Origin of the sequence: Paraburkholderia nodosa, assembly GCF_001718195.1 — a bacterium.
Classification (GTDB): Bacteria; Pseudomonadota; Gammaproteobacteria; order Burkholderiales; family Burkholderiaceae; genus Paraburkholderia; species Paraburkholderia nodosa_A.
The window spans coordinates 287,990-344,416 of the sequence record NZ_MCNV01000001.1 but is presented as its reverse complement, the minus strand read 5'-3'; the positions used below and the strand labels follow the sequence as shown (position 1 = coordinate 344,416).

Sequence of the window (56,427 nt, the reverse complement as noted above, 5' to 3'; positions counted from 1 at the left end):
GCTGGCGGGCTAGCGCATGGCGGGGGTGGAAGTGGTCTTACCGTATTTGATCGAAGGTGCAGCGCTTATCGCGCTGGCGGCCGGCGCGGCTGTCCTGTGGGGCAAGCGTGCGCAAACGCACGCACGTGAGGCAGCGCGCGCGCAGGATGCCGCGCACGCAGCCACGCTTGCACAGGCTCAAGCGCACCACACGGCGCAGCAGGAAGACGCCGCACGCGAACACGAGTCGCTGGCTGCGCAGATCGAGTCGCTGCGCGCGGAACTCGCGCAGCGCAGGTCCGTGGCCGACGCACTCGAAGCGGCGCTCGCCAGCGAGCGCGCACAGCGTGACGACGCCATGCAGCACGCGGCGCGCATCGCGAGCGAGGCTGCGCGCCTGAAGCTCATGTCGTCGACGTTCGAGCGCTGGCACGAGCAGATGATCTCGCTGATGGCGCAGAACAACGACATGCACAAGAAGAACCAGGAGCTGTCGTCGATCGTGAGCCATGTGCTCATCGTCTCGCTCAACGCTTCGATCGAAGCGGCGCGCGCGGGCGCGGCCGGCCGTGGCTTCTCGATCGTGGCGGGTGAAGTGCGCTCGCTCGCCACGCGTTCGCAGGAACTCTCGAAGAGCTACCGCGACAGCCTGAACCGCAACGACCTCATCACGGCCGCGACGTTCCAGGACATTCAGGCGGGCGGCAAGATGATCGCGGCGACGCTCGCGAGCGTGGAAGCGTCGACGCAGCAGCTGCATCACCAGCTCGAAGCGACGCGCGCCGGGGCGCACGCATGATCGGCACGCAAGCGAAAGACAGCATCGAGCGGATTTTTTTCGCGGCGGCGCGCATGCGTCTCGTGACCGACGCGCAGCACAGCTGTGAAATCGAGCCTCGTGCGGGCGACGCGCCCCAGGGCGAGCACCTGGTCGTGCTCACGATTTCGTCGATGCAGTTCCGCCTGCTGTTGCTGCTGCACTTCGAAGATGACGAGCGCACGCGGCGCTACTACGTGGGCGACGCCGCGCGTGCGCTCACCGAGTGCTTCATGGAGTTCGGCAATCTGTGCTGCGGGGCCATGAACCAGCGGCTGGTCGAGCATTTCCCCGACCTCGGCATGTCCACGCCCTATGCGCTCAGCAGTGGATGTCTGCCGTATCTGCGCGAACTGAAGCCGGATTACGTGCAGTCGTACGCGCTCACGATCGATCACGACGTCCGGCTTGGCGCCACGCTGTGCGTCTGCACGCAGGCGCCGCTCGATTTCGTGGCGAGCACCGCCGCAGTCGAAGTGCACGACAGCGCGGGCGAACTCGAGTTGTTTTGAAGGCAGAGAAAGGAAACATGAACACGAACAAGCCAGTCAGCAAGCTGTTGCTGCTGGAAAGCGATACGGCGCGCGCCGAGGCGATCGCGCAAACCGCAGCCGCACACGATTGCGTGTGCGTGTCGGTGCGACGCGATGCGCTCTCTGCGGCGCTGAAGACGCACTACGACCTGGGCGGCGTGCTGCTCGGCGAGGACTTCGGCGGCTCGCTCGAAGCCGCGGCGGCGGTGGCCGTTGCGCTGGAAGCGGAACGCCCCGAACTGCCCGTCGTGCTGCGCCGCGCAGCGAACGGGCACAGCGATGCGTTGCCCGAGCCGTTGCGCCGCCTGCCGTGCGCGAGCTGGCACGAAAGCGATACCGAAACGTTGATCGCGGCGCTCGAAGCGCACGTGTTCTCGCACGATTATCCGGACCCGCTCGTGGACGGCATCACCGACATGACGCTCGGGCGCCTGCGTGGCCTCTTTGCCGGACTCGAGGTGAACTGGGACACGCCGAGCATCGTGCGCGACCGCATCATCTTCGGCGAGGTGTTGACGCTGATTCCGATCGAGACCGCATGGTGCCGCGGCTGGCTTCTCATGCAGACCGAGGAGGCGCCGCTGATCGAACTCCTGCCGCCGCGCGCGGGCCGCGATGAAGCGAGCGACTTCCGCGACGTGAACGGCGTGCTCGCCGAACTCACGAATCTCGTGTGGGGTGCGTTCCGTAACCGTTATCTGGGTAACGCACACGCAGCCGGCGAGGCGGGTTGGGGCCGCGCGCAGGTGCAGGTGCCGCTGCTCATCAATCATCGGCGGCGCTATTTGTCGTTTGGCTCCGACAACCCGCAGCTGTGCATCAAGTACCGGCTCACGTGCCCGGATACGGGCCGCGAAGTGGTGATCGACCAGCGGTTCGTGTTCAGCCTCGGCTGGTCGCGCGAAGGGTTTGACGAGACGGCCGCTCAGGCCGCCGCCGCTGCCGTGGAAGAGCAGGCCAGCGGCGAACTCGAATTATTTTGATCAAATGCGCGCCCAACGCGGCGCAACAGAGAGGGACAGCATGGCAAAGATTCTGGTGGTGGACGATTCGAGCACGGTGCGCGACGAAGTGGCCGGCTTTCTGCGCAAGAACGGTCTGGACGTGGACACGGCCGTGGACGGCAAGGACGGCCTGGCGAAGCTGCGCTCGAACCCCGGCGTGAAGCTCGTGGTGAGCGACGTGAACATGCCGAACATGGACGGCCTCACGATGGTCGAGAAGATTCGCAGCGAACTCGCGAATACGGCCGTGAACGTGGTCATGCTGACCACGGAAAGCAGCCCGGCCATGAAGGAGCGCGGCAAGGCGGCTGGCGTGCGCGGCTGGATCGTGAAGCCGTTCAAGGGCGAAGCGGTGCTGGAAACGTTCCGCAAGCTCGCAAGCTAAGCGCAGCGCATGCAAAAACGCCCCGGCGCCATTGCCGGGGCTTTGGGATCAGACATCACGCCGCGATGGCGTGATCGATAGCCTTCGCCGGGGTCAGCAGGACCGGAATCGACTTCGAAGTCGGCGTGCCCGCGCCATCGGCGATGGACGAAAGCGGCACGAGCGGATTGGTCTCGGGATAGTACGCGCCGAGGCAGCCGCGTGGAATGTCGTACTCCACCAGCATGAAGTCCTCGACGTGGCGCTCGACGCCGTCGTCCCACACGCTCGTGATGTCCACGTGCTGGCCCGGCTCGAAGCCGAGCATCGTCATGTCTTCGCGGTTCGCGAACAGCACGCGGCGCAGGCCGTACACGCCGCGATAGCGGTCGTCGAGACCGTAGATCGTCGTGTTGTACTGATCGTGCGAGCGCGTGGTCATGAGCGTCATGAGGCGCGGACCGTGCTCGGCGCGCGCGCGATGAATGGGCGTATCGAGCGCGATGGCGTGCACGACGAACTGTGCCTTGGCGCTCGGCGTTTTCCACACGCGCTCGCGCGAGGCCACACCCAGGTGGAAGCCGCCCGGGTGCTTCAGGCGTTCGTTGTAGTTCTCGAAACCGTCGAACACTTTTTCGATGCCGTCGCGGATCTTCGCGTAGTCGGCGGCGAGGTCGAGCCAGTCCACCTTGTCGCTGCCGAGCGTGGCGTGCGCCATGCGCGCGACGATCGCGATTTCCGAAAGCAGATTCGTCGAAGCGGGCCGGTTCATGCCGTAGGAGATGTGCACCATGCTCATCGAGTCCTCGACGCTCACGCCTTGCGGCACGCCGTTCTGCAGGTCGATCTCGGTGCGGCCGAGCGTGGGCAGAATGAGCGCGTCGCGGCCGTGAACGAGGTGGCTGCGGTTGAGCTTCGTCGTCACGTGCACCGTGAGCGCGCACGCGCGCATGGCCTCCCACGTGCGCGGCGTGTCGGGCGTGGCGATCGAGAAGTTGCCGCCCAGGCCGATGAACACCTTCACGTGGCCTTCGAGCATCGCGTGAATCGTTTCCACGACGTCGTAGCCGTGCTCGCGCGGCGGCTCGAAGTCGTAGGCCTTGCCGAGACGGTCGAGGAACGCCTGCGTGGGTTTTTCCTCGATGCCCACCGTGCGGTCGCCCTGCACGTTCGAATGGCCTCGCACGGGGCATAGGCCCGCGCCGCGGCGGCCGATATTGCCGCGCATCATCATGAGGTTCGAAAGCAACTGGATCGTCGCCACCGAATTCTTGTGCTGCGTGAGGCCCATGCCCCATGTCGAGATGACGGCTTTGCCCTTCACGTAGATGTCGGCGAGCTTGAGCACCTCGTCGATCGGCACGCCCGCTTCGGCGACGATCGTGTTCCACGATTCGGCGCGCAGGTCGGCGGCGAATGCGTCGAAGCCCACGCAGTGTTCGGCGATGAAATCGACGTCGAGCACGCGCTCCGTGCCTTGCGCGAGCGCTTCGTCGTCGAGTTCGATCACGCGCTTGGCCACGCCCTTGATGAGCGCGAAGTCGCCGCCCACGCGCGGACGGATGAACACTGAGCTGATCTGCACGCCCTTGGGCGAGAGCATGTCGAGCGTGTGCTGCGGGCTCGCGAAACGCTCCAGCCCGCGCTCCTTCAGCGGATTGATCGAGACGATGGTCGCGCCGCGCTTCGCGCATTCGCGCAACTCGCCGAGCATGCGCGGATGGTTCGTTGCCGGGTTCTGGCCGAAGATGAGCAGCGTGTCGGCGTGCTCGAAGTCGTCGAGCGTGACCGTGCCCTTGCCGATGCCCACCGTGCCCGGCAGGCCGCGGCTCGTGGCCTCGTGGCACATGTTCGAGCAGTCGGGGAAATTGTTCGTGCCGTACATGCGCACGAAGAGCTGGTAGAGGAACGCGGCCTCGTTGCTCGCGCGGCCCGAGGTGTAGAACGCGGCGCGGTTCGGGTCGTCGAGCGCGTTGAGGTGCTTCGCGATCAGCTTGAACGCGTCGTCCCACTCGATCGGCACGTAGCGGTCCTGGAGCGCGTCGTAGACGAGCGGATCGGTCAGGCGGCCGTGCTGCTCCAGTTCGTAGTCCGACTGCGCCATCAGTTCGCTAACGGTGTGCTCCTGGAAAAACTGCGGCGTCACGCGCTTGCTGGTCGCCTCCGCCGCCACGGCCTTCACGCCGTTCTCACAGAATTCGAACGTGGAAGCGTGCTCGCGGTCGGGCCACGCGCAGCCGGGGCAGTCGAAGCCGTCGGGCTGGTTCTGCTTGAGCAGCGTGCGGTAATTGCCGCCCGTCACCTTCTCCTTGATCAGGTTGATGGCGACCTGCTTGAGCGCGCCCCAGCCGGCGGCGGGATGATGATACGGCTCGATGCGACCTTGCGGCTTCTTCATGATGCGGTTGGCTTTTCGTCTTCCAGGGCGGTCTGCCCGATGACTCAAGGCTACTGTGTTCCTGTGCTCCCGGAGATCACAGAAAAACCAAAAAACAAGGGGTACAGTTGCGGTGTTTTGTCATAGACTTGCCGGGATCGGCCTCGCGCGCGTGGCCTCCCCCTTTCGCTTGATCGAACGCAACCCGAACGTGACCCGCTACGAGCAACTCGCCGACGATATCGAAGCCGCCGTGCGCCGCGGCGTGTTCGGCCCCGGCGAGCGCATTCTCTCCGTGCGGCGCGCGAGCCAGCAGCACGGCGTGAGCATCAAGACGGTGCTGCGCGCCTATGCGCTGCTGGAAAGCCGCAGCGTGATCGAGTCGCGACCGCAATCGGGGTATTTCGTGCGCGCGCGCGTGGGCGCACCGCAAGGGCGCGGCGCGGCGGGCGCACAGGGCGCACAGGGCGCACAGGGCAAGGACGCCGTCTCGCCGGGCAAGCCGCGCCGCGCCAGCGCGCCGAGGCAGCCCGTGCCCGCCAACGTGGATGTGAGCCGGCTCGTGCTTTCCACGCTGCGCAGCATCGGCGCGCAGGACGCCGTACCGCTGGGCTCGCCGTACCCGGACCCGGCGCTGTTCCCCTGGCGGCGCATCAACCAGTACGCCAACGCGATTGCGCGCCGCCATGCGAGCTGGAACCTGATCGACGACCTGCCGCCCGGCAACCCCGAACTGATCCGCCAGATCGCGCGGCGCTATGCCGAAAACGGCGTGAGCGTCGATCCCGAGGAAATCGTCATCACCGTGGGCGCTACCGAGGCGATCAACCTGAGCCTGCAAGCCGTGGCCAGGCCGGGCGACACGGTGGCCGTCGAATCGCCCACCTACTACGCCATGCTGCACGCCATCGAGCGTCTGGGCATGCGCGCGATCGAAGTGAGCACGCACGCGGATACCGGCATCGACCTCGACGCGCTGGAGCGCGTGCTGGCGCGCCAGAAGGTCGCGGCCTGCATGGTGATGCCGAACTTCCAGAATCCGCTCGGCTTTCGCATGCCCGACGCAAACAAGGCGCGGCTCGTGGCGCTTGCCGAGGCGCACGACTTGCCCGTGATCGAGAACGACGTCTATCAGGAGCTGTACTTCGGGCAGACGCGTCCTTCCACGCTCAAGCAGTTCGACATGCGCGGCCTCGTGCTGCATTGCGCCTCGTTTTCGAAGAGCCTTTCCGCCTCGTACCGCATCGGCTGGGCGCTGCCGGGGCGCTACCGCGCGCAGGTCGAAAAGCTCAAGTTCCTCAACACGCTCACGACACCCTCGGTTCCCCAGGTGGCGCTCGCCGACTACTTGCGCCACGATGGCTACGACCGGCATCTGCGCCGCGTGCGGCGTTTCTACCGGCAACAGGCGCGGCTCATGCGGGCGATGGTCGAGCGCTTCTTTCCGGCGGGCACGCGCACCTCGGAGCCGCAGGGCGGCTACGTGCTGTGGGTGGAACTGCCGCCGCGCGTCGATTCGATGCGGCTCTATCAGGCGGCGCTCGCGCAGGGCATCACCATCGGGCCAGGCTACATGTTCTCGATGCGCAACGAGTATCACCACTACATCCGGCTGAACTACAGCTACCCATGGAACGCGCAGACCGAAGCAGCGCTGAAGACGCTAGGCGAAATGGCCGCGAAGATGGCATGAGGAGGCAGACGATGAACGCAGATAAAGAACGCGAAGACGGCGACGCTGACGAGTTGGGCGTCGACCCGGTGCTGATTGCCGTGCTCGAGCAGTTGTGGCGCGCGGAATGCGAGAAGCACGAGCGGCAGGGGCGCGCATGGTCGCTCGCGAAACTCTCGAAGCAGGCCGGCGTGCCGATGAGCGGATTGCGCAGACAATTGACGGCGCTCGTAGACGGCGGCCTCGTGGTGACGACGCAGGCCGAAGATGGGAGCGGCACGGCGAGTTTGTCGGACGAGGGGCGGGCGTTTTGTGCGGAGGTGTTCGGCGAGGGCGACTGAAACGCATTAAGCTACGCCAACACCATTCCCCTCACGACCATGGATTACATCGACAGCCTGCGGATCTTCCGCTCCGTCGTCGAGGCGCGCAGCTTCACGCGCGCCGCGGACATGCACAGCCTCACCACGCCTGTCGTCTCGCGCGCCATCGCGCGCCTCGAAAAGCGCCTTGGCAGCCGGCTCTTTCATCGCAGCACGCGCGCGGTGTCGCTCACCGAGGCGGCCGAGCGCTTCTACGAAGGCTGCTGCCGCGTGCTCGACGATCTCGATGCGCTGGAGGCCGACGCCACCGTGCAAACGCGCGAAGCGAGCGGCGTGCTGCGCCTGGTCGCGCACACCACGGCCACGGTCAATCGCCTCGTGCCGCTCATCGCCAGCTTCAAGCGCGCGCATCCCAAGGTGACGCTCGACGTGATCCTCACCGAGCGCCCCGTCGATCTCATCGCGGACGGCTACGATCTCGGCCTCGTGCTGCCGTTCATGCTCAACAACGAATCGACCGTCACGCGCCTGCTCGAGCGCATTCCGCTCGCGCTCGTCACGACGCCCGCGTATCTCGAAGCGCATGGCATGCCGAAGCATCCTGCCGACCTCGCCAACCACGTGTTCGTGCCGATGCCGCCTTCCATGCGCAAGCCCGCGATCGCGTTTCGCGTGGGCGACGAGGAAGTCGTCGTGCCGTTGCACCACGAAATCGCCTCGAACAATCCCGAGTTCAACCGCGCGATGGTGCTGCAAGGCTTCGGCATCGGCATTCTCCCCACCGCGCTCGTCGGGGAGGAACTGGAGGCGGGCAAGCTCGTGACGGTACTCGACGACTTCCCGCTCGTCGACATGCAGATCGAGATTCGCCTCGCGTATACCACGCGCACGCTGCTGCCGGCGAAGGTGCGCGCGTTCATCGACCACGCCACGGCGTTTTTCGATGACGTGACGCACGACGCGGCCCTGGAGGTGAAGGCTAATTGAAAGCATGGCCGCGATTATTGTCGCCGCGGCCATAATGTGATGCCGTGCGTAAGGCTTGTTCGGGGCCTGATTGCCGCCTACTCTGTGCATATGCACATTTACCAGTCACCCGAGCACGACGATTGTTTTGCCGTACGCCAGGCCGCGCGGCATCTGTCGCAGCTTTACGAGCGGCACTTGAGCGCGGCAGGACTCACGCCCACGCAGTTCAGCATTCTCGGCGCGCTGGGCCGTGCGTCGAGTCTCACGATGGCGGAACTCGGGCGCTCGATGGTGATGGAGCGCACCACGCTCGTGCGCGCCTTGCGGCCGCTCCTGCGAGGCGCGCTCGTGGCCGATGCGCCGGACGGCGGCGAACGACGCCGCCGTCTCGCGCTCACGCAAGCGGGCCGCACGCGCCTCGAAGCGGCGCACGACCACTGGCGCGCGGCGCAGGACGAATTCGAGCGCCGTTTTGGCGCACGACGCGCCGCGTGGCTGCGGCGCGAGCTGTTTCGCATCACACGGGCGGTTTAACGTTTTCGGTTGGATTTGTGGGTTGCGTCGCGCTTGTTCCCATCGCGGCGTTTTTTTCATCTTTAGTAGTGTATATGCACAGGTAAACGTCATGTCGAGTCCTTCCACTTCCGTCGTGGTCGAGCCCACGCAAGCGAGAGAGCGTACGCGCATCTCGCGCATGCGTCTCGCGCTGGGCGCGGTCGCTCTCGTGCTGGCGGCTGCCGCCGGCTATTGGTTCTTTGTGCTGCGCTTCGTCGAGACCACCGACGACGCCTACGTCGGCGGCAATGTCACCGTGATGGCGCCGCGCGTGAGCGGCTTCGTCGCCGAGATTCCCGTGCAGGACAACCAGCGCGTGCACGCAGGCCAGGTGCTGCTGCGTCTCGATTCGCGCGACTATGACGCGAAGCTCGCCCAGGCCAACGCGGAGCTGGCGAGCGCGCGCGCCGCGGTCGACGAGTTGCAGGCGAGGCGCACGTTGCAGGAAGCGGTGATCAACCAGCACCAGGCCGAAGTGCGCGCCTCGAATGCGGAACTCACGCGCAGCGGTCAGGACCAGACGCGCTACCGCGAACTGGTGAAGGACGACGCGGTCTCGAACCAGCTGGTCGAGCGCGCGGATTCCGACTACGCGAAGGCCCAGGCGTCGGTTGCGCAAAGCGGCGCGGCGGTGCTGGCGGCGCAACGCCAGCTCGACGTGCTGGCCGCGCAAATTAACGACGCCCAGGCGCGTGTCGCAACGGCCGAGGCCAACCAGCGCCTCGCGCAACTGAACGTCGAATACACGACCTTGACCGCGCCCGTGGATGGCTACATCGGCAATCGCACGGCGCGGGTGGGCACGCTTGCCAACGTGGGCGCGCCGCTGCTTACGGTGGTGCCCGCCACCGGCCTGTGGGTGGACGCCAACTTCAAGGAAGACCAGTTGAAGAAGATGCACGCGGGCGACCGCGCCGACGTGACGCTCGACGCAGCCAGCGGCACGCTGCACGGCACCGTGGAGAGCCTCGCGCCCGCCACCGGTGCGACCTTCAGCGTGCTGCCGCCCGAGAACGCCACGGGCAACTTCACGAAGATCGTGCAGCGCGTGCCGGTGCGCATCCGCGTCGACGCGAATGCGCCGGCGGACCTGCAAGCCGCGCTGCGGCCCGGTCTTTCGGCGACCGTGAAAGTGCATCTCACGCAAGCGCATTGAAGGGGCCACGACGATGAACGCCACGACCAGCGCCGACCCGACACTCGCTCCGCATCTGCAGCCGATGGCGCAACGCGCCTTCGCGTTCGCGCTGATGTGCATCGGCTTCTTCATGGCCACGCTCGACATCCAGATCGTCGCTTCGTCGTTGCGCGACATCGGCGGCGGTCTTTCCGCGAGCCAGGACGAGCTGTCATGGGTGCAAACGGCTTATCTGATTGCCGAGATCATGGTGATCCCCATGTCGGGCTGGCTCTCGAAGGTGTTCTCCACGCGCTGGCTTTTCGTGGCCTCCGCGGTGGGCTTCACCATCACGAGCATGCTGTGCGGCCTCGCCTGGGACATCAACTCGATGATCGTGTTCCGCGGCCTGCAAGGCGCACTCGGCGCGGCGATGATCCCCACCGTGTTCACCACGGCCTTCGTGCTCTTTCCCGGCAAGCAGCGTCTCGTCGCCTCCACGACCATTGGCGCGCTCGCCTCGCTCGCGCCCACGCTCGGGCCCGTGATCGGCGGCTGGATCACCGATCAATGGTCGTGGCATTGGCTGTTCTATCTGAACCTCGTGCCGGGTATTGCGGTGGCTGCGCTCGTGCCGAAGTACGTGAACATCGACAAGCCTGATCTTTCGCTGCTCAAGCGGGGCGACTATCTCGGCATCGTGCTCATGTGCGGCTTTCTCGGCTGCCTCGAATACGTGCTCGAAGAAGGCCCGCGCAAGAACTGGTTCGGCGACGACGTGATCGTTGCCTGTACGTGGATCTCCGCGATCTGCGGCTTTCTCTTCATCGTTCACGCGCTCACGGCGAAGGACCCCATCGTCGACCTGCGCGCGCTGCTCGTACGCAACTTCGGCATTGGCAGTCTGCTTTCGTTTGTCACGGGCATCGGCATTTTCGTGGCCGTTTATCTCACGCCGCTCTTTCTCGCGGAAGTGCGCGGCTACAGTTCACTGCAGATCGGCTTGTCGCTGCTTTCGGTGGGCGTGTTCCAGTTGCTCGCGCTGGGCGTCTACGCCTTCGCCACGCGCTATTTCAGCATGCGCGCGCTGATGCTGTTCGGGCTGATCTGCTTCGGGTTTGGCTGCTACCTGTATGTGCCGCTCACGCACGACTGGGGCTGGCAGCAGTTCCTGGTGCCGCAGGCGCTGCGCGGCATTGGCCAGCAGTTCGCCATTCCGCCTATCGTCACGATGTCGCTCGGATCGCTGCCGCCTTCGCGGCTCAAGTCGGCCAGCGGTCTCTTCAATCTCATGCGCAACCTGGGCGGCGCGATCGGCATTGCCGTGAGCGCGACGATGCTCAACGACCGGCTCAACTTTCACTATCTGCGCCTGAACGAGAGCGTGACCGGCGGCGCACCGCAGGTGCAGTTGCTGCTGGCGGGCCGTACCGCGTACTGGTCGTCTGTGGCGGGCAATGCACTCGATGCCGCCGAAGCGGGCCTCGCGCAACTGCACGCACTGGTTCTGCGCGAAGCGCTCGTGATGACGTTCTCCGATACGTTCTTCGTGCTCTCGCTTTGCTTCCTGGTCGCCATTGCGAGCGTGGCGTTCTCCAAGCCGATTTCGCTGGGTGGCCCGCCGCCCGACGCCCATTGAGGTGCCCCATGAAAACCCCTGAACGCTCATCGACTCCCATGCGTCTCGTACTCTCGCTGCTTTCGGCCGCCGTGCTCGCCGCATGCGCGGTGCAGCCCGCGCAGCATCCCGACTTGCCCGCCACGGTGCACGAAACGGCGCCGGTGGCATGGCGGATCGACGCGCCGCAGGACGCCATCGAAGCGCGCGCCTGGTGGGCGCAATTCGGCGACCCGACGCTCGATACGCTGCTCGCCACGGTGCTCGAAGGCAATCTCGATTTGCAGGCCGCCGCCGAACGCGTGAAGCAGGCGCAATCGATCACGACGCAAAAGCACGCGGCGCTGCTGCCGCAACTGGACTTCACCGCGCATGGCGCTTATACGCGGCAGAACACGCCGCCGCCGCTCGGCTATGTGAAGCAGGCGGGCGCGGGTCTCGCGCTGAGCTGGTCGCCCGACGTGTTCGGCGGCGAGCGGCTCGACCTGCTCGCGGCGCAAGCGAACCTCGTGGGCCAGAAGCATGCGCTCGATGCCGTGCGTCTCGCGCTGGCGGCGAATACGGCCTCGGCGTACGTCGATCTGCGCTATGCGCAGGCGGAACTGAAGATCCTTCAGGATAACCTGGAGATTCGCAAACACACCTTGCTGCTCACGCAAGACCGCCTGAAATACGGCCTTTCCACGCAACTGGACGTGGCACGCGCACAAACGCAGCTAAGCGAACTGCAGGCGCGCATTCCGCGGGCGCAGGCGAGCATCGATCATCAGTTGAACCTGATCGCGGTGTACACGGGACGCACGCCGGAGTCGGTGGCGCAGCTCGCGCTCGCGCAAACGGCGCCCATTCCCGGCGTGCCCGCGAGCGTGCCGCAGATGCTGCCTTCCGAAGCGCTGCTGCGCCGCCCCGACGTGCAGGCCGCCTACGCCACCGTGCAGCAGCGCGCGGCGGAAGTGGGCGTGGCGCGCGCCGAGCGTTATCCGAAGTTCACGCTCAATCTCACGGACGGCATTCTCGCGGCGTCCTACCTCGGCATGCCCACGCTCACGGATAACCTCTTTAGTGCGGCGATCGGCGCGACGAGTCCGATCTTCAACGCGGGGCGCATCACGGCCGACATCGACCAGAGCGAGAGCCGCATGCGCGAGTCGCAACTGAATCTGCAGGAGACCATGCTGCAGGCTCTGCGCGAAGTGGAAGACAGCCGCAGCGATCTCGTGAGCACGGCGAGCCAGACGCAGCAGTTGAACGACGCGCTGGCTTCGTCGGCGCAATCGCTCAAGCTCGCTAACCAGCTCTACAAGGGCGGCGCCACGGACTTTCTCGATGTGCTGAGCGCGCAGCAAACCTTGCTCGCCGATCAGGACCTGCTCAACGACGCGCAGCGCGAGCGCGCGCAAGCGGCGGTGGCGCTCTACCGGTCGCTGGGCGGCGGCTGGAGCCAGAGCGGCGACGTGGTGCTCGCGCAGGAAACGCCCGCGCACGGCGGCTAGACGGCACGGCCAGAAGCCATGACTTTGCGCTCAAGCGCTGGAAGCCGCCTCGCGCGCCAGCGAGCGCCACTGCGCCGGCGTCATGCCCACGTGGCGCTTGAAGCCGCGCTGGAACGCGGCGTCCGACTGGTAGCCGACGAATTCGCCGATCTCCGCCACGCTGTCGTTGCTCTGCGCGAGCATGCGGCCCGCGAGTGTCATGCGGATATCGGTGAGCACGTCGGCGGCCGAGCGGCCGATGGCCTCGTCGAAGTGCCGCGCGAAGGTCGCGCGCGACATGTGGCAAAGCTCGGCAAGCTCGGGCAGCGTCCAGGGCTTGCTGGGCGCTTCGAACATGGCGTCGATGGCGGGTTGCAGGCGCGGCCGCTGCGCGAGCGCGAGCAGGCCGCGCGGCGGGGCGTCGCCGGCGCTCGCGTAGCGCAGTGTGAGCCCGAAGAGCGCGCCCGAAAGATGGTTCACGAGCGACTCGCTGCCCGGCGCCGCCTCATACGCTTCGTCGCGCAACAGCGCGATCAGGCGCACGAGACGTTCGGGCGCCTGCGTGCCGTCGCGCGCGCTATGCACGACGAGGCGCGCCGGCAGATTCTCTCGCAGCAGGCGCTGCGGCACGGCAGGCAGCAGGAAGCGGCCGCACAGGACGTCGGCGATGGCGCCATCGCCCACATTCGTTTCGATGCTCACGCCGTTTTCCATCCGCCTGGCAACTACGGCGGGCGCCGTGCCGCTGCCGTCGTGCAGCACGTGCGCGCTGCCCGAGGGAAACAGCACGATGTCGCCCGCATGGAGCGCGACGGGCGCGCCGTGCGCATCCTCGACGATGGCGCGCCCCGCAAGCAGCACGTGATAGCGGATTTCACGCTCCTTCGCAGCGGGATCGTCGATGCGCCAGGGCGCGCCGAAATGGCAGCGCACGTCGAGGCGGCCGGCAACGGGCATCAGCGCGAGAAGGCGGCTCAGCAGATCCATGGTGGGCGAGTGAGACGATCGAGCATGAAGTCGCGCCATTCTGGCATTAAAAGCGCGACGGTGCGCGACTACACTGCATCCATGCCATCGACGATGGCAGCGCGACACAGACACCCGCTCGCGACCCGCAACGTTAAAGGAGCAAAACATGTCCCGTCTTTCCGCCATCAAGCCCGAAGCCGCCACCGGCGCCGCCGCTGAAATCTTTGCAAAGATCCGCAAGGCCGTGGGAAAGGTGCCCAACGCCTACGCCACCATCGGCACGCATAGCCCCGAAGCGCTCGGCGCGCTGCTCAACATGGAGGCCGTGATCTCCGCCGGCACGCTGTCGAAGCCCGACATCGAAGCGATCAAGCTCGCGGTGAGCGAAGTGGCGGGTTGTGATTACTGTCTCGCCGCGCACACGCTGGCGGGCAAGTTCGCCGGGCTCGCGCCGGAAACGATGAAGGCGGTCCGCGCAGGCGAAGCCACCGGCGACGCGAAGCGTGACGCGCTCGTGCACTTCGTCCGCCTGTTGGTGAAGACGCACGGCACGGTGCCCGAAGCGGAAGTTAGCGCGATTCGCGAAGCCGGTTATACCGAACGCCAGATCGTGGAAATCGCGCTCGCCGTGACGTCGATCACGTTCACGAACCTCGTGAACCGCGTCAACGATACGACGCTCGATTTCCCGGCCGCACCGTAACGTAGCGGCAACGGTTTTACCACCCCGCGTGCGCTGGACACGACATCAATCGTGCCAGCGCACGCGAGCGCTTGTTCCACAAAATCGTTTGATAGTGTGCATATGCATACATAGAATGGTAGTGGAACAGCGCATATGAAAGGAGAGTCGACCATGAGTACACGCGAGATCGTTTTGTGCCAGCCGGTGCGTACGGCAATTGGCGGATTCAACGGTGCGTTCAAGGGCGTGCCGGCTACGGAGCTAGGCGCGGCGGCGGTGCGCGAAACGCTCGCGCGCGCGAAGCTCGACCCGGCGCGGCTCGGCTCCGTGGTGCTCGGCAACGTGGTCCAGGCGGGCAACAGGATGAATCCCGCGCGTCAGGCCGAGCTTGGCGGCGGCGTGCCGGTTCAGGTGCCCGCGCTCACGGTGAACCGCGTATGCGGCTCCGGTGCGCAAGCCGTTGCGAGCGCCGCGCAGGAAGTGATGCTGGGTCTTGCCGACGTCGCGCTCGCGGGCGGCATGGAGAACATGGACCGCGCGCCGTACTTGCTGGACGGCGGGCGGTGGGGCTATCGCATGGGCAACGCCGAGATTCACGACAGCATGCTGCGCGACGGCCTCGTCGATGCGTTTTCGGGCCAGCATTCGGGCTGGCATACGGAAGACCTCGTGACGCGGGCCGGGCTCACGCGTGCTGAACAGGACAACTGGGCCGCGCGTTCGCAGCAACGCTTTGCTGCCGCACAAGCGGCGGGGCGCTTCAAGGAAGAAATCGTCGCGGTGGAGATCAAGGGCAAGAAGGGCATGGAGCGCATCGATACCGACGAAGCGCCGCGCCCCGACACGACGCTCGAAGGGCTCGCGAAACTGCGTCCCGCGTTTCGACCGGACGGCACGATCACGGCGGGCAACGCGCCCGGCCTGAACAGCGCGGCGAGCGCCATGCTCGTGGCCGAGCGCGGCTTTGCCGAAGCCGAGGGGCTCTCGCCGATGGTCAAGCTCGTGGCGTGGGGCGTCGCGGCGGTGGAGCCGGGCATGTTCGGTCTTGGCCCCGTGCCCGCCGTGCAACTCGCGTTGGGGCGCGCCGGCTGGTCGCTGGCCGACGTCGAACGCTTCGAGATCAACGAGGCATTCGCGGCGGTGCCGCTCGCGGTCATGAAGCAACTCGGCATTCCCGAGGACATCGTGAACGTGGAAGGCGGCGCGATCGCGCACGGCCACCCCATCGGCGCGACGGGCGCGATTCTCACCACGCGCCTCGCATGGTCGATGCAGCGCGACGGGTTGCGTCGCGGCGTCGTGCCGCTTTGCATCGGCGGTGGCCAGGGTATCGCGCTCGCGCTCGAGAAAGTATGATGGCCGGGCCACGTGAGGCGCGTGGGGCTGAGATACGAACTGGGAAACAGGCGGGGAACACGATGACGAAGCGGATCACACGCGAGGAATGCAACTGTTTTGCGCTGCGGCAGGCCGCGCGTTTCGTCACGCAGCTTTACGAGCGGCACCTCTCGCAGGCCGACGTGACGGCCGCGCAGTTCACCATCCTCTCTCGCCTCGCGGGCCGGCCCGACGCCACGGCCGCCGAACTCTCCGACGACCTCGTGATGGACCGCACGACGCTCGTGCGGGCGCTCAAGCCGTTGCAGCGCGACGGCCTCGTGCTCACGGCGGCGGCCGAGCACGACACCCGCACGCTGGTCTACCGGCTTTCGGCTGCGGGCTTGCGTCGCTACGACAAGGCGCATGCGTTGTGGCTCGACGCGCAGGCCGAGTTCGAGCAGCACATGAAGCGCGACCGCGCGAAGGCGCTGCGCACCGAGCTGTTTGCCCTGACGAAGGCTGCGTCGGGCTGACACACCAGTTACGCGCGCACGCGTTTCGTAAGCCCTTGAGGGAAGGCGGCCACGCCAGCAATCAGATCTGGCGCGAAAATGGCATCATGAGAATTCCAGGAGTCTGACGCTCTGCCGCCGGGTTCTCATGAGACGATATCGACCGCCGCCCAACTTTCTGCGTGACCACGCGCATCCAGCCTGGCGCGATATCGCGTTGACTACGCTGCCCGTGGCCCTGTTCTGCGCGATGGTCGTCGGCCTCGTCTTCTGGCTCGTCGATCCCGCGCCGCCGCGCACGATCACGATTAGCGCGGGCCCCGCCGACAGCTCCTTCATGCAGATGGCGCAAGCCTACCGCGCGATCCTCGCGCGCAATGGCGTGACGCTCAACATCCTCGAATCGGACGGCTCGGTGCAGAACCTGCAGCGCCTGCTCGATCCGCAGCAGCATTTGGATCTCGCGTTCGTGCAGGGCGGTGTCGCCGACGGTATCGACACACGCTCGCTGATGTCACTCGGCAGCGTGGCCTATTTGCCTATCGTCGTTTTCTATCGCGGCTCGGGCCTCACGCGGCTCTCCGAACTCGACGGCAAGCGCATCGCCATTGGCCGCGTGGGCAGCGGCACGCGCGAGCTGGCGCTCAAGCTGCTCTCCGCGAACGGCATCGATCCCGGCGGCGACTCCACGTTCCTGCCGCTCGACGGCATGGATGCGGCCACGGCGCTCGTCTCCGGACGCGTGGAGGCCGCGATGCTGAGCGGCGACTCGACCACGCGCGCGCTCATGCTGCGTTTGCTCGATATTCCCGGCATCTCGGTGATGAGCTTCGATGAAGCGGCCGCTTATACGCGGCTCTTTCCGTATCTGGAGAACGTCGACCTGCCGCCCGGCGTGCTCGATCTGCGCAGGCGCCAGCCACGCGAAACGGTGCATCTGATCGGCCCGACCGTCGAACTCGTCGCGCGCGATACGCTGCATCCCGCGCTGTCCGATCTGCTCATCGAAGCGGCAGGCGAGGTGAACGGCGCGCCCGGCATCCTGCAGCGCGAGGGCCAGTTTCCGAGCCCGGCGGTGCACGACTTTCGCGTGAGCGAGGACGCCACGCGCTACTACAAGTCGGGCAAGAGCTTTCTCTATCGCGCGCTGCCGTTCTGGCTCGCGAGCGTCACGGACCGTCTGCTAGTGCTGCTGCTGCCGTTGGCCGTGCTCGTGATTCCCGCGTTGCGCACGATACCGGCGCTGTATCGCTGGCGCGTGCGCTCGCGCATTTATCGCTACTATGGCGCGCTCATCGCCATCGAGCGCGACGCGCGCATGCATACGAACGAAGAACAGCGGCGCGCGCTGATCGAAGAACTCGACGAGATCGAGCGATCCCTCAATACGCTGCGCATGCCGCTCGCGTTCGCCGATGCGTTTTACGTGTTGCGCGAACACGTGGGTTTCGTACGTATGCACTTGAATGCCGGCGAGTCGCAATCGCACTCCAGCGCGGTCTAATTCGTATTCACGATATTGTTACGCCCAACGTAGTTTCCTTCTCGTTGATGCACGTCGCTTAATCGCCGTGTTGCAACAGATCTTCGGTTGACACTGCGAGTCTCGCGCCTTTATTTTTTGTAGCCACGCCGTCGCGGCGTCGAGACAGTAAGGATCGCTTGAGGTTTGCGAATGTTCGATCCCTGCGCGTATCAGAACCATTGCTCGTAACCGGGAGGACCATAACGTGAAAACATCCGGTGCAAGCCAGCGTCTTGCCTGGCTCGTGTGTGCCACACTCGCGGGCGCGCCGCTCTTCGTGGGGCCGCTCGGGCCCACTGCCGCGCTTGCGCAGAACGCGGCGCATCTTTCGAATCAGCAGCTCGATTCCCTCACCGCGCCCATCGCGCTCTATCCCGACGCGTTGCTCGCGCAGGTCCTCATGGCCGCCACGTTCCCGCAAGACGTGTCCGCTGCCGCCGCGTGGACAAAGTCCAACCCGAACCTCAAGGGCGACGACGCAGTGAAGGCCGTCGCCTCGCAGCCGTGGGACCCGAGCGTGCAATCGCTCGTAGCGTTCCCGCAGGTGCTCGAAACCATGGCTTCGAAGCCCGACTGGGTCCAGCAGATCGGCAAGGCGTTTCTCGCGCAGCCCAACGACGTGATGGACTCGGTGCAGCGCCTGCGCGTGCAGGCGCAGAAGGCGGGCAACCTCAAGTCCAATGAGCAGCAAAAGGTCGTGGTCCAGCCGGCCTCGAGCACTTCGACCACGCAGACCATCGTGATCGAGCCTGCGAATCCGCAGGTGGTGTACGTGCCGACCTATAACCCCACGGTGGTTTTTGGCGTATGGCCGTATCCGGCCTATCCGCCCGTGTATATGCCACCGCCTCCGGGCTACGCCATTGCGTCGGGGTTCGTCGGCGGGCTCGCGTTCGGTGCCGGCATCGCGGTCGCGAATTCGTTGTGGGGCGGCTTCAACTGGAACAACCACGACGTGAACATCAACGTCAATCGCTACAACAACATCAACGTCAACAACCGCATCAACTCGAACAACGGCACGGCGAACTGGAATCGCAACGCCAATGTCGAGCGCCGCCAGAACTACAACAACGCGAACCTGAACGGCCAGCGCAACCAGTACCGGGGCTACGACCAGTCGCGCTCGCAGGCTATGGAGACCCTGCAGAACCGCACCGGCCAGAACATGAGCGGCAATGCCCAGCAAAGACTCCAGGGCATCCAGGAAGGCGGCCGGCCGAATGCCAACGGCGGCAACGGGCTCAACAACCGCGCGCAAAACGGCGCGCAAAACGCCAACCGCGGCAATGAACTGGGTAACCGCGGGCAGAACGGCGCGCAAAACGCGAACCGCGCGAACGACCTCAACAACCGCGCGCAGAGCATGAATCGCGACAACGCGTTACGCGGCGCGGGCGATGGCTCCAATGCGCGCCTCGAACAACAACGCGGCCAGCAAAGCCGTGAAGCGCTCCAGAGCCATGGCGGCTTCGACGGCGGCGGAGGCGGTGGCGGCTTCCATGGTGGTGGTGGCGGGTTCGGCGGTGGCGGCGGGGGTGGCGGACGTCACTTCGGCCGTCGATAACGTTGAATATCATGAGGAGCCTCGCAATGATCCGCATTTCCGCACGCCGCCTGCCACACGACTACGCGCTCGCGCTCGGTACGGCACTCGCCCTCTTTGGCGCGCCCGCACTGCTGCCCGCCCAGTTCGGCGGCGCCGCCGTCTACGCACAGGCCGTCTTCTCCACACCCGAAGCCGCGGCGAACGCGTTCACCGATGCACTCGCGACCAACGACCAGGGCGCCATGAAGCGTGTGCTCGGCAACGATTTCACCGAGTTCATCCCCACGCAAAACATCGGTCAGGACGATATCGACGACTACCTTGGCGCCTGGGCGAAGGGTCATCGCGTCGTCCCTGATGCCACGCCGGTTGCCGGCAAGGCGAGCGCTCACGTCGAGGTGGGCGACAGCGGCTGGACGCTGCCCATCCCCATCGTGCAGTCGGGCACGGGCTGGCACTTCGACCCGCGTGAAGGCGCGAGCGAAATTCTCACGCGCCGCATCGGCCGCAACGAGCGTGCTGCCATGCTCACCTCGCTCGCCTACGTCGACGCGCAGAACGACTATCGCAAGCTCACGCAGCACTATGCGCAGCGCCTCGTGAGCACGCCGGGCACGCACGACGGTTTGTACTGGCCGGTCGAACCGGGCGAGACCGAAAGTCCGCTTGGGCCGCTCGCGGCAGCCATGCCGGGCAACGCGAAGATCACGCCGACCGAGGGGTATCACGGCTATCACTTTCGCATTCTCACCGCGCAGGGACCGCACGCCAGTGGCGGCGCGCGCAGCTATCTCGACAACGGGGATCTGAGCGGCGGTTTTGCGCTCGTGGCCTGGCCGGCGCAATACGGCAAAACCGGTGTGATGAGCTTCATCATCAACCAGGACGGCCAGCTTTATCAGAAGAACCTCGGGCCGAACGGCGCGCATACGGCAACGGCGATCAAGGCATTCGATCCCGACTCGTCCTGGCAGGCCACTAAACCCTGATTGGCGATCCGCGGTCCGTCGGTGGGCATGATGTCCAGGTTTGTTCTCCAACGGACGCCTCACACGGAATTCGGGCACAATCAAGCCACGGCGACGTGGCTGTCGCCCGATGCGGGCTTTGGCCAACCGAAGCGGAGAGGTCGGGCATGTAGCTTGCTCAATCTTTCCCGCACTCTCATTCGTGTGGAGATAACCAAATGCAACGACGCAACTTCATGCTGACGGCGGCGGTGACCCTTGCCTCGGGCGGTCTCACGCTCGCGGGCTGCACCACCACGACGAATTCGAATTCCACGGCGTCGCAGAACATGTCCAAGCGGCAGTCGATCGACGCGTCTGTGGACGGCACCCTCTCGCGGCTGTATTCGACCGTGAAAGGCTCGCACGAACTCCTCGCGAAGTCGCGCGGCGTGCTGGTGTTCCCCGAAGTGCTGCAGGCCGGCTTCATCGTCGGCGCGCAGTATGGCGAGGGTGCGTTGCGAGTGGGCGGCGCCACGGTCGGCTACTACAGCACCGTGTCGGGCTCGTTCGGCCTGCAGGCCGGCGCTCAGTCGAAGGCGCTCATCTTCGCCTTCATGACGCAGGACGCACTCGACAAATTCCGCGCGACGGACGGTTGGGCGGCGGGGGCCGACGCTTCGGTCGCGCTCGTGACCGTGGGCGCGAACGGTGTCGTCGACACCAACACGGCCACGCACCCGGTCGAAGCCTTCGTGCTGACCAACGCGGGCCTGATGGCCGACGTCTCGCTGGCGGGCACCAAGGTCACGCGTCTGAATATCTGACAAGGCGCGCACCGGTAAAAAGCGCCGGATCATGTAAAAAAGGGCAAGGCGCTCAAGCCTTGCCCTTCGTCATTTCTGCGCGGCTCGAACTGGCGCCGCCGCGTACGTCACCGCGTACGTCACTCAGCAGCCCGTATTCTTCACACGCTCGACTTCGAGGCCGAACCACGGGCGCAGCTTCGTGCCGAGCACATTGCCCGCGAACGCGCACACGAGCCACAGCCAGCCGTGCAGGCTGCCCGATACGATGCCGCTGAAATACGCGCCGATATTGCAGCCGTAGGCGAGGCGCGCACCATAGCCAAGCAGCAGCCCACCGATCACGGCCGCCACGAGCGAGCGCAGCGGAATGCGCCACACCGGCGCGTAGCGGCCCGCGAGCGAAGCCGCTGCCATTGCACCGAGCACGATGCCGATGTCCATGACCGTGGTGACGTCGTGGCTTGCCGGGGCGGCGAGCGCGGCGGCGTTCGAGCCGGCCATCCAGTACTTCCAGCTCGCCACGTCGATGCCGAGCGTGGCGAAGCCCTTCGCGCCCCACAGCGCGAATGCCGAGGTCACGCCCCAGGGGCGGCCCGAGAGCGCGAGCGTCGCGAAATTCAGGATCGCGAGCGCGACCGCGCCGGCGAGCAGCGGCCACGGGCCATGCAGCCACGGCGAGCTGTGCGGCGCGCGCGGTTCGTTGACGAGGCGGCCGTGGCGGCGCTTCTCGACGAGCACGGTGAGCGCGGCGATGAGCGCAAACACGACGAGGTTGAGCGCAATAGCCGGCGCGGCGCCGAACGCGTTCACGAGCGAGAACGGCTTCAATTGCGGCATCGACGTCCAGAACGGCATGTGCGCCGTGGCGACCACGGAGCCCACGATAAAGGCGATGAGCGTCACGACCATGCGCGTGCTGCCGCCACCCACGGTGTAGAGCGTGCCCGAGGCACAGCCGCCCCCCAGCTGCATGCCGACACCGAACATGAACGCGCCGACGATGACCGATGTGCCCGCGGGCGAAACGAGGCCCGTGACCGGATGGCCGAAGAGCGAACCTGCCGCGAGCGCGGGGAAGAACAGCAGCACGCCGATGGCGAGCATGACCATCTGCGCGCGCAGGCCGGCGCCGCGCCCATCGGCGATGAATACGCGCCATGCCGAGGTGAAGCCGAACGCCGCGTGATAGAGCGTCATACCGAGTAGCGCGCCGACCACGTAGAGCGCCGCCTGACGCCCGCTCACCGTCTGCGCGAGATATACCGCGCCGAGCGCGACGAGCAACAGCGCGATGCCTAGCGGCCTGGGATTGATGGAGTCGAGTCGGCGCGGCGCGCGCGCGAGCGGCGTGGAGAGGTCGGACATGGGAGCGAGGGCAGCCCGGAAAGCCGCCAGGAAAATCAATCGATGAAAGCAAAACGATAGCACGAATCGCAAATCGGTCTGGCCGAGCCCCCGGGGCGGCTTTTCGCGACTCGCGTTGGGCCATGAGACATCGCCACAAACCCCGTCCAGACGGGGCTTTCCCAGACATTGGGACGAACCTGCGCCAAATCCCGCGAAGCCCTGCGCCCATCATGGATTTCCCCTATGCAGCGCCGCGCGCCGTCTGCCGTTAGGCGAGACGAGGTGCGAAGACGCGTGGGCCGCGCAAAGTCGCACTGGCTGGAAGATAAAAGAAACGCAACGGAGACCTCATGCTGGGAAATATCACCATTCGCCGTGGGCTAACGCTCGTCATCGGTATCTTCGTCGCGTTTCTGCTGACGGTGATCGGCGTGTCGTATGGCGCGCTCAAGATCACCAACGACAGCCTGCACGACGCCCAGCGCGGCGCGCAGTCGCTCGACGCCCTCAAGAGCAGTTCGGAACGCCTGCTCCAGGTGCGTCTCGCGCTCGGCGGCTACGAGACGCTCTTCAGCGTCGGCAAGGCCACGGACGGCTTGCTCGACAAGGCGCACCAGGTGCTCGTGAATTCGAACAAGGAATTCGCGCGCTACAGCGCCGGCCCGTTCGACGACCCCGAAGAGGCGCGCCTCGCCCAGGCCGTGAGCAGCGCGCGCGAGGCGCTCGTCTCGCAAGCGCTCGAGCCCGAGTACAAGTCGCTCGTCGACAACGATTTCAATACCTTCCGCACGATCCAGGGCGAAACCGCCGACCGCTACTACGGCGCCTACGCGAAGGCGATCGACGCGCTCGAGACCTGGCAGGCCACGCGCCAGCAGCACGACGCCGATACCGCCGCGCAGCGCTTTCGCCTGTCGCTCATCGTGTTCGGCGTGATCGGCGTGGTGGGCGTGGCGATTGGCGTGTTCGCGCGCGTGGGGCTCGCCGCCGCCGTGGTCAAGCCGGTGAACCATGCGATCCGCCATTTCGAGCGCATCGCCGCGGGCGACCTCACGGTGGACGTGCGGGTGCGCTCGAAGAACGAAATGGGCCAGCTGCTGGGCGCGCTGCAGACCATGCGCGACGGCCTCGTGGGCACCGTCTCGCGCGTGCGCGGCAGCACGCACGAAATCACCCAGGGCGCGAAGCAGATCGCGTCGGGCAACGTCGATCTCTCGGATCGCACGGCGCAGCAGGCGGCGGCGCTCGAAGAAACGGCGGCGAGCATCGAGGAGCTTTCGGCGGCGGTGCGCCAGAACACGGACGGCGCGAAGGAAGCGAGCGGGCTCGCCCAGACCGCGCTCGAAACGGTCACGCGCGGCGCCGACGTGGTGGCCCGCGTGAACGCGACGATGAACGACATCACGGCCTCGTCTCAGAAGGTGGAGGAGATCACCGGCATCATCGAGGGCATCGCGTTCCAGACCAACATCCTCGCGCTCAATGCGGCGGTGGAGGCGGCGCGCGCGGGCGAGCAGGGCCGCGGCTTCGCGGTCGTGGCGAGCGAGGTGCGCAGCCTCGCGCAGCGCTCGGGCACGGCGGCCAAGGAGATCAAGGAGCTGATCGCGGCCTCGGCGGCGACCGTCGGCGCGGGCGCGCGCCTCGTGGAAGACGCGCGCCGCACCATGGAGGAGGCGCGCAGTGCGGTGGCGCGCGTGAGCGGGATCATGAGCGAGATCGAAACCGCGACGCACGAGCAGAGCGACGGCATCGAACAGGTGAACCGCGCGATTGCGCAGATCGACGAGGTCACGCAGCGTAACGCGGCGCTCGTGGAGGAAGCGGCGGCGGCCGCGCAGTCGCTCGAATCGCAGGCCGATCTGCTGCGCGAGGCCGTGGCCGTGTTCAGTCTGGGCGGCGCGGGGCAGGCCGGTACGCGTCCGGCGCAAGCCGCTGCGGCGGACGCGCGCGCGGCCCGCGGGAGTACGCCGGCGCTGGCCTGAGCCAGCCGTGGCGGGTTGTCCTTGCCGTTGCAAGGACAACCTCCGGCCGCTTTAACCTGAGGTTATACCCCGCGCGCAATTCGCAATTGAGTTCCCCATCGTTCCCGGCGAGACTGGCGGCATAGGCAGCCAGGGTTTGGTCGTCAGCGAAAGAGAACAAGGGATCATGCGAGTTTGCGTTTTAGGCGGTGGGGTGATTGGCGTAAGCACGGCGTACGCGCTCGCTCGCGATGGGCACGAAGTCACGCTGGTCGAGCGCCATGCCGATGTGGCGCGCGAAACGAGCCACGCCAATGGCGGGCAGCTCAGTTACAGCTACGTCGCGCCGCTCGCGGACCCCTCCGTGCTGCCCAAGCTGCCGCAATGGCTCTTCTCGCGCGACGCCGCACTGCGTTTCGTGCCGCGGCTCGATCCGCACCAATGGCGCTGGTGCGCCGCGTTCCTGCGTGCGTGCACGCGCGCACGCAGTCGCGCGACCACGGCCGAATTGCTCGGCCTCGGCTTTTTGAGCCAGCGACTCATGCACGAGGTGGTCGAGCGCGAAGCGCTGTCATTCGACTGGGTGCGCAACGGCAAGCTCGTGGTGTATCGCGACGAGCAAGGGTTTGCGCTTGCGCGCCGCCAGGCGCAATACCAGTCGACGCTGGGCTGCGTGCAGCACGCACTCGACGGCGCGGCGTGCGTCGCGCTCGAACCCGCGCTCGCGCATATCGGCGCGGAGATCGTGGGCGGCATTCAAACGCCAGGCGAAGAGGCCGCCGACTGCGATCAGTTCACACGTGGCCTTGCACGCGCGGCGCAGCGCGACGGCGTCAACCTGCAACTGGCCACCGAGTTTTCCGGACTGCGAACGAAAGGGCTGCGGGTGGTCGCCGCGCAGACCTCGCAGGGCGACATCGAAGCCGACGCTTTCGTGGTGTGCCTGGGTTTTCAGAGCCAGCCGATGCTCGCCTCGCTCGGCGTGCACGTGCCCGTGTATCCGCTCAAGGGCTACAGCCTCACGCTCCCCAATGCGAATGCGCAGGGCGCGCCGCGCGTCTCGGTCACGGATGCGCATCACAAGGTCGTCTACGCTCCGCTTGGCGAGCGACTGCGCATTGCAGGCATGGTCGATCTCACAGGCATGAACCCGCACGCCGACGACGCCCGCATCGCGCTGCTCACTCGCCAGGCGCGCGAAACCTTCCCCGACGCCGGCGACTACGACGCCATGCAGACGTGGACCGGCATGCGTCCCGCCACGCCGGACAGCAAGCCGGTGATCGGCGCCACGCACTTTCGCAACCTGTGGCTCAACACGGGGCACGGCGCGCTCGGCTTCACGCTCGCGCTCGGCAGCGCGCAACTGCTCGCCGATCTGCTGGCGGAGCGCGAGTTGCCGATCGACGGCGACGCCTTCGCGCCGGGCCGCTGATCTGGCTCGCTGATTCGCCAACGCGGCGCTACTGCAGCGTCGCGCCTTCCTCGCGCACGACCACGCTCGTGCGTCCGTCGATGCTCACCGGCACTTCGCCGCGCACGGTCGCGCGCCGGACGATGCGGCGCGCGTCGCCGTAGTCGTTGATCGCGTAGTGTTGCGTGGCGCGGTTGTCCCAGATCGCGACGTCGCCTTCCTGCCAGTTCCAGCGCACCGTGTTTTCGAGCCGCGTGACATGCTCGTGGAACACCTGCAGCAGATGCGCCGAATCGGACGACGAGAGACCTTTGAGCCGCTGCACGAAGTGGCCGAGCACGAGCGTGCGTTCGCCCGTTTCCGGATGCACGCGCACCACGGGATGTTCGGTTTCGTACACCTTCGACGTGAAGACTTCGCGGTAACGCTTGAGCTGCGCGCTGTCCGCGTTCGTGTGCGTGGACGCGTAGTCGTAGGCGTTGGTGTGGAGCGCCCAGAGCGTATCGGCGAGCGCGCGCAGCGGCTCGGGCAGTTGCGCGTACGCGGTGGCCGTATTGGCCCACACCGTGTCGCCGCCAAACGGCGGAATCACCACGGCGCGCAGGATCGAGACCTTCGGGTAGGCGTCGACGAAGGTGACGTCGGTGTGCCACGAGTTGGCGCGCGCGCCGTGCAGCGAATCGAGTTCCAGCAGGCTGCCGCCTTCCACCGAGGGCACCGTAGGGTGCGCGACCGTTTCGCCGAAGCGCCGCGCGAAGGCTTCCTGCGCGGTATCGTCGAGATGCTGCTGGCCACGGAAGAACAGCACCTTGTGGCGCAGCAGGGCGGCGTTGATCGCGTCGAACGTGGCGCTGTCGAGATCGGCATGAAGACGCACACCGTCGATGCGCGCGCCGATGCGGCCCGCGACCTGATGGAGGTCTAGCGTGGTACTGGCGTGTTGCTGCGTGGAGGAATGCAGATGCGCAGACGGAACGGAAACGGCGGGGCGCTGCGTGCGAACGTCGGACATCGAAAGTCTCCTCGGCTGGACGTGGAACGTCCATTCAAGCAGGCTTGCGCCGCGAGAAGAACTGACGATTTCTGCAAAGCTATGCGAGCGTTAGTGCGCTATGGATAGCTGCGTGTGTGATTAGCGCGCACCAAAAGAAAATGACGCAGACCCGCGAGGGAATGCGTCATTCACAAGATGCTGCAAGGTACAGCTTCTTTACTGCATGTTCGTTGGTAGGCTCGATTGGATTCGAACCAACGACCCCCACCATGTCAAGGTGGTGCTCTAACCAACTGAGCTACGAGCCTGTCGAGGCGCGAATTATAGAGACACTCGCGCGCGCTTGCAAGCGCTTTTCTCGAATCGGGTGAAACGCCGTGTTTTCGGGTGTGCGCCTAGGCGAATTCGCGCGCCAGGTTGCGCAAGTTATGCGTGGGATCGGCGAGCGTTTCGCGGGCGATGCGCGCGCGCTTGCCGATCAGCGCTTTGGCGCTGCGCATGTCGCGACCCTGATTCACGGTGATCGCGCCAACCAGCGCGCCTTCGCCGTCGAGGCCGAACAGAACGCAGGGCGGCGCTTGCAGCGAACCACGCGTGAGCCATTCAGGCGCAGTCATGTCGCCCGCGAACTGGATGTTGAGGCCGCATTGATCAGTCCAGAACCAGGCCGCTTCCCAGGCTTCGGGTTCGAGGCCGAGCATCGCGCGCGCCGCCGTTTGCGCCTGACGGTTCGCGTTCTCCCACGTTTCGCGGCGCTGGTGGTGGCCGCTTGCCTCGTCCCACTGGCTGGCGGCGTCGCCGGCTGCGTAGATGTGCGCGTGCGAGGTGCGACACCGCGCGTCGATCACGATGCCGTTGTCGATTTGCAGGCCTGCTTTGCGAGCGAGCGTGGTTTCGGGTTCGACGCCGATGCCGTAGATCACCGCGTCGCCGGTAATGCGCGTGCCGCTTTCGAGCGTCAGCACGAGTTCGCCGTTCTCGCGAGTGGCTGACGCGAGCGGCGAGCCCAGATGCAGTGTCACCCCCCGCGCGCGATGCACGTCGCACAGATGCTCGGTGAGCAGCGGCGGAGCGCAACGCGCCATCGCACGCGGCGCCTGTTCGATCACGGTGACTTCCGCGCCGAGATCGACCGCGCTCGAAGCGAGTTCGAGACCGATCACGCCCGCGCCCACCAGCAGCACGCGCTTGCGCGCTTGAAGCACGGGTATAAGGCGTTGCGCGTCCTCCAGCGTGCGCAGCGTGTAGACGTTCTCGCCCAGCGCGTCGAGCATCGGCAAGCGCCGCACGCGCGCGCCCGTGGCGAGCAGCAGTTCGTCGAAGGCGATCGATTCGCCGTTCGCGAGCGTGACGATGCGCGCCTGCGCGTCGAACTCGGTCACGGCCACGCCGAGCTTCAACTCGATGTTCCGCTCCGCGTAGTAGCCCTCGCCGTGAATCGCGCAGCGCGCCGTTTGCGGTTGCAGCAGCACGTCCTTCGAAAGCGGCGGCCGTTCATAAGGCGCGTGCGCTTCCTCGCCGATCAGTACGACGCGGCCCGCATAGCCTTGCTGGCGCAATTCGGCGGCGGCGAGCGCGCCCGCCTGGCCCGCACCGACGATGACGATAGTCGAGACGTTCATGATCTGTTTCCCGTTACAGATGCAGGCCGCCCGCCGCGTGACGGATGCCGCGAATGCCGAGGCCGGCGTCCGCATTGATCATCACACCGCTCAGCACGCGATTGTTCGCGCGCGAAGCGAGCATCACGTAGGGCCCGGTGAAATCCGCAGGCTGCGGGAAGAACTGCAGCGGCAGGATCCCCGCAATCGCTTCGGGCGAACGCGAATCCATGATGCGCAAGTCCTGCTGGCCGAGCGAAGCGGGGCCGCGCAAATCGCTCGCCATACCGCAAGGGCCGACGCCGTTCACACGCACCTTGGGCGCGAGTTCGTAGGCCAGCTGGCGGATGATGCCCACGGCCGCATGCTTGCTCGCCGTGTACAGGGGACCGCCGCCGCCCGGATAGAACGAAGAGTTCGAGAGTGTGAAGATCATGCTGCCTTCGCTCGCGATGAGCGCGCGCGCTGCCGCTTTCGCGCCGAGCAAATAGCCCTTCACATTGATCGAGAAAAGCTCTTCATAACCGCTGTCGAGCTGCGCCGGCGAGAGATCGACGAGGCTCGAAGCATGATCCCAGATCGCTGCGTTGCCGATGAAGATGTCGAGCTTGCCGAACGCTTCGACGGCGGCGCTCACGGCGCGCTCGTTGTCGGCGTACGAGGTCACGTCGCCCTGCACGGCGACGACGTTTTGCGCACTGAAGCGCGCTTGCAGCGCCGCGACTTTCTCTGCCGAACGTTCGAGCACCGCCACGCGCGCGCCTTCGTCGAGAAAGCGTTCGAGGAGTGCAAGGCCGAGTCCCGAGCCACCGCCCGTGATCAGCGCGACTTCGTTATCGAGCCAACCCATTACGCGGCCTCCGGAACGTCGACGAAAACCGCGCCGTCAACGCACGTGACGGGGAACGTCTTGAGCGCTTCGGTCGCAGGCTGGCACAGGGCCGTGCCGGTCTTCAGACAAAAGCGTGCGGCATGCAGCGGACATTCGACGGTGCCGTCGTCTTCGATATAGCCTTCGGACATCGAAGCATTGCCGTGCGAGCAGCGGTCGTTCAGCGCGAAAAGCTCGCCGTTCACCTTGAATACGGCGATCGCGGCGGACGGGCCGTCCACCTTGATCGCTTCGCCATCGGACAACGCGTCGTCCTGGCAGACAAAAATACGGGCCATGATCAGAAAAGCACACTCAGGTTATGGGAAGTGAGCACCGCCTGGTCCAGCGTGATGTCACGGTTGGACACCTGCCAGCCTGGCGCGCCCTCCACGCGGCGCACGCGGTCGGTGCGGCGGCCCACGTAGAACGTCTCGTCGCGTTCCTTCTGCGAGCGGTAGAGCGCGTAGTTCACGTGTGCCTCGTATTCGCCGGGCGTTTCGGTGGTGAACGCTCGCAGGTTCGTCACGAGATGGCGGGTGCGCGAAGGCGGTTCTTCCGCCCACGCCATGCCGGTTTCGAGACGCGCCACGCGGCGCTCGAGCTGGAAATGCGTGTCGTTGAAGATCCACGTGGTGGGCGGCTGCACGCCGCGCCGGCGGTCGCGCGTTTGCGCGTTGACGGTCGTGCGCATGGTGTAGCGAATGTCCTTCGCCATGAGATCGAGCCATGCGCGAAAGCGCCAGCCGTCGAGCAGCGCCGCTTCGTCAAAGAGGAATTGCTCGATTTCGTGATGCAGTTCGAGACCCACGCGCGCGGGCGTGAAAACCGGTTCGGCGACTTCGCTCATTTGAGCACCTCCGCTTCGTAGCGCGCGGTGCGCTGGTTCACTTCGTCCCACGTTTCGGCCATCAGCAGGTCCGCCCAGCGCCGGTACATGCCGCGCGCCGCCGTCTCCGAAAAAATGTAGTTCGTCATACCAGGTATGCCGTCTTCGCGTACGCGCTCGTTGCCGAGGCCCATTTCGAGGCATAGCTTCGTTTTGCGTGCGCGGCTGCCGCGCAGCACCTTCTGCACTTCGGCCCAGTTTTCCGAGTCGTCCTGTTCGAGAAAGCCTGCGGGCCCGAACGCGCGCGTCGCGCTGCGCTCGAAGGCGGCCTTGACTTCATCGGACGCTGCCTTGTCGGCAATACAGAACGCCCACACTTCCACCTGGTTCGGCCCGCGCGGGTGCCAGACGCGCAGCGTGGCCGTGCCGTTGAGCCACGAAAGCGTCGGGAACATGTTGTTGTGGCCCGCCAGACGCATCGCGCGCACCTTGCCCAGGCGCGCTTCGGCTTCGGCATAGGTGTCGCGGAAGTACTGCGAGACTTCGCCGTCCACCCACACGTTCGCGTCGGGCTGCTCGGTGAAGAAGAATCCGCTGCCATGGCCCGCCTGGCCATACTGCAGCGCGTCTTTCGCGGTCTCCCACACGGGGCGCGCCGTTTGACCCGCGCCCAGCGCCTTGTCGGCCGCGCCTTCCTTCGCGCCGAGCACTTCAATGGCGGACGCGTGTGTGAAGAGTGCGTGATACTGATCGCTCGCAAACTGCTCGGCCGGGAATTTCCAGTTGCAGTCGATCACCCACTTGTGCACGCCGCCCACGATTTCGGTGCCGCCTTCGCGTCGGTCGAGCACGCCGTCGAGATACCAGGCGATGTCGCCCATATAGGTTTCGAGGTCGGGCGCCTTCGCGTCCCAGTTGCCGAACACGAGGCCCTTGTACACGGCCACGCGCGTGACTTCCTGCAAGCCCCATTGCTCCTTGCACAGGCCCTGCGGATAGGCGCGCGATTCGAGCGGCACGTCGATGAGCGCGCCGTCCACGCCGTACGACCAGCCGTGATACGGACACGTGAACGCGCGTGTGTTGCCGCAATCGGCATGGCTCACGCGCATCGAGCGATGGCGGCACTGATTGAGGAAGGCCTTGATCGAGCCGTCCTTCTGGCGCACCACGACGATGGGGTCTTCGCCCATGTAGGTATTGAAAAAGTCGCCCGCTTTCGGTATTTGACTGACGTGGGCGAGAAAGAGCCAACAGCGGCCGAAAATGCGCTCGAGTTCGAGCGCGTAAATGTCGGGGTCGGTATAGATCGACGACGTGACGCGGCCATTTTGCGCGTCGACGAGTGCATCGATGTCGATGATTGCGGACATGCGAGTCTCCTCCGTGGCAGCATTCTCCTTTTGGCGGAGAACGCAGACGGATGATCGTTGCTCGCTTTGCCGATGTGAAATATTTTGTTTGTTGCCACTAAGACTTCAAAACGATAAATCGAGCATGGAACTGAGACACCTGCGCTACTTCATTGCCGTTGCCGACGAGCTGAGCTTCACGCGCGCGGCGCAGCGCCTGCATACGGCGCAGCCATCGCTGAGCCAGCAGATCCGCAATCTGGAAGACGAAGTGGGCACGCCGCTCTTCGAGCGCACGCGCCGCAAGGTGGAATTGACCGACGCGGGCAAGGTGTTTCTCGCCGAGGCGCGTCTCGTGGTGGCGCAGGCCGACCGGGCAGTGGCGCGTGCACGCCAGGTGGGGCAGGGGCGCGTGACGGTGACGATCGGTTTCGTGCCCGCCGCGGAGATCCGGGTTTTCCCGGTGATTTTGCCGCGTTTGCGATTGCGCTTTCCCGAGGTCAATGTCGAGTTGCGCAGCCTGCCGACGGCCGAGCAGGAAGACGCGCTGCTGCGCGGCGATATCGACGTGGCGTTCATGCGGCGGCCCGTTTTGTCGCCTGAATTGCGCAGCGAAGTCGTGCTCACCGAGCCGCTCGTGGTGGTGCTGCCGAGCGGCCATCCGCTCGCGAAGCAAGCGCGCATCGCACCGGCGCAGCTGAGCGGCGAGCCGTTCATCAGCACGCATCCGCAGTTCTCGGGGCAGGTGCACAGTGTGGTCGAGGCGTATTGCGAGGCGCACGGAATCGAGCGCAAGGTGGCTCAGGTCGCGACCAATATTCTGCTCAATCTGAATCTCGTGGGGATGGGGCTAGGCTATGCGCTCCTGCCCGCGTATGTCTCGTCGCTCACGAGCAGCGCGATCTGCACGCGCCCGCTGGAAGGCGAGCCGCCCACCATTGACTTGCTGATGGTGTCGCGCAAAGAACCGCATGCCGCGGAGCTCGAAGCGTTGTTCGAACTCGTGCGCGAGAACGAAGCTTAACGCTTCGTGTGGTCCTCCTGCGCCTCCAGTGCCGTCACCATTTCCTGCGCGGCGCGCTGCAACTCGGGCACGAAGCGGCGCACGGCCTCTGCCGGATTGATGGCCTGCTCGAGGTAGATCACGTTCAGGCTCGCGAGCACGCGCCCATGCGCCTCGATGGCCGTTGCGAGCGCACCGATCTTGCGCTGGTCGGCCCAGTCGCCGTGGTTCGAGCCGAAGCCGTCGGCGCGCGTCTGGCGCACGAGATTGCGGATATAGGCCGCGTCGCCGGCGAGTTTTTGCTGCTGCTCGCCGCCCGCCCCCGCGCGCAATAGTTCGAGAATGTCCTCGCGCTCGGCCTCGGGACACATCGCAAAGTACACGCGGCCAGCCGCCGTGAGCAGGATCGGCAGGCGGCGGCCCACCATCGCGCGGTGAAACGAAAGCGGGCTGAAGCGGTGCGTGGTCTCGCGGATCACCATGGAGTCGCCGTCGGGCGTCGTGAGATCCGATGGCCACACGGTGCGCTGGAGCATTTGCGCCATGATCGGCGGCGCGATGGTCGCGATGAGCTCGTCGTCGGTGAAGCCTTCGCTCAGGCCGCGCACGTTCATCGTCAGACGAAAGCTGTCGTCGGAAGCGCTGCGGCGCACGAACTTTTCCTCTACCAGGGTTTCCAGCAGGCGCCTCACCGTCGTGCGATGCAGGCCCGTTGCCTCGCTCAACTGCTGGCTCGTGGCGCGCCCGTTCTCCATGGCGTTGAGCGCCTGGAGGACCTGCAGGCCGCGCGCCAGTCCCCGCACGTTTGCATACTTCGTCATCAAAAACGCCTTAAAAATCAAGTGTGTGCATTCTATGCACATTTCTCTAAAAATGTTGAGCGCGCATCGGGCGGAACCTAGACTCGCTTCCATTCACCGCGCTGTGACAAAACGTCCACCCGGGTGATCCGTTTTCAGGCACCACCTGTCAGCATCCGCAGCGGCTCCATAAGCCGCGCGAGAAGGAGACACATGAACACCCCCCTCGCCCACGAGGCGGATACCGTCCGCCCTCGCCAGATTGCCACCGACGTCGCCATCATCGGCGCGGGTCCGGTCGGCCTCATGATCGCCAATATTCTCGGCCTGCAAGGCGTGAGTGTCACGCTCGTCGAGAAGCTCGACCAGATCATCGACTACCCGCGCGCCATTGGTCTGGATGACGAAGCATTGCGCGTGTTCCAGTCCATCGGCCTTGCCGATGCGCTGCTGCCGCATACCACGCCCGACCACTGGATGCGCTTCGTCACGAAAGACGGCCATTGCTTCGCCTCGATCGAGCCGCGCACCGACGAATTCGGCTGGCCGCGCCGCAACGCGTTCATTCAGCCGCTCGCCGATCGCGTGCTGTATGAAGGGCTCGCGCGCTTCGAGCACGTGGACGTGTTGTTCGGCCACACGGTCAACGCATTCGAGCAGGACACGCAGGGTGTGACGATCGACGTGAGCGACGCGAACGGTGAGCGCCGCACGATCCGCGCAGCGTACCTGGTGGGCGCAGACGGCGGCAACAGCTTCGTGCGCCGTGCGCTGAACGTGCCCTTCGAAGGCCGGACGAAGCCGAATCAATGGATCGTGGTGGACGTGCGCAACGACCCCATCGGCTCGCCGCATATCTATATGCATTGCGATCATCAGCGCCCGTATGTGTCGGCTGCGCTGCCGCACGGCATTCGCCGCTTCGAATTCATGGTGATGCCGGGCGAGACGGAAGAAGAACTCTCGAAGCCCGAGAACATGGCCGCGCTGATCCGCAAGGTGGTGGCGGACCCCGACAAGGTCGACTACATCCGCAAGCGTGTGTACACGCACAACGCGCGTCTCGCCGAAACGTTCCGCGTGGACCGCGTGCTGCTCGCTGGCGACGCGGCGCACATCATGCCGGTGTGGCAGGGCCAAGGTTACAACAGCGGCATTCGCGACGCGAACAACCTGGGCTGGAAGCTCGCGATGGTCGCGAAGGGCCATGCTGATGGCCGCCTGCTCGACAGCTATACGGTGGAGCGTCGCGCCCACGCGCGCTCGATGATCCACCTCTCCGAAGTGGCGGGCGATATCTTCGCGCCCACCACGCGCTTTGGCGCGCGCTTTCGCGACACGTTCGTGCGCTACATGAACGTGTTCCCTTCGGTGAAGCGTTACTTCGTGGAAATGCGTTTCAAGCCGATGCCGCGCTACGAAGCGGGCATCGTGCTGCTGCCGCCGCCGCAAAAGACGGGCGGCTGGTTCGCCAGCCTGCTGGAGCGCTCGGGCAACTCGGCGCCGGGCCGCCTGCTCGGCCTGATGAGTCAGAAGCGCGACTCGCTGATCGGCCGCCTCGCGTATGGCCGCGATCCGCTCGCGGCGTCGCCCGTGGGCCGCATGTTCATCCAGCCGCGCGTGCGTCTTGCCGATGGCCGCGTGGTGCGCCTCGACGACGCGATCGGCAACGGCTTCGCCGTGCTGGCCTGGGGCGCGGACCCGACCTTCGGCCTCACGCCGCAAGCCCGCGCATTGTGGGAGCGCCTGGGCGCCCGCTTCATCTTTGCGAAGCCCGACGTGCAGCTCGAATACGCCGACGACGTGCCCGAGGGCGTGCTCGCGCTCGGCGACGTGCAGGGCCGCCTGAAAGAGTGGTTCAGCCGTCTGCCCGAATCCGTCGTGCTGCTGCGCCCGGACCGCTTCGTCGCGGGGGTGTGCACACCGCAGCAGGTCTCGGACGCGATCGTCGAACTCGCGGGCAAGCTCGGCATGGCCGAAGCCGCCTTGCATGGGGCGAGCGCCGCTGCCCCGCAAAACCGTCCCGTGCGCGGCGTGGCCGTTGCGCGCACAGCAGGAGCATGAGCATGCCGATTCACCTCGAATGTCTGTCGCATACGCCGTTGCATGGCTATTTCGATCCGCTGCCTGACGTGGTGGCGGAAGTCGAACGGGTCGGCCGCGCCGCGCGCGAACGCGTGGAAGCCTTCAACCCGGACGTGATCGTTGCGTTCGCACCGGATCACTTCAACGGTTTCTTCTACGACGTGATGCCGCCGTTCTGCATCGGCGCGCGCGCGGATGCGATCGGCGACTTCAAGAGCATGGCCGGAACGCTGCCGGTGCCCGAAGCACTTGCGCACAAGCTCGCCGAAAGCGTGCTCGCCGCCGATATCGACGTGGCGCTCTCGTACCGCATGCAGGTCGATCACGGCTGCGCGCAGGCGCTGGAAGTGCTCACGGGCGCTCTCGACCGTTATCCGGTGATTCCGGTGTTCATCAACTCCGTGGCGCCGCCCATGGCGACGCTGCGCCGCGCACGACTGCTCGGCGACGCGATTGGCCGCTTCTTCTCGCGAAGCGACACGCGCGTGCTCGTGGTGGGCTCGGGCGGCATTTCGCACGAGCCGCCGGTGCCGGAGCTGTTCGGCGCGACGCCGGAAGTGGCCGAACGTTTGATCGCGGGCCGCAATCCCTCGGCGGATTCGCGCGCGGCACGTCAGGCGCGCACTGTGGCCGCGGCGAAATCGTTCACGGCGGGCGACAGCCATCTGCATCCGCTCAATCCCGAATGGGACCGCGCGTTCCTCGCGCGCCTTGCATCGGGCGAGTTGACTTCCGTGGACGGCATGACGAACGCGGCTATCACGCGTGACGGCGGCAAGTCGGCGCACGAGATTCGCACGTGGGTCGCGGCATTCGGCGTGCTGGCCGCTTACGGCCCGTATCGCGCTTCGCTCGACTACTACCGCGAAATTCCCGAGTGGATTGCGGGTTTCGCCACCATGCATGCCACGCCCGACGCGGCTTGATAGGACAGTACGGACTCCGGAGAATCAACATGTCAGAACCGAAACTCGTCGCGGCGCTTGCCGCGCGCCTCTACGAAGCCGAAGCCTCGCGCAAGGTGATCGAGCCGGTGCGCGGCGAGATCGCCCTGGACGATATCGCCACCGCCTACGCTGTCCAGCAAGCCAACGTCGATCTGCGAGTGGCGACCGGCGAGCGCATCGTGGGCCGCAAGATCGGTCTCACGTCGCTTGCGGTGCAAAAGCAGCTGGGTGTCGATCAGCCTGACTTCGGCGCGCTGTTCGCGTCGATGGCTTACGGCGACGCGCAAGCGATTCCGCTCTCGCAACTGATCCAGCCGAAGGTGGAAGCGGAAATCGCGCTCGTGCTGGAGCACGACCTCACGTTCGAAAAGCACACCTTCGTCGATATCCTGCGCGCCAGCGCCTATGCGCTCGCAGCCATCGAAGTGGTGGACAGCCGCATCCAGAACTGGGACATCCGCTTCGTCGATACGGTGGCCGACAACGCCTCGAGCGCGCGCTTCGTGGTGGGCAGCCGCCCGGTGCCGCTCTCGCAGATCGACTTGACAGGGTGCGCGATGGAACTCTCGCGCGACGGCGAAGTGCTCTCGCGCGGCAACGGCGCCGCCTGTCTCGGCAACCCGCTCAACGCCGCCGTGTGGCTTGCCGACCGCATGGTGCAGCTCGGCACGCCGCTGCGTGCGGGCGACGTGGTGCTTACGGGTGCACTCGGACCCATGGTCGCCGTGAAGGAACCCGGCACGTACACCGCGCAGATCGAAGGCCTCGGCAGCGTTCGCGCGACTTTTTCCGCCTGATACAGGAATTCATATGGCTTCCGAAAAACTCAAGGTTGCGATCATCGGCTCCGGCAACATAGGCACGGATCTGATGATCAAGATCATGCGCAACAGCAAGCATCTGGAGATGGCGGCGATGGTCGGCATCGACCCGAACTCCGATGGTCTCGCGCGCGCCGCGCGGCTTGGCGTCGCGACCACGCATGAAGGTGTCGAAGGCCTTACGCGCCTGCCGGTGTTCAACGACATCGACTTCGTGTTCGATGCGACTTCCGCCGGCGCGCATGTGAAGAACGACGCGCTGCTGCGCACGCTCAAGCCGTCGATCCGCATCATCGACCTGACGCCCGCAGCCATTGGCCCGTACTGCGTGCCGGTCGTGAACCTCGACGCACACATCGAAGCGACGAACGTCAACATGGTGACGTGCGGCGGCCAGGCCACGATTCCGATGGTTGCGGCCGTGTCGCGCGTCGCGAAGGTCCACTACGCGGAAATCGTCGCCTCGATCAGCAGCAAGTCGGCGGGCCCCGGCACGCGGGCCAACATCGACGAATTCACCGAGACGACGTCGAAGGCGATCGAAGTGGTGGGCGGTGCGGCGAAGGGCAAGGCCATCATCGTGCTGAATCCGGCCGAGCCGCCCGTCATGATGCGCGACACCGTTTATACCCTCTCCGAGATGGCCGACCGCGAGAAGGTCGAGCAGTCCATCGAAGAGATGGTCGCGAAGGTGCACGCGTACGTGCCGGGCTATCGCCTGAAGCAGAAGGTGCAGTTCGACGAGATTCCCGCGAACGCGCCCCTGAATATTCCGGGCCTCGGCAGGTTCAGCGGTCTGAAGACCTCGGTGTTCCTCGAAGTGGAAGGCGCCGCGCATTATCTGCCCGCATACGCAGGCAATCTCGACATCATGACTTCCGCCGCGCTCGCCACCGCCGAACGCATGGCGCAGACGCTTCTGAGCGTGGAGGGATAAGACCATGAGCAAGAAACTCTATATCTCCGACGTGACGCTGCGCGACGGCAGCCACGCCATCCGCCATCAGTACTCGATCCAGAACGTGCAGGACATCGCCCGCGCGCTGGACAAGGCGAAAGTGGACAGCATCGAAGTCGCGCACGGCGACGGCCTGCAAGGCTCCAGCTTCAACTACGGCTTCGGCGCGCACAGCGACCTGGAATGGATCGAGGCGGTGGCCGACGTCGTCACGCACGCGCAGATCGCCACGCTGCTCCTGCCCGGCATCGGCACGATTCACGACCTGAAGGCCGCGTACAACGCGGGCGCGCGCATCGTGCGCGTGGCCACGCACTGCACGGAAGCCGACATTTCGAAGCAGCACATCGAATACGCACGCGAACTGGGAATGGACACGGTTGGCTTCCTGATGATGAGCCATATGACCACGCCGGAAAACCTCGCCGTCGAAGCGAAGAAGATGGAAAGCTACGGCGCGACCTGCATCTACGTGGTGGATTCGGGCGGCGCACTCACGATGAACGACGTGCGAGACCGTTTCCGCGCAGTGAAGGCCGTGCTCAAGCCCGAAACGCAAACGGGCATGCACGCGCACCACAATCTCTCGCTGGGCGTGGCGAACTCGATCGTGGCGGTGGAGGAAGGCTGCGACCGCGTCGATGCCTCGCTCGCGGGCATGGGCGCAGGTGCAGGCAACGCGCCGCTCGAAGTGTTCATTGGCGCTGCGGAACGCATGGGCTGGAACCACGGCACCGACCTCTACACGCTGATGGATGCCGCCGACGACATCGTGCGCCCGCTGCAGGACCGCCCGGTTCGCGTGGACCGCGAAACGCTCGCGCTCGGCTATGCAGGCGTGTATTCGAGCTTCCTGCGCCACTCGGAAGTGGCCGCGAAGAAGTACGACCTGAAGACGGTGGATATTCTCGTCGAACTGGGCAAGCGCCGGATGGTGGGCGGCCAGGAAGACATGATCGTCGACGTGGCGCTCGATCTGAAGAAGCGCCAGCAAGCATTGCAGTCCTGATCAAGCACGCCGCGCATCGCCTTCGGGTGGTGCGCGGCGTTGCCACTTATAGCCGCCGGAAAGAGTGGCTCGCATATACCTATGGAGACTTTTTATGACGTCGCGAAACAGTAGTGCTGGAGGAAGTGGAACGAGCAGCAAGGCAACCATCGCCCTGTGTCTGGCGATTGCGCTGCTCGAAGGGTTGGACCTGCAATCGGCGGGCGTAGCCGGGCCGCGCATGGCGAAAGAGTTTCATCTCGCCGTCGCGCAAATGGGCTGGGCGTTCAGCGCGGGCGCGATCGGCCTGCTGCCGGGCGCGGCGCTGGGCGGGCGGCTTGCCGACCGCCTTGGCCGCAAGCGCGTGCTCATGTGGTCGGTGGCGCTGTTCGGGCTTTTCTCGCTCGCCACGACCATGGTGTGGAATTTCGAGAGCCTGCTCGTCGCGCGTCTGCTCACGGGTCTCGGTCTCGGTGCGGCCATGCCGAACCTGATCGCGCTGTGCTCGGAGGCAGCGGGCGAGCGGCAGCGCAGCACGGCAGTGGGCGCGATGTACTGCGGCATGCCGTTCGGCGCGGCGATTGCCGCCGTCATCGGCATGCTCGGTACGGGGGACGCGAGCTGGCGCCATGTGTTCTACGTTGGCGGTCTCGGCCCGATCGTGATGGTGCCGCTGCTTGGCGTGTTCCTGCGCGAGTCGCAGCAGTTCGTCGCCGCGCAGGCTTCGAAGGTCGTGCAGGAAGGCGCGCCGAGCGTGTCCCAAGCGCTCTGGCAAGAAGGCCGCGCGCGTACCACGATTGCGCTGTGGATCAGCTACCTCGGCACCTTGATCGTGCTGTACTTCCTGATGAACTGGCTGCCCTCGATGGTGCTCGCACGCGGCCTCACGCGCGTGCAGTCAAATCTCGTGCTGATGCTGTTCAACATCGGCGGTGGCATCGGCGCCGTTGCGATCGCAACGATCATGGATCGCTTCGGCCGCCGCGGCACGGTGATCGGCATGTACATCGGCATCGTGGTGGCGCTCACGGTGCTCGCAAGCGCGGGCGGCGCAAGCTCGACGGCCGTAGGCGGCCTGCTGTGCGGCTTCTTTATCGTGGGCGGCCAGTCGGTGCTGTACGCACTCGCGGGCCATGCGTACCCCACTGAAGTGCGCGGCACGGGTGTGGGCGCGGCAGTGGCCGTGGGGCGTCTGGGGTCGATTCTCGGGCCGCTCGTGGCGGGTCAGCTGTTTGCACTCGGCCAGAGCCCGTCGATGCTGGTGGGCTCGAGCATTCCGCTCGTCGTGATCGCGGCGCTTGCCGCGCTCAGCGTGGTGGGTGCTTTCAGGCAGCGCAGCGCGTTGGGCGCACAGGGCGCATGAATGTGAAGGGGAGAAGGCATGCGCCTTCTTCCGCATGGGTTAATACGTTTTAAAGGATGGTCATCATGACGGATACGGCACAAGCAATCACCGAAGCCTCGACGAGCAGGTTCGCGCGCGTGAAGGACGGCGAGGTCGAGTTCCAGATTCACTACAACGACGCAGGCGCTGGCGCCGAAACCGTCGTGATGCTGCACGGCTCGGGTCCGGGCGCGAGCGGCTGGGCCAACTTCAACCGCAACGTCGAACCGCTCGTCGCGGCCGGCTACCGCGTGATCCTGATGGACTGCCCGGGCTGGAGCAAGAGCGACCCGATCGTCTGCACGAGCTCGCGCTCGGACCTGAACGGCCGCGTGCTCAAGGGCCTGCTCGACGTGCTCGACATCGAGCGCGTGCATATTCTCGGCAATTCGATGGGCGGCCATAGCGCCGTTGCGTTCGCACTGGCGAACCCGCAACGCGTGGGCAAGCTCGTGCTGATGGGCGGCGGCACCGGCGGCCCGAGCAGCTTCATGCCGATGCCCACCGAAGGCATCAAGCTGCTGCAAGGTCTCTATCGCGATCCGACGATCGAGAACCTCAAGCGCATGATGAACGTGTTCGTGTACGACGCGAGCGCGCTCACCGACGAGCTGATGCAAACGCGCCTCGACAACATGCTCGCGCGCCGCGACCACCTGGAAAACTTCGTAAAGAGCCTCGCGGCCTTCCCGAAGCAGTTCAGCGACTACGGCCCGCGCCTTGGCGAAATCGCCGCGCCCACGCTCGTGATCTGGGGCCGCGACGACCGTTTCGTGCCGATGGACATCGGCTTGCGTTTGCTCGGGGGCATGCAGAACGCGCAACTGCACGTGTTCAACCGGTGCGGCCACTGGGCGCAATGGGAGCATGCGGAAGCCTTCAACCGCATGGTGATCGATTTCCTGAAGCACTAAGGCACGCAAGCCCTCGCGGTAACGAAGCGGCGCACCTCGCGGTGTGCCGCTTTTTTATTGGCGCGCGCACATTGCGTTTCGAACCGGCTTTTGTGTGACGAAAGCGTGAGCCGATGCGCCATCAACCGTGTCATGTAAAGACAAACCCGCATTAGCGTAAAACGAACCGATTCGCCATTGACAAATTAAACCTGCCCCACCTATGATCGGCGTCACTGCCTGGAAATTCGCGAACCACGTGTCCGGGCGAGCCGCGCAAGGCGCGCAAGACGCCGCGCATCAACGGTCTACCCGGGCCCGCCCAGGTGAACCGGAGTCATGTTTGGAGACAGGCAGATGCCCCAATCGATTGCCCCGGACCGCCGGTCCGAAGCCGCGCGCGCGTACGCTACGTCCGCGCAGAATCCCTCGCAGCAGGACGACGCGCTCTATCGGAAAGTCTCCGCGCGCGTCATTCCGTTCCTGTTCGTTTGCTACGTCGTCTCGTTCCTCGACCGCATCAACATCGGCTTCGCGCAGTTGCAGATGAAGCATGACCTGGGGTTCAGCGACGCGATGTACGGCCTCGGCGCCGCCGTGTTCTACGTGGGCTACGTGCTGTGCGAAGTGCCGAGCAACATGCTGCTTGCGCGCTTCGGCGCGCGTCGCGCGTTCATGCGCATCATGCTGCTGTGGGGCATTGCCTCCACCAGCATGATGTTCGTGTCGAGCCCCACGCAGTTCTATGCGCTGCGCTTCTTGCTGGGCGTATTCGAGGCGGGCTTCTTTCCCGGCATCGTGCTCTATCTCACGTACTGGTATCCGGCGCGCCGCCGCGCGGCCGTGTTTTCGATCTTCTTCGCGGGCGTGGCGGTGGCGGGCGTGCTGGGCGGCCTCATCTCGGGCTGGATCATGCGCGACATGGCCGGCGTGGCGGGCCTTGCCGGCTGGCGCTGGATGTTCCTGATCGAAGGGCTGCCGGCCGTGCTGCTCGGCCTCATGGCTGCGTTCTGGCTCGTGGACGGGCCTGAGAAGGCGCGCTGGCTGACCGATGCAGAAAAGGCCCACCTCCTCGCGCAACGCGACGGCGAAGGCGATCACGCGCATTCCACGCGTTCGTTCGGGGCGGCGCTTCGCAACCCGCGCGTCTATCTGTTCGCGTTCATCTATTTCTCGCTGACCTGTGCGTCGCTCACGCTGAATTTCTGGATGCCGCTCATGATTCGCGACTTCGGGGTGCATGACGTGCTGGCGATCAGCCTCTACACCGTCATTCCGAATGCGGTGGGCGCGGTGGGCCTCATGGGGATCGCGCGCCGCTCGGACCGGCGTGGCGAACGGCGCTGGCACTTCGCGGCTTGCACGATAGGCGGCGGCATTGCCTTGGCGCTGCTCACGCTGCACCTCGCGAGCTTCGCCGCGATGATGGCGATTCTTTCGATCGCTGCGGTGCTGATCTTTGCCGCATTGCCGATCTTCTGGGCAGTCCCTTCGGCGTATCTCACGGGCAAGGCCGCCGCTGCGGGCATCGCGCTCATCAGCAGTATCGGCATTACGAGCGGCATCGTGAGCCCGTGGGCAATCGGGCTCATCAAGACGCATACGGGCAGCATGGATAACGCGCTGTATCTGCTCGCGGCGTTGCTGGTAGCGAGCGGCGCGGCGCTGGTCGCGGGCGTGCCGGCGGTGAAGGCCGGTCGCTGAACTCATACACTTGCGCGTTGAAAACGTCGGCGGTGCGCCCGGCCGAGCGTCCGCCCAGCAGCATCGGCACGCGTATGCAGCGGCCCCGATGCAACCTTGACGTCACGACTGCCTGGAAAGCTCCTCCAGCAGCCAGTCGCGAAACGCCACCAGCACGGGGTGGCGCTGAGCACGCTCTGGGTAGACGAGGTAATACGAGCGTGAGCTCGGCACCGCTTCGAACGGGCTGAAAAGCCGGCTTTCCTTCAATTCGTCTTCCACCAGCATGCGCGGTACGAGGCCTACGCCGATACCGGCCACGACTGCCTGGATCAGATGCGAGGTCAGTTCGAAACTCGGGCCCGGCCGCAGCGCGTCGTGAGGCAAACCGAAATGCGCGCACCATTCGCGCCATGCGTCGGGAAAGCTGCGCACGCGCAGCAGCGTGAGTCCTTCGAGGGATTCGATGGTTGGCGCGGCGGCCCTGCGCCTCGGTTTTCGCGCGAGGGGCAACGCGGCAAGGTTGCCGACCAGCACCAGCTCTTCCGCGTAGAGCCGGTGTGCCGTCACCCCAGGCCAGCGGCCGTCGCCCACCACGATGGCGGCGTCGAGGTCCTGGGTCGAAAAATCGGCGGCCTCGATGCGCGAGTCGAGGTCGATCTGCAGATCGGGGTGCGCCTGATAGAAGCGGTGCAGGCGCGGCAGCAGCCACTTGGCGCCGAATGTCGGCAGGGTCGCCACGCGCAACTGCGTTTTTGGCGCGTTCGAGGTGAGCGCCTGCAGCGTCGCGCTGCGGATCAGCGTGAGCGCGTGCGAGATCTCGGCCATATAGGCGCGGCCGATGTCCGTCGGGATGATGCGCTTGCCCTCGCGCGTGAAGAGCGCGAGATCGAGCATCGCTTCGAGCGCCTGAACCTGGCGGCTCACGGCGCTCTGCGTGAGCGACAGCTCCTCGGCGGCACGCGTGAAGCTCTCATGTCGCGCGGATGCCTCGAACGCGAGCAGCAGCGACATGGACGGCGTGAGCTTGCGGAAATTCATTCATAAACCTCATGATCAACCCAACGAATATACGTTTGCCCGGTGCCGGGCGGGGCGCGACAATACCTGCCAGAAAGGGAATAGTGCGCCCCAGGCGAGACTTCGAGAACGATATGACAATTGCCCCGCTTCCCATCGGCGAATTCAACCATCCGCTGATCCGTCAATTTTTGCATGAATTGGAGAGGTCGGGTTTCGAAGGCGAGGTGGATGCGACTCACGCGACGCGCACGGTGCTGGCCACGGACAATTCGATCTATCAGCGCTATCCGCAAGCGGCGGTGTTTCCGCGCCACGCGGATGACGTCGCACGCCTCGCGAGCCTGCTCGGACGCGAGGCGTTTCGCGGCGTGGCGGTCGCGGCGCGCGGCGGCGGCACGGGCACGAACGGGCAGTCGCTGACCGAAGGCATCGTGGTCGATATGTCGCGCCATATGAACCGGATCCTCGACATCGATCCGGTTGCGCGCACGGCCAGAGTGGAAGCGGGTGTCGTCAAGGATCAGCTCAATGCCGAACTGAAACGGCACGGACTCTTTTTCGCGCCGGAACTGTCGACGTCGAACCGCGCGACCATCGGCGGCATGATCAGCACGGACGCGAGCGGGCAGGGCAGCTGCACCTATGGGAAAACGCGCGACCACGTGCTCGCGCTGGAAACGGTCCTGGTCGGCGGTGAGCGCCTGTCGAGCGCGCCGGTCGATGAGGCCACGCTCGTGGCGCTCTGTGCGCGCAAAGACAAGGTCGGCGAAGTGTTCCGCACCGCGCGAGACATCAGCGAGCGCGAAGCTGACCTGATACGCGAGCGCTTTCCCAAGCTGAACCGCTGCCTGACGGGTTACGACCTCGCCCATTTGCGTGACGGCGAAGAGCGCTTCGACATCAATAGCGTGCTGTGCGGCTCGGAGGGCACGCTCGGCTTTATCGTCGAGGCGACGCTGAACGCGCTGCCGGTTCCGACGCACGCCGCGCTCGTCAATATCCGCTATGAAGGTTTCATGGACGCCCTGCGCGACGCACGCGCGTTGATGGCCCATCGTCCGCTCTCGATCGAAACCGTGGACTCCACGGTGCTGCGGCTGGCGCGCGAAGATAGCGTCTGGCAAAGCGTGGCCGAATTCTTCCCCGACGACGAAGGCATCGAAGGCGGGGCGAGCGGTATCAACATGGTCGAATTCAGCGGCGACGATGTGGACGAATTGCGCGCGCGCGTGGCCGCGTTCGCCGAGCACCTGGGCGCCGACGCGAGCGTCAAGCGCCTGGGACATACGATCGCCGAGGGCGAAGCGGCGATCCAGCGCGTCTATACGATGCGCAAGCGTGCGGTGGGCCTGCTGGGCAACGCCCGCGGCGCGAGCCGCCCGCAGCCCTTCGTGGAAGACACGGCCGTGCCGCCCGAAAATCTCGCCGACTACATTGCGGAGTTTCGGGCACTGCTAGACGGTTTTGGTTTGCGTTACGGCATGTTCGGCCACGTCGATGCCGGCGTGCTCCATGTGCGCCCTGCACTCGACATGCGCAATCCCGACGAGGTCGCACTCGTGCGCCCCATTTCGGATGCGGTGACCGCCTTGACGATGAAGTATGGCGGCCTGCTGTGGGGCGAGCATGGCAAGGGCGTGCGCTCGGAGTACGTGCCGGAGTATTTCGGGCCTTTGTATCCTGCTCTGCAGCGTCTCAAGGCGGCATTCGATACGCACAATCAGCTCAATCCCGGCAAGATCGCCACGCCGGCGGGGGCGAGTGCGGCGCTGTTGAAGATCGACGCGACGACGCTGCGCGGCGAACTGGACCGGCGCATAGACGAGCGCGTCTGGCAGGCCAATGCCGACGCCGTTCACTGCAACGGCAACGGCGCCTGCTACAACTTCGACCCGAACGACGCCATGTGTCCGTCGTGGAAAGCCACACGCGAGCGCGTGCATTCGCCGAAGGGCCGGGCTTCGCTGATGCGTGAATGGCTGCGTCGGCAACAGGATGCCGGAGCGGATCTCACGGCGGTGCCGGCCGCGGCCGCGTTGCCCGTGCGCATGTTCAATAGCCTGCGCAAACGCCAGGGTGAGCAGGACTTTTCGCATGAGGTGTATGACGCCATGGCGGGTTGCCTCGCGTGCAAGTCATGCGCGGGGCAGTGCCCTGTGAAAGTGAGCGTGCCCGAGTTCCGCGCTCGCTTTCTGGAGCTGTATCACACGCGCTATTGGCGGCCGCTGCGCGACTATTTGATCGGCGCGCTCGAATTCACGGTGCCGCGCGTAGCGGCGGTGCCTGGAGCGAGACCCGTCTACAACGCGGTGATGGGCGCGGGTCCCGTCAAGTCGTTGCTTGCGCGCTGTCTTGGCCTTGTCGATAGCCCGTTGTTGAGCCCGGTGTCATGGCGTGGCGCGCTGCGCCGCTCGGGAGCGGAGGTCGCAACCGCCGAACGCCTCTCGAAGCTCGCCGTTGCCGAGCGCCAGCGCAGCGTGATCGTGGTGCAGGACGCGTTCACGCGCTACTTTGAAACGCCGGTCGCCGCCGCGTTTCTGGAACTCGCCGCGCGGCTCGGGTTCAAGGTCTTCGTCGCGCCTTATCTGCCGAACGGCAAGCCGTTGCACGTGCAGGGGTTTCTGCCGCAGTTTCGCCGGGCAGCGCAGCGCAATGCGGCGCAACTGACCGCGCTTGCCAGATCGGGTGTGCCGCTGGTGGGCATCGATCCTGCGATGACGCTCGTGTACCGCCAGGAGTACCGCAAGGTGGAAGGCATCGAAACTGTGCCCGACGTTCAGTTGCCGCAGGAATGGCTGATCGGCGCATTGCGCTCGTGCGCAACAACGCCGCGAGTGTCCGGCTCGTTCAGACTGCTGCCGCATTGCACTGAGCGCACCAACGCGAGCGCCGCTACGCTCCTATGGAAAGACGTCTTCGCGGCGGCAGGCCTCGCGCTCGCGACGCCGGCCAGCGGCTGCTGCGGCATGTCGGGCACCTACGGCCACGAGGCGCGCAATCGCGCGACCTCGGAAACGATCTTCGAGCAATCGTGGGCGCGGCATGTCGATGCGGCGTCGACGGCGACGCAGGGCGCGCAAGAACTGCTCGCGACGGGTTATTCGTGCCGCTGCCAGGTGAAGCGCTTGCGCGGGCGCCAGCTGCGCCATCCCGTTCAGGCGCTGCTGGACGCCCTGCGCTGACCGGCGTCAGTAGTTCCAACGGTCGCGGTCGTGCCATTCGCGTTCGCGCCACTGCCGCTCGCGCCATTCGTGCTCACGACGTTCATGCTCGCGCCATTCGTGTTCCCGCCAACGCCGCGCGCGCCAGTCGTCGTCGCCCCGCCAGTCGGTCTGGACGGGAGCCGCCGCATAGGCCGCGCCTGGCACGCCAACGCCCACGGCCACATCCACGTGGGCCAATGCAGCGGTAGAGGCCGCCAACGCCGTTGCGCCCAGGACCAGGCCGAGAATCGTCCTCTTCATATCGCCACTCCTTCGCACGCTGCGTGCGTTTTTTGATGAGCACGGTTCCGAGTCTAGGCGCCGCCCTCTGACACAGGTGCAACGGCGCTGCGAGATTGGTAACAACGAGTTAAGCACTTGCCGCGTTGTCGCGGAGCAAAGCACATTGTTCAGTACAACGAGGAAATTCGCGTGATGGAGCATGCGGGACTCCGACCCTGGCGTGAGATGGCGCGGGCGCTTGTCATAGGCGGAATCCGGGTACACTCGAAGGCGAACCGCGCTGCGGGTTCCGCCTGTGTCGCGCTCACTCTCCTGCCATTTTTTTGTGCCCGATGCCAAAACGAATCTTGCTGGTCGATGACAACCGCGACGTCGCAGATGCGCTCGCGGCGCTCGTCGAGTTCGAAGGTCATCAAGCCCGATGCGCCGCCGATGGACAAGAGGCCCTGCTCGTTGCCGGGTCGTTCCTTCCCGAGCTCGCTCTCGTGGACTGGAAGCTTCCCGACATGAGCGGCGGCGAACTGGTGGGGCAGCTTCGGCTCAACCCCGCTCTGTCACATACCCGGTACGTTCTGCTATCGGGACACGTCGACCCGGATATCACGGCCAGGGCGGCGGCAGCCGGTTTCGAAAAATGTCTGACGAAACCGGTGCGGCTCGAAGACTTGCTGGCCTGCCTGTGACGCCGCTCTGACCGACTGCCGCTTTGGCGCCGGCTACCCTTTGTGGCGGTCCAGGCTCCCGTCGGGAGCCGGAACAATAATTGCGCGCAGCGTCTGACTCGTGCGCAGCCTCGAATTTCCACGAGCCTCGCAGTTCCGATCTCCACCAGCGTCTCCTGGGAGCCGAGTCGCGTCATGAACAAGGAAGTTCCACCGCCGATCGCGCGCCCCTCGAACCGCTGGCCGGGCGAAATGGCCGAGCGCATCGCCGCATTCGACTGGAGCGACACGGCGCTCGGCCCTCGCGAAACGTGGTCGGCGAGCCTCGTCGCCGCGATCAATATGCTCCTCGCCTCGCCTTCTCCGCTCGTCATGCTTTGGGGACACGAAGGCACGATGGTCTATAACGACGCCTACGCGGTTTTCGCGGGCAGCCGGCATCCGTTCCTGCTCGGCAAACCGGTCGAAACCGGCTGGCCAGAGGTGGCGGCGTTCAACCGCAATGTCGTCGATACGTGCCTCGCCGGCGGAACGCTGGCCTTCCAGGACAAGCAGCTCGTGCTGTATCGCGAGGGGCACGCCGAAGACGTCTGGATGGACCTGAGCTACAGCCCGGTTTTCGAAGATGACGAGCGGCCGGCCGGCGTCATTGCCATCGTGTTCGAAACGACCGCGAAAATCCTGGCGGAGAGGCAGCGCAAGGTGGCCGAAGACGCGCTGCTGCAACTGACCCAGACACTCGAGCAGCGCGTCGCCGAGGAAGTGGGGGCGCGCGTGGCAATGGAGGAGCGGCTGCGTCAGGCGCAAAAGCTGGAGGCGATCGGCAGTCTCACGGGCGGCGTGGCGCACGACTTCAACAACGTCCTGCAGGTCATCTCCGCCAATCTGCAGCTCATCGAGCTTTCGACGCGCGGCAACGCCGCGCTCGAGCGGCGCGTGGCGGCGGTCAGCAACGCAGTGTCGCGCGGCGCGAAACTCGGCGCGCAACTGCTGGCCTTTGCACGCAGACAACCGCTCGCGCCGGCCGTTCTGAATCCCGTCCGGCTGGTCGAAGGCATCGCCGAGATGCTTCACCGTACGTTGCCGGAGACGATCGAACTCGCCATCGTGCCTGCGCAGGAAAGCTGGAATATCTGCGCCGACCGAAGCCAGCTGGAAAGTGCGCTGTTGAATCTGGTCATCAACTCGCGCGATGCGATCGACGGACCCGGACGCATCTGCGTTTGTCTCGCGAACATCGATGCGGGCAACGACGAACTGGCGCTGCGCGATGGCGTCCCGGCGGGCGAATATGTACGCCTGCAAGTCTCCGACTCGGGAAGCGGTATGCCCGACCACGTGAAAGCGCGCGTGTTCGAGCCGTTCTTCACCACGAAGGCCGAGGGCCAGGGAACGGGACTGGGCTTGAGCATGGTGCACGGATTCGTGGCGCAGAGTTCCGGCCACGTCTTCATCGAAAGCGAAGAAGGCCAGGGCACGACCGTCAACCTCTATTTCCCGCGAAGCCTGGAAGCGGAATACGACGCTTACAAGCCGACCGTTGCGAGACAGGAGCGAGGCGGCGAGACGATTCTCGTCGTCGAAGACGATGCCGACGTTCGCATTGCCGCGATCGAAATGCTGGCCCAGCTCGGCTACAAGGTGGTCTCCGCGCAAGACGGCGAAAGCGCGCTCAAGCTGATCCAGAGCGGCCAGCGCTTCGACCTGCTGTTCACGGATGTCGTGACGCCGGGCACGGTGCGAAGCAGCGAATTAGCTCGTATCGCGAGCGGGCCGCCGTATTACGCCGAAGTCCTGTTTGCCTCCGGCTATACGCGCGACGTGATTTTCCACGACGGCAAGCTCGACGAAGGTGTCGCGCTCATCAGCAAGCCCTATCGATACGACGAGCTTGCCGTTGCGGTACGCAATGCGCTGAACAAGACCGATTGACCCATGGTCAGGGCTTCAGCCCGATCTGCGCGCGTCCGAGCGGCGTCAGGTCTGCCACCGTTGCACGCCCGACGAAATCGACTTCGAAGTGATCCGTCGGGAAATCCGGCGGGCTCTTGCCTTCGAGGAAGTTCGGTAGCTGCCGCGCGAGATACGCGTCGTTCTTGGCGCAGGACGGCGCCGAAGCGATGTACATCACGTTGCTGTAGCCCTTGCCGCGGTGCGCGTCCTCCACGGCATGAATCACGTCGCTATGCCAGAACACGGTGTCGCCCGGTTGCATCAAGGGAATCGAAGAAAGCGCGTGGAAAAGCGGCGCATGATACTCCGGCTTGATCGAGAGCGCACGGCCCGGCATCGCGCCGCACAGGTCGTCGTCGGGGATGTCGTCCTGCAGGGCGCGCAGCAGGATGTAGACCATCGCGTTCGCGATGGGCACGAGTTGCAGCGTGCCGTCGCCGGGCCCCTGCTGCGTGAGCGCCGTCCAGCCCTGAAACGTACGGAACATCGAACAAACAGCGGGTGACGGAATCTCCTCGACCGCGGTGCGCCACGCCGCATCGAACGCGTCATAGTCGCGCCAGTTTCCGGTGAACACGTGGCGGTAGACCTTGCGGAAGTTCGCTTCGATCCAGCGCTCGACTGAGCCGCCGTCGCAGTGCGCGGAAAGTCCCAGCGACCCGGAGCCGGGCGGCCGGCGGCGCAGCCGGTCTGCATAAACCGGCACGTGATCCGGGTCGAAATGCACGCGGCCTTCGCTCTCGGTACGCCACAGCCGGTTCAGGAACACGCGCGCCTGCGTGAGTTCCGGCGACTGGCGCGCCAGCACTTGCGGCTTCGACCAGTAGACGCCGTAGATCTGCGGCTTGCTCGAGGCCAACTGGCCGAAGTATTTGTCTTCGGCGCGATGCAGCAGCTTGCGGTCGAGATCGTTGCGCGCGACGTAGTCGGCAATGTCGTTGTCCCACCGCTCCACGAGCGAGCGGTCGAAGACCTTGCGAATGACGCACGCGCCGCGCGCTTTCACGTGCGCGATCTGCTCCGCGCTCACGCGGTTGCCGGCGATGTCCGCGAACGCGATTTCGGGGATGACCGGCTCACCCCGATCGCGAAGCTGGGCGATGCGATGCGCCTCTTCGTGCATGGCCGATTCTACCTCCGCGAACACGGCCTGATAGTTGGGCAGCTTTTCCCGCAGTTCCTGCTTGGCCTGGCGGATAGCCGCGGGCAGGTCGTCGATATGCAAAGCCATGTCGTTGTCTCCACCCTGGTGATTTCGAATGATGGGAGCGTACGCCGGCGCAGCCTTGGCCGGTGATATTATCAAGTCAATGTTTTTGTAGATTCGGCCATGAAAGCAGCGTACGAGCACGTCGACTTTGGTAGCCGCTGTTCGGTGCGGGTTTACCACCGGCGCTTGCCGCGCATTCCATTCGAGTGGCATCACCACCCGGAATACGAACTCACGCTGACGATGAACAGCCAGGGCAAGCGCTATATCGGCGACTCGGTCACCGTTTATGGCGCCGACGATCTCGTCCTGGTCCCGCCGGACATGCCGCACACCTGGTCGTCCAATCGCTCGATCGACCCGGCGGACTCGCAGGTTGCCATCGTCATCTGGTTCGAAGGCGGCTGGGTGCAGCGCCTCGCCGACGTTTGCCCGGAATACGCGAACCTGCGCAACCTGCTGCGCCGCGCGGCCTGCGGACTGGTCTTCGAAGAAGGCGCCGGCGCGCAGATGCGCGGCTATCTGGACCGTCTTTTGTCTGCGGACCCGCGCGGGCGTCTGGCTGCTGTGCTGGAGATCCTCGTCTGGCTGACCGACGTGCCTGCCACCCAGCTGGCGACGCCCAGCGCGTTCGAAGGCCGCGTTGGCGCGTCGTCGGGCTACGAGCCCGAGCAGCTGAACCGGGTGCTTGCGCTGATCGAAACGCAGTTCGCGCAACCCTTGCGGCTGTCGACGCTCGCCAAAGCCGCGGGTCTCTCTGAACGCACGCTGACGAGGCATTTCGTGCAGCACACGGGCGAAAGCGTGGGGCAGTACATCGCGCGGGTGCGAATCGGCCATGCCTGCCGGCTGTTGACCGACACGCAGATGCCCATCTCGGTGATCGCCACCCGCTCGGGGTTTCCCAACGCCGCGAATTTCAACCGGCAGTTCAAGGCCACGAAAGCGTTGACGCCCGTGGCCTATCGACAGCAATTCAAGGGCGCAAAGCTCGACGACGATCATGCTGCGCCGGCGCTGACCGAGCGCTCGCCTTCTCTCGAGCCTGCGCGGCGGATGGCGGGCGGCAAGCCCCGGTTGCGCCGGGCCTGAGGTCCCGAACGCGCGCTTGGGCGATCGCCAACGGACCCAGGCTAACCGCAAGCCAGTCGCAATGACTCGCTATGCCGGCTCGCGTCAGCGATTTCCCTGGAGTGCTGTCATTAGCGTCTGGAATGTGGTGATATAGCGAAAAATCGCACGGTCGGACAGAAAATTCACGCTCGATAAGCAATGCCCAAACAAAGGAGACAGTCCATGAGGATGTTGCGCTCGTTGCTGGTTGGTGCGGTGGTATCGTCGGCGTTGTTAGCGGGGGCCGCGCAAGCGCAAACGGTCAAGATTGCCTTCATCGATCCGCTGTCAGGCTTGATGGCGTCGCTCGGAACGAATCAGCTGCATAGCTGGCAATACACGGCCGAATACGCCAACGAGCACAACTGGGCAAACGGCACGAAGTTCGAGGTGCTCGGATTCGACAACAAGCTCTCGCCGCAGGAGAGCCTGACCCTGCTCAACCAGGCCGCCGACCAGGGCATCCGCTATATCGTGCAGGGCAACGGCTCGTCGGTGGGCCTCGCGCTGGAGGATGCGGTCGCCAAGTACAACTCGCGCAATCCGGGCAAGGAAATCGTCTACCTGAACTACGCGGCGGTGGACCCGGCCATGACCAACGCGAAGTGCGACTATTGGCACTTCCGCTTCGACGCCAACGCCGACATGAAGATGGATGCGCTCACCACGTTCCTCGCGCGCGACAAGGACATCAAGAAGGTCTACCTCATCGATCAGGACTACTCGTTTGGCCACGACGTCTCGCGCGTGGCGCGCGAGGACCTGAAGAGCAAGCGCCCGGATATCGTGATCGTCGGCGATGATTTTCATCCGCTCGCGCGCGTGAAGGACTTCTCGCCTTACGCTACCAAGATCAAGGCGTCCGGCGCGGACACGGTGATCACGGGCAACTGGGGCAGCGACCTCGCATTGCTCGTGAAGGCGAGCAAGGACGCGGGCGTGACGGCCAACTTCTACACCTACTACGCGGGCACGACCGGCGTGCCGACCGCCATGGGCGCGTCCGGCGCCGACCACGTGAAGTACGTGGGCGTGTTCGGCCCGAACACGGCGAACAATCCGCCGGTGGTTGGGCAGATCATCGAGGGCTACAAGAAGAAGTACAACGACGACTATTACCTGGCGACGGCCTATGCCGGAATCGAAATGCTGAGCAAGGCGATCAACGCGACAAAGTCGACCGATCCCGTCAAGGTGGCCAAGGCCATGGAGGGCATGACGGTCGACGGCATGAACGGTCCGGTCGCGATGCGCGCCGCCGATCACCAGGCGCAGCAATCGCTCGTGATCGCGACATGGACCAAGGCGGACGGCAAAACGGTAAAGTACGACCAGGAGAACACCGGCTATGGCTGGCGCACCGACGTCCAGCTTGGGCCGACCGCGGCAACGCAGCCGACCACTTGCCAGATGAAGCGCCCGGGCTGAACGTGCTCTCGCTACGACACTTCACAAGGATCATCGGGCAGTGGAATTCCTGACCATCTCTCTGTTGAACGGCATCGGCTACGGGCTGCTGCTGTTCATGCTTTCCTCGGGCCTCACCTTGATCTTCAGCATGATGGGCGTGCTCAATTTCGCGCACGCCAGCTTTTACATGCTCGGGGCCTACTTCGCCTACACCATTGCCAGCAAGATCGGTTTCTGGCCCGCGCTCGTGGCGGCGCCGGTGCTCGTGGCGTGTGTCGGCGCGCTCGTCGAGCGTTTCGGCTTGCGCACCGTGCACAAGTACGGGCACGTGGCGGAATTGCTGTTCACCTTCGGCCTGTCGTATCTGATCGTGGAGGGCGTCAAGCTGGTCTGGGGGCTGGCCGCGGTGCCGTACGCCATTCCGCCTGAACTGAACGGGGCGCTGTTCAAGGTGTACACGTCGGAGTTTCCGAAGTATCGCGCCTTCATGATGCTCATCTCGATCGCCATGCTCGTGGCGCTGTATCTGGTACTGACGCGCACGCGCATCGGCCTCGTCATTCAGGCGTCGCTCACGCACCCGGAAATGGTCGAGGCGCTCGGGCACAACGTGCAGCGCGTGTTCATGCTGGTGTTCGGCGGCGGCGCCGCGCTGGCGGGCCTCGCCGGCGTGATCGGCGGCAACGCGTTCGTCACGTCGCCTTCGATGGCCGAGTCGGTCGGCACCATCGTATTCGTGATCGCCGTGGTGGGTGGCATGGGCTCGCTGCCGGGCGCGTTCATCGCCTCGCTGCTGATCGGCATCATGCAGACCTTCGCCGTCACGATCGATGCCTCGCTCTCCGATCTGTTCTCACTCGTCGGCGTGACGGTCACGGACAGCACGACGCTCTCGTCGCTGTTGCGCATGCCGGTCTCGCAGGTCGCGCCGATTCTGCCTTATCTGCTCATGGTGCTCATGATGATCCTGCGACCGCGCGGGTTGCTCGGCAAGCGGGAGGGCTGACCGATGAAACCGCTCATTGAGGCCAGCGCCGGTTCGGCCATGCAACGCCACGGATGGCTGCAGTCCGCGCATTCGCTGCGCTGGATCATCTGGGGCGCCACGGTGCTCATCATGCTGGTGCTGCCGCTCGTGTTTTCCAGCGGCTTTGCGATCGCATTGCTCTCGCAGATGGGCATCATGATCATCTTCGCGCTCTCGTACAACATGCTGCTCGGGCAGACCGGCATGCTCTCGTTCGGGCACGCGGTGTACTCCGGGCTCGGCGCATTCGTGGCGGCGCATGTGCTCAACCAGATCGGCGCGAACCATTTCCCGTTGCCCGTTTCGATGTTGCCGCTGGTCGGCGGACTCGGCGGCATGCTGTTCGGCGTGCTGTTCGGCTACGTGACCACGCGCAAGTCGGGCACCACCTTCGCGATGATCACGCTCGGCATCGGCGAAATGGTGGCGGCGAGTTCGCTCATGTTTCCCGGCTTCTTCGGCGGCGAAGGCGGGGTGCCGACCAATCGCACGGTTGGCCATGCGGTGCTCGGCATCACGTACGGCCCGGCGATCCAGGTGTACTACCTGATCGCGGTGTGGTGTCTCGTGTCGATGATCGCCATGTACGCATGGACGCAGACCCCGCTCGGCCGCATCGCCAACGCCGTGCGCGACAATCCCGAGCGTGCGGAATTCGTCGGCTACAACACGCAGCGCGTACGTTTTTTCGTGATGGTCCTCTCGGCGTTCTTCGCCGGCATTGCGGGCGGCCTCTCGGTGATCGACTTCGAAATCGTGACGGCGGAGAATGTCGGCGCCGCACAGTCCGGCGGCGTGCTGCTCGCGACGTTCATCGGCGGCGGGGCGTTCTTCTTCGGGCCGATCATCGGTTCGATCCTGTTCGTGCTGTTCGCGGTCGCGTTATCCAATCTCACGCCGGCATGGTTGCTGTACCTCGGCCTTTTCTTCGTGCTGGTGGTCATGTACGTGCCGGGCGGCGTGTCGAGCCTGCTGATGAAGCAGGTCCCTCTCATTGCGGCTCGCAAGCTGCATCGCATGCTGCCGTCCTATGCGGCGGCGCTGGGCGCCGGGATGATTCTGCTTGCGGCGCTCGTGCTGACGGTCGAACTCGTCTACAAGGTGCAGATCGATAGCGACAACGGCACGGCCATGGCGTTCTTCGGCCTGAACTTCGATGCGGCGTCGTGGAAGCCCTGGGCTGTCGCCGCGGTGCTGTGGGCCGTGGGCGCACAGGCGGGACGCCTCGCGGGCGCGCGGGTGCGCGACGCGTGGGACGGCGTGCAACGGGAAATCGCGGGGAGCAACGTATGACGGCCGCACTGGAATTGCGTGACGTGCGCAAGAATTTCGGGCGCACCGAGATCATTCGCGGCGTCGACCTGAGTATCGCGCAGGGCGAGCGTCATGCGCTGATCGGTCCCAACGGCGCGGGCAAGTCGACCACGTTCAACCTGATTTCGGGGCGCATGGCGCCGAGTTCAGGCACGGTCAAACTCAACGGCGTCGAGATCGGCGGGCTGCCGCCGTACAAGATCAACCGCATGGGGCTCTCGC

Annotated in this window: 51 protein-coding genes and 1 tRNA gene (2 of these 52 only partly in view); 38 read left to right on the top strand and 14 right to left on the bottom strand. The window is 65.5% G+C overall.

The window, feature by feature from the left end; translation table 11 throughout:
- The 5 genes in view from BFD71_RS01450 to BFD71_RS01430 are tightly spaced (at most 40 nt apart) and all read left to right on the top strand, a layout consistent with a single transcriptional unit that may run on beyond the window.
- Window positions 1-13, top strand: the end of a protein-coding gene (locus BFD71_RS01450; RefSeq protein WP_069261499.1) for a HAMP domain-containing protein. It extends 2,357 nt beyond the left edge of the window; only the last 13 of its 2,370 coding nucleotides appear in the window; the start codon falls outside the window, past its left edge; its stop codon occupies window positions 11-13.
- Between the two features lie 3 nt (window positions 14-16).
- Entirely contained in the window at window positions 17-778 is a 762-nt protein-coding gene (locus BFD71_RS42715) for a methyl-accepting chemotaxis protein (protein ID WP_141710538.1), read from the top strand.
- On the top strand, window positions 775-1,308 hold the full coding sequence (locus BFD71_RS01440) for a hypothetical protein (RefSeq protein WP_069261498.1): 534 nt from the start codon (window positions 775-777) through the stop codon (window positions 1,306-1,308). Before BFD71_RS42715 ends, BFD71_RS01440 begins: the two co-directional genes overlap by 4 nt.
- A 17-nt stretch (window positions 1,309-1,325) precedes the next feature.
- Complete coding sequence (locus BFD71_RS01435) at window positions 1,326-2,312, top strand: chemotaxis protein CheX (protein WP_069261497.1); 987 nt, start codon at window positions 1,326-1,328, stop codon at window positions 2,310-2,312.
- A 40-nt stretch (window positions 2,313-2,352) separates the two neighbouring features.
- Window positions 2,353-2,718 carry a response regulator gene (locus BFD71_RS01430; RefSeq protein ID WP_028229743.1) on the top strand — a complete coding sequence of 122 codons (366 nt, stop codon included), beginning with the start codon at window positions 2,353-2,355 and terminating at the stop codon, window positions 2,716-2,718.
- Window positions 2,719-2,773: 55 nt separating this feature from the next.
- Here the strand turns inward: BFD71_RS01430 and BFD71_RS01425 are convergent, their stop codons facing one another.
- Window positions 2,774-5,095: an FdhF/YdeP family oxidoreductase gene (locus tag BFD71_RS01425; RefSeq protein WP_069261496.1), complete on the bottom strand. Its 2,322-nt coding sequence runs from the start codon at window positions 5,093-5,095 to the stop codon at window positions 2,774-2,776.
- A 190-nt stretch (window positions 5,096-5,285) separates the two neighbouring features.
- Here BFD71_RS01425 and BFD71_RS01420 point away from each other — a divergent pair, with 190 nt between their 5' ends.
- The 7 genes from BFD71_RS01420 to BFD71_RS01390 all read left to right on the top strand — a co-directional run bounded on the left by BFD71_RS01420 (window position 5,286) and on the right by BFD71_RS01390 (window position 12,821).
- On the top strand, window positions 5,286-6,767 hold the full coding sequence (locus tag BFD71_RS01420; RefSeq protein WP_069261855.1) for an aminotransferase-like domain-containing protein: 1,482 nt from the start codon (window positions 5,286-5,288) through the stop codon (window positions 6,765-6,767).
- Window positions 6,768-6,778: 11 nt separating this feature from the next.
- Window positions 6,779-7,087, top strand: coding sequence for a helix-turn-helix domain-containing protein (locus BFD71_RS01415; protein ID WP_069261495.1), 309 nt, complete (start codon window positions 6,779-6,781; stop codon window positions 7,085-7,087).
- A 39-nt stretch (window positions 7,088-7,126) separates the two neighbouring features.
- Window positions 7,127-8,056: a LysR family transcriptional regulator gene (locus BFD71_RS01410; RefSeq protein WP_069261494.1), complete on the top strand. Its 930-nt coding sequence runs from the start codon at window positions 7,127-7,129 to the stop codon at window positions 8,054-8,056.
- Between the two features lie 90 nt (window positions 8,057-8,146).
- The gene (locus BFD71_RS01405; protein ID WP_069261493.1) at window positions 8,147-8,572 is read left to right on the top strand and encodes a MarR family winged helix-turn-helix transcriptional regulator; all 426 of its coding nucleotides are present in this window, start codon (window positions 8,147-8,149) and stop codon (window positions 8,570-8,572) included.
- A gap of 91 nt (window positions 8,573-8,663) precedes the next feature.
- Entirely contained in the window at window positions 8,664-9,749 is a 1,086-nt protein-coding gene (locus BFD71_RS01400; RefSeq protein WP_069261492.1) for an HlyD family secretion protein, read from the top strand.
- A 64-nt stretch (window positions 9,750-9,813) separates the two neighbouring features.
- Window positions 9,814-11,349 carry a DHA2 family efflux MFS transporter permease subunit gene (locus tag BFD71_RS01395; protein WP_141710551.1) on the top strand — a complete coding sequence of 512 codons (1,536 nt, stop codon included), beginning with the start codon at window positions 9,814-9,816 and terminating at the stop codon, window positions 11,347-11,349.
- Window positions 11,350-11,387: 38 nt separating this feature from the next.
- Window positions 11,388-12,821, top strand: coding sequence for an efflux transporter outer membrane subunit (locus tag BFD71_RS01390; RefSeq protein ID WP_069261490.1), 1,434 nt, complete (start codon window positions 11,388-11,390; stop codon window positions 12,819-12,821).
- Between the two features lie 30 nt (window positions 12,822-12,851).
- Here the strand turns inward: BFD71_RS01390 and BFD71_RS01385 are convergent, their stop codons facing one another.
- Entirely contained in the window at window positions 12,852-13,787 is a 936-nt protein-coding gene (locus BFD71_RS01385; protein WP_069261489.1) for an AraC family transcriptional regulator, read from the bottom strand.
- Window positions 13,788-13,935: 148 nt separating this feature from the next.
- Between BFD71_RS01385 and BFD71_RS01380 the strand changes: the two genes are divergently transcribed.
- From BFD71_RS01380 to BFD71_RS01350, 7 genes are all read left to right on the top strand, one after another.
- Complete coding sequence (locus BFD71_RS01380) at window positions 13,936-14,472, top strand: carboxymuconolactone decarboxylase family protein (protein WP_069261488.1); 537 nt, start codon at window positions 13,936-13,938, stop codon at window positions 14,470-14,472.
- Between the two features lie 153 nt (window positions 14,473-14,625).
- Window positions 14,626-15,810 (top strand): thiolase family protein, encoded by a 1,185-nt coding sequence (locus BFD71_RS01375; RefSeq protein ID WP_069261487.1) that lies wholly within the window; start codon window positions 14,626-14,628, stop codon window positions 15,808-15,810.
- Window positions 15,811-15,872: 62 nt separating this feature from the next.
- Window positions 15,873-16,307, top strand: a complete 435-nt coding sequence (locus BFD71_RS01370) for a MarR family winged helix-turn-helix transcriptional regulator (RefSeq protein ID WP_069261486.1) — start codon at window positions 15,873-15,875, stop codon at window positions 16,305-16,307.
- A gap of 127 nt (window positions 16,308-16,434) precedes the next feature.
- Window positions 16,435-17,790 (top strand): TAXI family TRAP transporter solute-binding subunit, encoded by a 1,356-nt coding sequence (locus BFD71_RS01365; protein ID WP_069261485.1) that lies wholly within the window; start codon window positions 16,435-16,437, stop codon window positions 17,788-17,790.
- Between the two features lie 226 nt (window positions 17,791-18,016).
- Window positions 18,017-19,378 (top strand): DUF3300 domain-containing protein, encoded by a 1,362-nt coding sequence (locus tag BFD71_RS01360; protein ID WP_069261484.1) that lies wholly within the window; start codon window positions 18,017-18,019, stop codon window positions 19,376-19,378.
- 26 nt (window positions 19,379-19,404) lie between these two features.
- The gene (locus BFD71_RS01355) at window positions 19,405-20,349 is read left to right on the top strand and encodes a DUF2950 domain-containing protein (RefSeq protein WP_083244988.1); all 945 of its coding nucleotides are present in this window, start codon (window positions 19,405-19,407) and stop codon (window positions 20,347-20,349) included.
- A gap of 197 nt (window positions 20,350-20,546) precedes the next feature.
- The gene (locus BFD71_RS01350) at window positions 20,547-21,134 is read left to right on the top strand and encodes a BPSL1445 family SYLF domain-containing lipoprotein (RefSeq protein ID WP_069261483.1); all 588 of its coding nucleotides are present in this window, start codon (window positions 20,547-20,549) and stop codon (window positions 21,132-21,134) included.
- A 123-nt stretch (window positions 21,135-21,257) separates the two neighbouring features.
- Here the strand turns inward: BFD71_RS01350 and BFD71_RS01345 are convergent, their stop codons facing one another.
- Window positions 21,258-22,481 (bottom strand): YeeE/YedE family protein, encoded by a 1,224-nt coding sequence (locus BFD71_RS01345; RefSeq protein ID WP_069261482.1) that lies wholly within the window; start codon window positions 22,479-22,481, stop codon window positions 21,258-21,260.
- A gap of 332 nt (window positions 22,482-22,813) precedes the next feature.
- Between BFD71_RS01345 and BFD71_RS01340 the strand changes: the two genes are divergently transcribed.
- The gene (locus tag BFD71_RS01340; RefSeq protein ID WP_069261481.1) at window positions 22,814-24,445 is read left to right on the top strand and encodes a methyl-accepting chemotaxis protein; all 1,632 of its coding nucleotides are present in this window, start codon (window positions 22,814-22,816) and stop codon (window positions 24,443-24,445) included.
- A 166-nt stretch (window positions 24,446-24,611) separates the two neighbouring features.
- Window positions 24,612-25,859, top strand: coding sequence for a D-amino acid dehydrogenase (locus tag BFD71_RS01335; RefSeq protein WP_069261480.1), 1,248 nt, complete (start codon window positions 24,612-24,614; stop codon window positions 25,857-25,859).
- Between the two features lie 28 nt (window positions 25,860-25,887).
- On the opposite strand, the gene BFD71_RS01330 is transcribed toward BFD71_RS01335, so the two are convergent.
- The 7 genes from BFD71_RS01330 to hcaE all read right to left on the bottom strand — a co-directional run bounded on the left by BFD71_RS01330 (window position 25,888) and on the right by hcaE (window position 31,506).
- The gene (locus tag BFD71_RS01330; RefSeq protein WP_069261479.1) at window positions 25,888-26,850 is read right to left on the bottom strand and encodes a TauD/TfdA dioxygenase family protein; all 963 of its coding nucleotides are present in this window, start codon (window positions 26,848-26,850) and stop codon (window positions 25,888-25,890) included.
- A gap of 213 nt (window positions 26,851-27,063) precedes the next feature.
- Window positions 27,064-27,140 (bottom strand) — tRNA-Val (locus tag BFD71_RS01325).
- Between the two features lie 87 nt (window positions 27,141-27,227).
- Window positions 27,228-28,454 (bottom strand): 3-phenylpropionate/cinnamic acid dioxygenase ferredoxin--NAD(+) reductase subunit, encoded by a 1,227-nt coding sequence (gene hcaD / locus BFD71_RS01320; RefSeq protein ID WP_069261478.1) that lies wholly within the window; start codon window positions 28,452-28,454, stop codon window positions 27,228-27,230.
- A gap of 13 nt (window positions 28,455-28,467) precedes the next feature.
- Window positions 28,468-29,283, bottom strand: a complete 816-nt coding sequence (gene hcaB / locus BFD71_RS01315; RefSeq protein ID WP_069261477.1) for a 3-phenylpropionate-dihydrodiol/cinnamic acid-dihydrodiol dehydrogenase — start codon at window positions 29,281-29,283, stop codon at window positions 28,468-28,470.
- Window positions 29,283-29,603, bottom strand: coding sequence for a 3-phenylpropionate/cinnamic acid dioxygenase ferredoxin subunit (gene hcaC / locus BFD71_RS01310; RefSeq protein ID WP_069261476.1), 321 nt, complete (start codon window positions 29,601-29,603; stop codon window positions 29,283-29,285). Before hcaC ends, hcaB begins: the two co-directional genes overlap by 1 nt.
- Before the next feature lie 2 nt (window positions 29,604-29,605).
- Window positions 29,606-30,154, bottom strand: coding sequence for a 3-phenylpropionate/cinnamic acid dioxygenase subunit beta (hcaF, locus tag BFD71_RS01305; RefSeq protein ID WP_069261475.1), 549 nt, complete (start codon window positions 30,152-30,154; stop codon window positions 29,606-29,608).
- The gene (gene hcaE, locus BFD71_RS01300; protein ID WP_069261474.1) at window positions 30,151-31,506 is read right to left on the bottom strand and encodes a 3-phenylpropionate/cinnamic acid dioxygenase subunit alpha; all 1,356 of its coding nucleotides are present in this window, start codon (window positions 31,504-31,506) and stop codon (window positions 30,151-30,153) included. Before hcaE ends, hcaF begins: the two co-directional genes overlap by 4 nt.
- Window positions 31,507-31,630: 124 nt before the next feature.
- On the opposite strand from hcaE, the gene hcaR reads away from it, so the two are divergent.
- A complete protein-coding gene (hcaR, locus tag BFD71_RS01295) occupies window positions 31,631-32,509 on the top strand; it encodes a DNA-binding transcriptional regulator HcaR (RefSeq protein ID WP_069261473.1) in 879 nt (292 codons plus the stop codon).
- Here hcaR and BFD71_RS01290 read toward each other — a convergent pair.
- The gene (locus BFD71_RS01290) at window positions 32,506-33,309 is read right to left on the bottom strand and encodes a DNA-binding transcriptional regulator (RefSeq protein ID WP_069261472.1); all 804 of its coding nucleotides are present in this window, start codon (window positions 33,307-33,309) and stop codon (window positions 32,506-32,508) included. The two genes, hcaR and BFD71_RS01290, sit on opposite strands and share 4 nt — an antisense overlap.
- 192 nt (window positions 33,310-33,501) lie before the next feature.
- Here BFD71_RS01290 and BFD71_RS01285 point away from each other — a divergent pair, with 192 nt between their 5' ends.
- From BFD71_RS01285 to BFD71_RS01250, 8 genes are all read left to right on the top strand, one after another.
- On the top strand, window positions 33,502-35,352 hold the full coding sequence (locus BFD71_RS01285) for a bifunctional 3-(3-hydroxy-phenyl)propionate/3-hydroxycinnamic acid hydroxylase (RefSeq protein ID WP_069261471.1): 1,851 nt from the start codon (window positions 33,502-33,504) through the stop codon (window positions 35,350-35,352).
- Window positions 35,353-35,354: 2 nt separating this feature from the next.
- A complete protein-coding gene (locus BFD71_RS01280; RefSeq protein ID WP_069261470.1) occupies window positions 35,355-36,299 on the top strand; it encodes a 3-carboxyethylcatechol 2,3-dioxygenase in 945 nt (314 codons plus the stop codon).
- 29 nt (window positions 36,300-36,328) lie between these two features.
- A complete protein-coding gene (mhpD, locus tag BFD71_RS01275) occupies window positions 36,329-37,117 on the top strand; it encodes a 2-keto-4-pentenoate hydratase (RefSeq protein WP_069261469.1) in 789 nt (262 codons plus the stop codon).
- A gap of 13 nt (window positions 37,118-37,130) precedes the next feature.
- The gene (locus BFD71_RS01270) at window positions 37,131-38,078 is read left to right on the top strand and encodes an acetaldehyde dehydrogenase (acetylating) (protein ID WP_069261468.1); all 948 of its coding nucleotides are present in this window, start codon (window positions 37,131-37,133) and stop codon (window positions 38,076-38,078) included.
- Window positions 38,079-38,082: 4 nt separating this feature from the next.
- Window positions 38,083-39,108, top strand: a complete 1,026-nt coding sequence (gene dmpG, locus BFD71_RS01265; protein WP_069261467.1) for a 4-hydroxy-2-oxovalerate aldolase — start codon at window positions 38,083-38,085, stop codon at window positions 39,106-39,108.
- Window positions 39,109-39,202: 94 nt separating this feature from the next.
- Window positions 39,203-40,450: a 3-(3-hydroxy-phenyl)propionate transporter MhpT gene (gene mhpT / locus BFD71_RS01260; protein WP_069261466.1), complete on the top strand. Its 1,248-nt coding sequence runs from the start codon at window positions 39,203-39,205 to the stop codon at window positions 40,448-40,450.
- 65 nt (window positions 40,451-40,515) lie between these two features.
- Complete coding sequence (locus BFD71_RS01255; protein ID WP_069261853.1) at window positions 40,516-41,385, top strand: alpha/beta fold hydrolase; 870 nt, start codon at window positions 40,516-40,518, stop codon at window positions 41,383-41,385.
- A gap of 336 nt (window positions 41,386-41,721) precedes the next feature.
- Entirely contained in the window at window positions 41,722-43,068 is a 1,347-nt protein-coding gene (locus tag BFD71_RS01250) for an MFS transporter (protein WP_083244987.1), read from the top strand.
- A 102-nt stretch (window positions 43,069-43,170) separates the two neighbouring features.
- On the opposite strand, the gene BFD71_RS01245 is transcribed toward BFD71_RS01250, so the two are convergent.
- Window positions 43,171-44,088 carry a LysR substrate-binding domain-containing protein gene (locus BFD71_RS01245; RefSeq protein ID WP_069261465.1) on the bottom strand — a complete coding sequence of 306 codons (918 nt, stop codon included), beginning with the start codon at window positions 44,086-44,088 and terminating at the stop codon, window positions 43,171-43,173.
- Window positions 44,089-44,201: 113 nt separating this feature from the next.
- On the opposite strand from BFD71_RS01245, the gene ydiJ reads away from it, so the two are divergent.
- Complete coding sequence (gene ydiJ, locus BFD71_RS01240; protein WP_069261464.1) at window positions 44,202-47,252, top strand: D-2-hydroxyglutarate dehydrogenase YdiJ; 3,051 nt, start codon at window positions 44,202-44,204, stop codon at window positions 47,250-47,252.
- A gap of 6 nt (window positions 47,253-47,258) precedes the next feature.
- Here the strand turns inward: ydiJ and BFD71_RS01235 are convergent, their stop codons facing one another.
- Window positions 47,259-47,534 carry a hypothetical protein gene (locus tag BFD71_RS01235; RefSeq protein WP_069261463.1) on the bottom strand — a complete coding sequence of 92 codons (276 nt, stop codon included), beginning with the start codon at window positions 47,532-47,534 and terminating at the stop codon, window positions 47,259-47,261.
- Window positions 47,535-47,863: 329 nt separating this feature from the next.
- Here BFD71_RS01235 and BFD71_RS01230 point away from each other — a divergent pair, with 329 nt between their 5' ends.
- Window positions 47,864-48,199, top strand: coding sequence for a response regulator (locus BFD71_RS01230; RefSeq protein WP_069261462.1), 336 nt, complete (start codon window positions 47,864-47,866; stop codon window positions 48,197-48,199).
- 174 nt (window positions 48,200-48,373) lie between these two features.
- Window positions 48,374-50,110, top strand: coding sequence for an ATP-binding protein (locus tag BFD71_RS01225; RefSeq protein WP_069261461.1), 1,737 nt, complete (start codon window positions 48,374-48,376; stop codon window positions 50,108-50,110).
- A 7-nt stretch (window positions 50,111-50,117) separates the two neighbouring features.
- Here BFD71_RS01225 and BFD71_RS01220 read toward each other — a convergent pair whose 3' ends face one another.
- Window positions 50,118-51,362 carry a DUF1479 domain-containing protein gene (locus tag BFD71_RS01220; protein WP_069261460.1) on the bottom strand — a complete coding sequence of 415 codons (1,245 nt, stop codon included), beginning with the start codon at window positions 51,360-51,362 and terminating at the stop codon, window positions 50,118-50,120.
- A 99-nt stretch (window positions 51,363-51,461) separates the two neighbouring features.
- Here BFD71_RS01220 and BFD71_RS01215 point away from each other — a divergent pair, with 99 nt between their 5' ends.
- The 5 genes from BFD71_RS01215 to BFD71_RS01195 all read left to right on the top strand — a co-directional run.
- A complete protein-coding gene (locus BFD71_RS01215) occupies window positions 51,462-52,433 on the top strand; it encodes a helix-turn-helix domain-containing protein (protein WP_069261459.1) in 972 nt (323 codons plus the stop codon).
- 204 nt (window positions 52,434-52,637) lie between these two features.
- Window positions 52,638-53,882 carry a branched-chain amino acid ABC transporter substrate-binding protein gene (locus tag BFD71_RS01210; RefSeq protein ID WP_069261458.1) on the top strand — a complete coding sequence of 415 codons (1,245 nt, stop codon included), beginning with the start codon at window positions 52,638-52,640 and terminating at the stop codon, window positions 53,880-53,882.
- 40 nt (window positions 53,883-53,922) lie between these two features.
- Window positions 53,923-54,870, top strand: a complete 948-nt coding sequence (locus tag BFD71_RS01205) for a branched-chain amino acid ABC transporter permease (RefSeq protein ID WP_069261457.1) — start codon at window positions 53,923-53,925, stop codon at window positions 54,868-54,870.
- Window positions 54,871-54,909: 39 nt separating this feature from the next.
- Window positions 54,910-56,184 carry a branched-chain amino acid ABC transporter permease gene (locus BFD71_RS01200; RefSeq protein ID WP_069261851.1) on the top strand — a complete coding sequence of 425 codons (1,275 nt, stop codon included), beginning with the start codon at window positions 54,910-54,912 and terminating at the stop codon, window positions 56,182-56,184.
- Window positions 56,181-56,427: the 5' end (the start) of an ABC transporter ATP-binding protein gene (locus BFD71_RS01195; RefSeq protein ID WP_069261456.1), read on the top strand. The gene runs 521 nt beyond the window's last position; only the first 247 of its 768 coding nucleotides appear in the window; the start codon lies at window positions 56,181-56,183; its stop codon lies off the right edge, out of view. Before BFD71_RS01200 ends, BFD71_RS01195 begins: the two co-directional genes overlap by 4 nt.

Bases quoted from the DNA above. Each gene is read 5' to 3' on its own strand.
- BFD71_RS01215 (WP_069261459.1), top strand. From the start codon at position 51,462: ATGAAAGCAGCGTACGAGCACGTCGACTTTGGTAGCCGCTGTTCGGTG.
- BFD71_RS01340 (WP_069261481.1), top strand. From the start codon at position 22,814: ATGCTGGGAAATATCACCATTCGCCGTGGGCTAACGCTCGTCATCGGT.
- BFD71_RS01220 (WP_069261460.1), bottom strand. From the start codon at position 51,362: ATGGCTTTGCATATCGACGACCTGCCCGCGGCTATCCGCCAGGCCAAG.
- BFD71_RS01285 (WP_069261471.1), top strand. From the start codon at position 33,502: ATGAACACCCCCCTCGCCCACGAGGCGGATACCGTCCGCCCTCGCCAG.
- BFD71_RS01390 (WP_069261490.1), top strand. From the start codon at position 11,388: ATGCGTCTCGTACTCTCGCTGCTTTCGGCCGCCGTGCTCGCCGCATGC.
- hcaB (WP_069261477.1), bottom strand. From the start codon at position 29,283: ATGGGTTGGCTCGATAACGAAGTCGCGCTGATCACGGGCGGTGGCTCG.
- hcaD (WP_069261478.1), bottom strand. From the start codon at position 28,454: ATGAACGTCTCGACTATCGTCATCGTCGGTGCGGGCCAGGCGGGCGCG.
- BFD71_RS01435 (WP_069261497.1), top strand. From the start codon at position 1,326: ATGAACACGAACAAGCCAGTCAGCAAGCTGTTGCTGCTGGAAAGCGAT.
- BFD71_RS01405 (WP_069261493.1), top strand. From the start codon at position 8,147: ATGCACATTTACCAGTCACCCGAGCACGACGATTGTTTTGCCGTACGC.
- BFD71_RS01245 (WP_069261465.1), bottom strand. From the start codon at position 44,088: ATGAATTTCCGCAAGCTCACGCCGTCCATGTCGCTGCTGCTCGCGTTC.
- dmpG (WP_069261467.1), top strand. From the start codon at position 38,083: ATGAGCAAGAAACTCTATATCTCCGACGTGACGCTGCGCGACGGCAGC.
- BFD71_RS01440 (WP_069261498.1), top strand. From the start codon at position 775: ATGATCGGCACGCAAGCGAAAGACAGCATCGAGCGGATTTTTTTCGCG.
- BFD71_RS01400 (WP_069261492.1), top strand. From the start codon at position 8,664: ATGTCGAGTCCTTCCACTTCCGTCGTGGTCGAGCCCACGCAAGCGAGA.
- BFD71_RS01235 (WP_069261463.1), bottom strand. From the start codon at position 47,534: ATGAAGAGGACGATTCTCGGCCTGGTCCTGGGCGCAACGGCGTTGGCG.
- BFD71_RS01380 (WP_069261488.1), top strand. From the start codon at position 13,936: ATGTCCCGTCTTTCCGCCATCAAGCCCGAAGCCGCCACCGGCGCCGCC.
- BFD71_RS01210 (WP_069261458.1), top strand. From the start codon at position 52,638: ATGAGGATGTTGCGCTCGTTGCTGGTTGGTGCGGTGGTATCGTCGGCG.
- hcaR (WP_069261473.1), top strand. From the start codon at position 31,631: ATGGAACTGAGACACCTGCGCTACTTCATTGCCGTTGCCGACGAGCTG.
- BFD71_RS01385 (WP_069261489.1), bottom strand. From the start codon at position 13,787: ATGGATCTGCTGAGCCGCCTTCTCGCGCTGATGCCCGTTGCCGGCCGC.
- BFD71_RS01250 (WP_083244987.1), top strand. From the start codon at position 41,722: ATGCCCCAATCGATTGCCCCGGACCGCCGGTCCGAAGCCGCGCGCGCG.
- BFD71_RS01335 (WP_069261480.1), top strand. From the start codon at position 24,612: ATGCGAGTTTGCGTTTTAGGCGGTGGGGTGATTGGCGTAAGCACGGCG.
- BFD71_RS01255 (WP_069261853.1), top strand. From the start codon at position 40,516: ATGACGGATACGGCACAAGCAATCACCGAAGCCTCGACGAGCAGGTTC.
- BFD71_RS01365 (WP_069261485.1), top strand. From the start codon at position 16,435: ATGAGACGATATCGACCGCCGCCCAACTTTCTGCGTGACCACGCGCAT.
- BFD71_RS01370 (WP_069261486.1), top strand. From the start codon at position 15,873: ATGACGAAGCGGATCACACGCGAGGAATGCAACTGTTTTGCGCTGCGG.
- BFD71_RS01345 (WP_069261482.1), bottom strand. From the start codon at position 22,481: ATGTCCGACCTCTCCACGCCGCTCGCGCGCGCGCCGCGCCGACTCGAC.
- BFD71_RS01270 (WP_069261468.1), top strand. From the start codon at position 37,131: ATGGCTTCCGAAAAACTCAAGGTTGCGATCATCGGCTCCGGCAACATA.
- hcaE (WP_069261474.1), bottom strand. From the start codon at position 31,506: ATGTCCGCAATCATCGACATCGATGCACTCGTCGACGCGCAAAATGGC.
- BFD71_RS01430 (WP_028229743.1), top strand. From the start codon at position 2,353: ATGGCAAAGATTCTGGTGGTGGACGATTCGAGCACGGTGCGCGACGAA.
- BFD71_RS01350 (WP_069261483.1), top strand. From the start codon at position 20,547: ATGCAACGACGCAACTTCATGCTGACGGCGGCGGTGACCCTTGCCTCG.
- BFD71_RS01425 (WP_069261496.1), bottom strand. From the start codon at position 5,095: ATGAAGAAGCCGCAAGGTCGCATCGAGCCGTATCATCATCCCGCCGCC.
- BFD71_RS01410 (WP_069261494.1), top strand. From the start codon at position 7,127: ATGGATTACATCGACAGCCTGCGGATCTTCCGCTCCGTCGTCGAGGCG.
- ydiJ (WP_069261464.1), top strand. From the start codon at position 44,202: ATGACAATTGCCCCGCTTCCCATCGGCGAATTCAACCATCCGCTGATC.
- BFD71_RS42715 (WP_141710538.1), top strand. From the start codon at position 17: ATGGCGGGGGTGGAAGTGGTCTTACCGTATTTGATCGAAGGTGCAGCG.
- hcaF (WP_069261475.1), bottom strand. From the start codon at position 30,154: ATGAGCGAAGTCGCCGAACCGGTTTTCACGCCCGCGCGCGTGGGTCTC.
- BFD71_RS01290 (WP_069261472.1), bottom strand. From the start codon at position 33,309: ATGACGAAGTATGCAAACGTGCGGGGACTGGCGCGCGGCCTGCAGGTC.
- BFD71_RS01280 (WP_069261470.1), top strand. From the start codon at position 35,355: ATGCCGATTCACCTCGAATGTCTGTCGCATACGCCGTTGCATGGCTAT.
- BFD71_RS01225 (WP_069261461.1), top strand. From the start codon at position 48,374: ATGAACAAGGAAGTTCCACCGCCGATCGCGCGCCCCTCGAACCGCTGG.
- mhpT (WP_069261466.1), top strand. From the start codon at position 39,203: ATGACGTCGCGAAACAGTAGTGCTGGAGGAAGTGGAACGAGCAGCAAG.
- mhpD (WP_069261469.1), top strand. From the start codon at position 36,329: ATGTCAGAACCGAAACTCGTCGCGGCGCTTGCCGCGCGCCTCTACGAA.
- hcaC (WP_069261476.1), bottom strand. From the start codon at position 29,603: ATGGCCCGTATTTTTGTCTGCCAGGACGACGCGTTGTCCGATGGCGAA.
- BFD71_RS01395 (WP_141710551.1), top strand. From the start codon at position 9,814: ATGGCGCAACGCGCCTTCGCGTTCGCGCTGATGTGCATCGGCTTCTTC.
- BFD71_RS01415 (WP_069261495.1), top strand. From the start codon at position 6,779: ATGAACGCAGATAAAGAACGCGAAGACGGCGACGCTGACGAGTTGGGC.
- BFD71_RS01330 (WP_069261479.1), bottom strand. From the start codon at position 26,850: ATGTCCGACGTTCGCACGCAGCGCCCCGCCGTTTCCGTTCCGTCTGCG.
- BFD71_RS01355 (WP_083244988.1), top strand. From the start codon at position 19,405: ATGATCCGCATTTCCGCACGCCGCCTGCCACACGACTACGCGCTCGCG.
- BFD71_RS01375 (WP_069261487.1), top strand. From the start codon at position 14,626: ATGAGTACACGCGAGATCGTTTTGTGCCAGCCGGTGCGTACGGCAATT.
- BFD71_RS01200 (WP_069261851.1), top strand. From the start codon at position 54,910: ATGCAACGCCACGGATGGCTGCAGTCCGCGCATTCGCTGCGCTGGATC.